The 57,671-nt window shown below is 40.2% G+C and carries 48 protein-coding genes and 2 tRNA genes (2 of these 50 cut by a window edge); 30 read left to right on the forward strand and 20 right to left on the reverse strand.

Annotated elements, in window-relative coordinates; translation table 11 throughout:
* Positions 1–1,843, reverse strand: partial view of a SusC/RagA family TonB-linked outer membrane protein gene (locus tag U735_RS0101210; protein WP_031442081.1) — the 5' portion only. Its footprint begins 1,403 nt before the window's first position; 1,843 of the gene's 3,246 nt are visible here — the first part of the coding sequence; it begins with the start codon at positions 1,841–1,843; its stop codon lies beyond the left edge, outside the window.
* Positions 1,844–2,010: 167 nt separating this feature from the next.
* On the opposite strand from U735_RS0101210, the gene U735_RS0101215 reads away from it, so the two are divergent.
* Complete coding sequence (locus tag U735_RS0101215; protein ID WP_031442082.1) at positions 2,011–2,613, forward strand: TetR family transcriptional regulator; 603 nt, start codon at positions 2,011–2,013, stop codon at positions 2,611–2,613.
* On the opposite strand, the gene U735_RS0101220 is transcribed toward U735_RS0101215, so the two are convergent.
* The 4 genes from U735_RS0101220 to U735_RS0101235 form a co-directional block, all read right to left on the reverse strand.
* The gene (locus U735_RS0101220) at positions 2,610–2,867 is read right to left on the reverse strand and encodes a CBU_0592 family membrane protein (RefSeq protein ID WP_051891814.1); all 258 of its coding nucleotides are present in this window, start codon (positions 2,865–2,867) and stop codon (positions 2,610–2,612) included. The genes U735_RS0101215 and U735_RS0101220 overlap by 4 nt on opposite strands.
* Before the next feature lie 416 nt (positions 2,868–3,283).
* On the reverse strand, positions 3,284–4,543 hold the full coding sequence (locus U735_RS0101225) for a site-specific integrase (RefSeq protein WP_031442084.1): 1,260 nt from the start codon (positions 4,541–4,543) through the stop codon (positions 3,284–3,286).
* Between the two features lie 238 nt (positions 4,544–4,781).
* Positions 4,782–4,861: transfer RNA gene (locus U735_RS0101230), tRNA-Leu, on the reverse strand.
* Positions 4,862–4,868: 7 nt separating this feature from the next.
* Complete coding sequence (locus U735_RS0101235; RefSeq protein ID WP_232233143.1) at positions 4,869–5,222, reverse strand: GIY-YIG nuclease family protein; 354 nt, start codon at positions 5,220–5,222, stop codon at positions 4,869–4,871.
* Between the two features lie 202 nt (positions 5,223–5,424).
* Here U735_RS0101235 and U735_RS0101240 point away from each other — a divergent pair, with 202 nt between their 5' ends.
* The 3 genes from U735_RS0101240 to pth all read left to right on the forward strand — a co-directional run bounded on the left by U735_RS0101240 (position 5,425) and on the right by pth (position 7,753).
* The gene (locus U735_RS0101240) at positions 5,425–6,366 is read left to right on the forward strand and encodes a ribose-phosphate pyrophosphokinase (RefSeq protein WP_031442086.1); all 942 of its coding nucleotides are present in this window, start codon (positions 5,425–5,427) and stop codon (positions 6,364–6,366) included.
* Positions 6,367–6,411: 45 nt separating this feature from the next.
* The gene (locus U735_RS0101245; RefSeq protein WP_031442087.1) at positions 6,412–7,044 is read left to right on the forward strand and encodes a 50S ribosomal protein L25/general stress protein Ctc; all 633 of its coding nucleotides are present in this window, start codon (positions 6,412–6,414) and stop codon (positions 7,042–7,044) included.
* Positions 7,045–7,123: 79 nt separating this feature from the next.
* The gene (gene pth, locus U735_RS0101250) at positions 7,124–7,753 is read left to right on the forward strand and encodes an aminoacyl-tRNA hydrolase (RefSeq protein WP_031442088.1); all 630 of its coding nucleotides are present in this window, start codon (positions 7,124–7,126) and stop codon (positions 7,751–7,753) included.
* Positions 7,754–7,758: 5 nt separating this feature from the next.
* Here the strand turns inward: pth and U735_RS0101255 are convergent, their stop codons facing one another.
* Positions 7,759–8,442, reverse strand: coding sequence for a fibronectin type III domain-containing protein (locus U735_RS0101255; RefSeq protein WP_031442089.1), 684 nt, complete (start codon positions 8,440–8,442; stop codon positions 7,759–7,761).
* A 4-nt stretch (positions 8,443–8,446) separates the two neighbouring features.
* Positions 8,447–12,220, reverse strand: coding sequence for a reprolysin-like metallopeptidase (locus U735_RS0101260; RefSeq protein ID WP_031442090.1), 3,774 nt, complete (start codon positions 12,218–12,220; stop codon positions 8,447–8,449).
* A 52-nt stretch (positions 12,221–12,272) separates the two neighbouring features.
* On the opposite strand from U735_RS0101260, the gene U735_RS0101265 reads away from it, so the two are divergent.
* On the forward strand, positions 12,273–13,199 hold the full coding sequence (locus tag U735_RS0101265; RefSeq protein ID WP_031442091.1) for a bifunctional riboflavin kinase/FAD synthetase: 927 nt from the start codon (positions 12,273–12,275) through the stop codon (positions 13,197–13,199).
* A complete protein-coding gene (locus tag U735_RS0101270) occupies positions 13,200–14,519 on the forward strand; it encodes an HTTM domain-containing protein (RefSeq protein ID WP_031442092.1) in 1,320 nt (439 codons plus the stop codon).
* A 25-nt stretch (positions 14,520–14,544) separates the two neighbouring features.
* Here U735_RS0101270 and U735_RS0101275 read toward each other — a convergent pair whose 3' ends face one another.
* A complete protein-coding gene (locus U735_RS0101275) occupies positions 14,545–14,925 on the reverse strand; it encodes a VOC family protein (protein WP_031442093.1) in 381 nt (126 codons plus the stop codon).
* A gap of 89 nt (positions 14,926–15,014) precedes the next feature.
* Here U735_RS0101275 and serS point away from each other — a divergent pair, with 89 nt between their 5' ends.
* The 10 genes from serS to U735_RS0101330 all read left to right on the forward strand — a co-directional run bounded on the left by serS (position 15,015) and on the right by U735_RS0101330 (position 24,621).
* Positions 15,015–16,286, forward strand: a complete 1,272-nt coding sequence (serS, locus tag U735_RS0101280; protein WP_031442094.1) for a serine--tRNA ligase — start codon at positions 15,015–15,017, stop codon at positions 16,284–16,286.
* A gap of 320 nt (positions 16,287–16,606) precedes the next feature.
* On the forward strand, positions 16,607–18,391 hold the full coding sequence (locus tag U735_RS0101290) for a tetratricopeptide repeat protein (RefSeq protein ID WP_031442095.1): 1,785 nt from the start codon (positions 16,607–16,609) through the stop codon (positions 18,389–18,391).
* Between the two features lie 66 nt (positions 18,392–18,457).
* Positions 18,458–18,769 carry a DUF4286 family protein gene (locus U735_RS0101295; protein ID WP_031442096.1) on the forward strand — a complete coding sequence of 104 codons (312 nt, stop codon included), beginning with the start codon at positions 18,458–18,460 and terminating at the stop codon, positions 18,767–18,769.
* A gap of 16 nt (positions 18,770–18,785) precedes the next feature.
* A complete protein-coding gene (rsmA, locus tag U735_RS0101300; protein WP_031442097.1) occupies positions 18,786–19,658 on the forward strand; it encodes a 16S rRNA (adenine(1518)-N(6)/adenine(1519)-N(6))-dimethyltransferase RsmA in 873 nt (290 codons plus the stop codon).
* Positions 19,645–20,997, forward strand: coding sequence for a magnesium transporter (mgtE, locus tag U735_RS0101305; protein WP_031442098.1), 1,353 nt, complete (start codon positions 19,645–19,647; stop codon positions 20,995–20,997). The genes rsmA and mgtE overlap by 14 nt, the downstream gene beginning before the upstream one ends.
* A 208-nt stretch (positions 20,998–21,205) precedes the next feature.
* Positions 21,206–21,811, forward strand: a complete 606-nt coding sequence (locus tag U735_RS24345; protein WP_034247948.1) for a helix-turn-helix domain-containing protein — start codon at positions 21,206–21,208, stop codon at positions 21,809–21,811.
* Positions 21,812–22,014: 203 nt separating this feature from the next.
* Positions 22,015–22,953: a 2-hydroxyacid dehydrogenase gene (locus tag U735_RS0101315; protein WP_031442100.1), complete on the forward strand. Its 939-nt coding sequence runs from the start codon at positions 22,015–22,017 to the stop codon at positions 22,951–22,953.
* A gap of 105 nt (positions 22,954–23,058) precedes the next feature.
* Positions 23,059–23,445: a VOC family protein gene (locus U735_RS0101320; RefSeq protein ID WP_031442101.1), complete on the forward strand. Its 387-nt coding sequence runs from the start codon at positions 23,059–23,061 to the stop codon at positions 23,443–23,445.
* A gap of 53 nt (positions 23,446–23,498) precedes the next feature.
* A complete protein-coding gene (locus U735_RS0101325; protein ID WP_031442102.1) occupies positions 23,499–23,999 on the forward strand; it encodes a TM2 domain-containing protein in 501 nt (166 codons plus the stop codon).
* Positions 24,000–24,129: 130 nt separating this feature from the next.
* Complete coding sequence (locus tag U735_RS0101330) at positions 24,130–24,621, forward strand: GNAT family N-acetyltransferase (RefSeq protein WP_031442103.1); 492 nt, start codon at positions 24,130–24,132, stop codon at positions 24,619–24,621.
* A gap of 41 nt (positions 24,622–24,662) precedes the next feature.
* On the opposite strand, the gene U735_RS0101335 is transcribed toward U735_RS0101330, so the two are convergent.
* From U735_RS0101335 to U735_RS0101345, 3 genes are all read right to left on the reverse strand, one after another.
* Entirely contained in the window at positions 24,663–26,486 is a 1,824-nt protein-coding gene (locus U735_RS0101335) for a GNAT family N-acyltransferase (protein ID WP_031442104.1), read from the reverse strand.
* Positions 26,487–26,572: 86 nt separating this feature from the next.
* The gene (locus U735_RS0101340) at positions 26,573–27,823 is read right to left on the reverse strand and encodes an aspartate kinase (protein WP_031442105.1); all 1,251 of its coding nucleotides are present in this window, start codon (positions 27,821–27,823) and stop codon (positions 26,573–26,575) included.
* The gene (locus U735_RS0101345; RefSeq protein ID WP_031442106.1) at positions 27,820–28,299 is read right to left on the reverse strand and encodes a GNAT family N-acetyltransferase; all 480 of its coding nucleotides are present in this window, start codon (positions 28,297–28,299) and stop codon (positions 27,820–27,822) included. Before U735_RS0101345 ends, U735_RS0101340 begins: the two co-directional genes overlap by 4 nt.
* 113 nt (positions 28,300–28,412) lie before the next feature.
* On the opposite strand from U735_RS0101345, the gene fbp reads away from it, so the two are divergent.
* Positions 28,413–29,420 (forward strand): class 1 fructose-bisphosphatase, encoded by a 1,008-nt coding sequence (gene fbp, locus U735_RS0101350; protein WP_031442107.1) that lies wholly within the window; start codon positions 28,413–28,415, stop codon positions 29,418–29,420.
* Positions 29,421–29,467: 47 nt separating this feature from the next.
* Here the strand turns inward: fbp and U735_RS0101355 are convergent, their stop codons facing one another.
* Positions 29,468–29,890, reverse strand: a complete 423-nt coding sequence (locus U735_RS0101355; RefSeq protein WP_031442108.1) for a tellurite resistance TerB family protein — start codon at positions 29,888–29,890, stop codon at positions 29,468–29,470.
* Positions 29,891–30,344: 454 nt separating this feature from the next.
* Here U735_RS0101355 and U735_RS24845 point away from each other — a divergent pair, with 454 nt between their 5' ends.
* The 8 genes from U735_RS24845 (at position 30,345) to U735_RS0101395 (ending at position 43,725) form a co-directional block, all read left to right on the forward strand.
* Complete coding sequence (locus U735_RS24845; protein ID WP_051891815.1) at positions 30,345–32,387, forward strand: response regulator; 2,043 nt, start codon at positions 30,345–30,347, stop codon at positions 32,385–32,387.
* Positions 32,388–32,744: 357 nt separating this feature from the next.
* The gene (locus U735_RS0101365) at positions 32,745–33,605 is read left to right on the forward strand and encodes a UDP-2,3-diacylglucosamine diphosphatase (RefSeq protein ID WP_031442110.1); all 861 of its coding nucleotides are present in this window, start codon (positions 32,745–32,747) and stop codon (positions 33,603–33,605) included.
* A gap of 37 nt (positions 33,606–33,642) precedes the next feature.
* Positions 33,643–34,638, forward strand: a complete 996-nt coding sequence (locus tag U735_RS0101370; protein WP_031442111.1) for a glycosyltransferase family protein — start codon at positions 33,643–33,645, stop codon at positions 34,636–34,638.
* A gap of 14 nt (positions 34,639–34,652) precedes the next feature.
* The gene (locus U735_RS0101375; RefSeq protein WP_031442112.1) at positions 34,653–36,014 is read left to right on the forward strand and encodes a GH1 family beta-glucosidase; all 1,362 of its coding nucleotides are present in this window, start codon (positions 34,653–34,655) and stop codon (positions 36,012–36,014) included.
* 292 nt (positions 36,015–36,306) lie between these two features.
* Positions 36,307–36,819 (forward strand): heme-binding domain-containing protein, encoded by a 513-nt coding sequence (locus U735_RS0101380; protein WP_031442113.1) that lies wholly within the window; start codon positions 36,307–36,309, stop codon positions 36,817–36,819.
* A 300-nt stretch (positions 36,820–37,119) separates the two neighbouring features.
* On the forward strand, positions 37,120–38,271 hold the full coding sequence (locus tag U735_RS0101385; protein ID WP_034247950.1) for a FecR family protein: 1,152 nt from the start codon (positions 37,120–37,122) through the stop codon (positions 38,269–38,271).
* 192 nt (positions 38,272–38,463) lie between these two features.
* A complete protein-coding gene (locus U735_RS0101390) occupies positions 38,464–41,976 on the forward strand; it encodes a SusC/RagA family TonB-linked outer membrane protein (RefSeq protein ID WP_051891816.1) in 3,513 nt (1,170 codons plus the stop codon).
* Between the two features lie 12 nt (positions 41,977–41,988).
* Positions 41,989–43,725, forward strand: coding sequence for a SusD/RagB family nutrient-binding outer membrane lipoprotein (locus U735_RS0101395; protein ID WP_031442116.1), 1,737 nt, complete (start codon positions 41,989–41,991; stop codon positions 43,723–43,725).
* A gap of 192 nt (positions 43,726–43,917) precedes the next feature.
* Here the strand turns inward: U735_RS0101395 and U735_RS0101400 are convergent, their stop codons facing one another.
* From U735_RS0101400 to U735_RS0101430, 7 genes are all read right to left on the reverse strand, one after another.
* Positions 43,918–44,508, reverse strand: a complete 591-nt coding sequence (locus U735_RS0101400) for an RNA polymerase sigma factor (protein WP_031442117.1) — start codon at positions 44,506–44,508, stop codon at positions 43,918–43,920.
* Between the two features lie 364 nt (positions 44,509–44,872).
* Entirely contained in the window at positions 44,873–46,051 is a 1,179-nt protein-coding gene (locus U735_RS0101405; protein WP_031442118.1) for an acyl-CoA dehydrogenase family protein, read from the reverse strand.
* A gap of 73 nt (positions 46,052–46,124) precedes the next feature.
* Positions 46,125–46,838 carry a tRNA1(Val) (adenine(37)-N6)-methyltransferase gene (locus U735_RS0101410; protein ID WP_031442119.1) on the reverse strand — a complete coding sequence of 238 codons (714 nt, stop codon included), beginning with the start codon at positions 46,836–46,838 and terminating at the stop codon, positions 46,125–46,127.
* A 31-nt stretch (positions 46,839–46,869) separates the two neighbouring features.
* Positions 46,870–48,297 (reverse strand): sulfatase family protein, encoded by a 1,428-nt coding sequence (locus tag U735_RS0101415; RefSeq protein WP_031442120.1) that lies wholly within the window; start codon positions 48,295–48,297, stop codon positions 46,870–46,872.
* A 114-nt stretch (positions 48,298–48,411) separates the two neighbouring features.
* The gene (locus tag U735_RS0101420; protein WP_031442121.1) at positions 48,412–48,999 is read right to left on the reverse strand and encodes an SET domain-containing protein; all 588 of its coding nucleotides are present in this window, start codon (positions 48,997–48,999) and stop codon (positions 48,412–48,414) included.
* A 217-nt stretch (positions 49,000–49,216) separates the two neighbouring features.
* Positions 49,217–49,744, reverse strand: a complete 528-nt coding sequence (rimM, locus tag U735_RS0101425; RefSeq protein ID WP_031442122.1) for a ribosome maturation factor RimM — start codon at positions 49,742–49,744, stop codon at positions 49,217–49,219.
* Positions 49,745–49,757: 13 nt separating this feature from the next.
* Positions 49,758–50,291, reverse strand: a complete 534-nt coding sequence (locus U735_RS0101430; RefSeq protein WP_031442123.1) for a 30S ribosomal protein S16 — start codon at positions 50,289–50,291, stop codon at positions 49,758–49,760.
* A 270-nt stretch (positions 50,292–50,561) separates the two neighbouring features.
* Between U735_RS0101430 and U735_RS0101435 the strand changes: the two genes are divergently transcribed.
* The 5 genes from U735_RS0101435 (at position 50,562) to U735_RS0101455 (ending at position 57,372) form a co-directional block, all read left to right on the forward strand.
* A complete protein-coding gene (locus U735_RS0101435) occupies positions 50,562–51,029 on the forward strand; it encodes a ferritin-like domain-containing protein (protein ID WP_232233144.1) in 468 nt (155 codons plus the stop codon).
* Positions 51,030–51,183: 154 nt separating this feature from the next.
* Positions 51,184–55,620, forward strand: coding sequence for a DNA polymerase III subunit alpha (gene dnaE, locus U735_RS0101440; RefSeq protein WP_031442125.1), 4,437 nt, complete (start codon positions 51,184–51,186; stop codon positions 55,618–55,620).
* A 160-nt stretch (positions 55,621–55,780) separates the two neighbouring features.
* The gene (gene trxA, locus U735_RS0101445; RefSeq protein ID WP_031442126.1) at positions 55,781–56,098 is read left to right on the forward strand and encodes a thioredoxin; all 318 of its coding nucleotides are present in this window, start codon (positions 55,781–55,783) and stop codon (positions 56,096–56,098) included.
* 196 nt (positions 56,099–56,294) lie between these two features.
* Positions 56,295–57,224 carry a DUF58 domain-containing protein gene (locus tag U735_RS0101450; RefSeq protein ID WP_031442127.1) on the forward strand — a complete coding sequence of 310 codons (930 nt, stop codon included), beginning with the start codon at positions 56,295–56,297 and terminating at the stop codon, positions 57,222–57,224.
* 74 nt (positions 57,225–57,298) lie between these two features.
* A tRNA-Asp gene (locus U735_RS0101455) sits at positions 57,299–57,372 on the forward strand.
* Between the two features lie 220 nt (positions 57,373–57,592).
* Here U735_RS0101455 and U735_RS0101460 read toward each other — a convergent pair.
* Positions 57,593–57,671 carry the 3' end of a S8 family peptidase gene (locus tag U735_RS0101460; protein ID WP_031442128.1) on the reverse strand. Its footprint extends 2,537 nt past the window's final position, so 79 of the gene's 2,616 nt are visible here — the last part of the coding sequence; its start codon lies beyond the right edge, outside the window; it ends in the stop codon at positions 57,593–57,595.

The raw sequence follows: 57,671 nt of genomic DNA on the forward strand, positions 1-57,671 counted from the left end.
AAATATACCTATCATTATAGATATAATTTAACCTACCAAAAACACCGTTCAATGCCCAGTCCGAATAGGCCCAACCAACTGTTTGTTCTCCAGTAGCCAAAGCCATGTTTGGAAGATCCGATGAAATTAGATCATCCCTGTTGGCCGAGAACCACTCATACTCATTTATCTCTTTATTGTAACCAACGATGGCCGTGAAATTATGTTTGTTAAATTCTTTGGCGTATGTAGCATAAAGGTTAAAGACATTGTATTTATTCTCGCCCAAAGCCTCGTAAGCATAATCCTCATTTACCTGTTCCCTGACATCATTGGGTCCAAATCCTATTTTATACTTGGTTCCATCCCAATGTCTGCGATCAAAATCTTTTTTAAAGGTGTGCTCGGCGGTCAAGGTTAGAGCCTTGTCCAATAAATATAAATTCAACCTATTTGTAGTCTGAATGCCAGTTTCCGTAATGGCCGTTTTACCGCCGTCTATCATACGTGCCGCTGCAATCCCGGCCGGCGTATTAGCCCATGTACCATCTGGGTTTCTTACAACATCGGTAGGTCTAAGGTTGTAAACATTGGTTATCCCATAAGTAGGCAGATTCCTATTGGTAAAAGACAAAAAGGTATTGTTCTCAAAATCCAGCCACTTATAAGGGTTTATGGAAACTTTTGACCTAAGTGCATTTCTCTCCCAAGAATCCTCAGCCAACCTATTTAAACCATTTTCAAGGGTATGGTTAGCGGAAACATAATAACTTATAACCTCCTTTTTCTCACTACCGGGGTCTACTATTTCCTTTTTTCCACTTATCGAAATGTTGTGGTTTTGAGAAAAGGCAGCACTATTGAAGAAGTACTCGTTCCAATTGGTATCTCCCATATATTGCCATCTATCAGGATTTTGGGGATCCAATCGTACATTGGGGACCGTTGGATCATTGGATCTATCTCGCGCCCATGCATAGGTTTCATCGGAATAATTTACATAGTCCCAGGGTGTATTATTGGTTGAAGTATCCAATAACCTGGAAAAGATATATGGATCAGTTATTGGATCGGGAGTTATTGTAGGCTTTCCCCAAATAAAAGAATTGGAATAGGTAATTTTACTTTGCCCACCCTCTTTGGTAGTAACCAGAACTACTCCAAATGCTGCCCGAGCACCATATATTGCAGCAGAGGATGCATCCTTCAATACAGAAATGGATGCAATATCGTTAGGGTTCATACGGGTAAGATCTGCCTCGGATGATGGAACTCCGTCTATCATAATCAGAGGGCTACCCCCATTAATCGAGGTAAAACCCCTAATATTAATACTGGCCGTGCTACCTGGTGCTCCATTAGCGAAGGAAATATTTAAATTAGCAACTGTGCCTTGAAGTCCCTGGGATACGTTGGCAATTGGCCTGTCTTCCAATTGTTTCATATCTACTACCGCCACGGAACCAGATAAGTTAATTTTCTTTTGGGTGCCATACCCTACTACCACGACCTCATTTAGCGCTTGGGAATCCGGGACCAATAGGACCTTAATGGTAGATTTCCCATCAACAATAACTTCTTGTGTCTGAAACCCAATGTAGGATATAACTAACGTGGTATCCAACGATGGAATAACAATACTAAAATTACCATCAAAATCAGTAACGACTCCAGTTGTTGTTCCCTTTACCATGACACTCGCCCCTGGCAATGGCTGACTGGTCTCAGAATCCAATACTGATCCGGAAAAAGTCTGTCCTTGAGCAAAGGACAACTGCCCCGCAAACACTACTAGAACAACACCGAGCAACATTGTGATAAGTGATCGGCTTTTGGCTAAGCACCGGTTTTTTTCTTTTTTCATAAAATCAAATTAAAAAATTCTACTATTTGGTTACGGTTAAATAAATTCTGTAATCTCTTGAAACAGAATATTGAAAAACGAAAGTAATAAAATAAATTGATTGAATGACCAATCAATTTAAAATTTTTGTATTATTATTGTTAAGATTATATTAACTTGTACAACCGATGGGAAGAAAAAGCTTAAAGACAGAACGCCAATCAGAAATAATTGAGGCCTTTTACAGGGTGGCACAAAAAGAGGGCCTAGAGAACGTTTCATTAGCCAAAGTGGCTACCGAAATGGATGTGAATACCAGTTTGGTGTTGCACTATTTTAAATCCAAAGATGAACTTCTTTTTGGGTTGATCAATTTTATTCTTGAACGCTATAAAAAACTTTATACAACAGAATATAATAAGGAAAGAAGTGGCTCCCGATTAGTGAGTATAATAAATAATTTATTCTCCAGAGAATGGAACGAACTTGTAGACGACGGTGTTTTTTACAGCTGTTTTGCCCTAATTTTTAGGGATGAAAAAATACAATTAGCCTATAAGGAATTACACGATTATTTAAGACTATTGCTCACAGAGGTTATTGAAGAGGCCAAAAGCAATGGTGAGGTAAATATTCAATGCTCCAAGGAAACGGCAGATTTAATCTTTGTTATGGTAGAAGGGGCGTATTATTATCTTTCCCTTTTTGAACCTAACGAGGAATATTATGAAAAGTTGAAAAAGTATAAGGAGGCCGCCATTGAAATACTTCAATTTACCAACCATACCTAATCCCCTTTTGAACCGCCTTTTCTTTTTTGGATTTTGATCAGAGCATACACCCCAATAAACATCCAGACAAGGTTTGTAAAAAGATTTGGCCTATCCTGCGTGTCATAAGCACAAACAACTAGGCACAAACCACCGGCAACATTCATCAATTGATAAAGTATACTTCTAGCGTGCAGTCGGTTAATGCTCAACAAAAAATAGGAAATTATGAATAAAGCGGAACCTGTCCACCCGATGATTTCGAATATGCTCACTGGTAATTGCTATTTTTAGAATTGACAAGATACTTCGAATTTTATAAATTGTATTTTTTAAAATTGCCTATTACGAAAAGACAAACAATTAACCTTACCAATCCTAAATTCACCTAATTGGTGAGCATAAAAAAGCAACTCTCTTAAAACTCCTATTCACAAGGCTTTCTAACGGTAGGTTCTGGACTCCCCGGGACAATATTAAAAAAGGCAAAGTTTTAAGGGAATTGAAACATGTTTTCATTCGTCAAAAATCCAACAAGGGCAGGTGATATTGGTAGGGAACTTAACACTCACCAGTCTATTTTGCCTTTTCTGGATTTAATTTACAAGCGCATTAAATATTACTAATGTTTTAAAGATAAAGATTTTGAGGCCGCCTTTCCTTCGAACTTAAATTTGTAATGGGATTATTCTCAAAAGTGTACTTTTTTTCTGGTCTTCTTTAGTTCAGAGGAATTATTTTTGTCTTCCAACAGTAATTGAAGTTTGTTCATATCCTCGGCAAGTTTAGTGTCCAGTATTTTGGCGTAATGCTGGGTTGTCTTTAAAGATTTGTGTCCCAGCATTTTGCTCACGGATTCAATGGGAACGCCATTGGATAAAGTTATAGTAGTGGCAAAGGTATGTCTTGCAACATGAAAGGTTAAGTTTTTGGTTATTCCGCATAGGTCTGCTATTTCTTTTAGATAGCCATTTGTTTTTTGATTGCTATAAACTGGTAATAATTGATCATTGTCACAATGTAAAGAGGAATACTTAGCGATGATTCTTTCTGAAATCGGTAAAAGGGGAATGCTACTTAATGATTTGGTCTTGGTCCGCTTTACTTTTATCCATCGTTTCCCGTCTATTCCAATTACGATATCGTTTGCACGGAGCTTGGCAACATCAATATAGGCCAAACCAGTGTAGCAGCTAAAAATGAAAACATCCCTGACCTGTTCCAATCTGGAAATGGAGAATTGTCTTTCCATAAGGGTATTAATTTCTTCTTTGTTTAAGAATTCCTTATCAATTGACTTGGGGCGAAGCTTAAAATTGTAAAAGGGGTCTTTGTCGATCCATCCATTGGCGTAGGCCTGACGTATTATTTTCTTTAAATAGGCTATATATTTTAAGGCAGAATTGTGTGAAAGTTCAAGATTGGCCTTTAGATAGTAAATGAAGCTATTGATGAACTTAACATCTATCTTATTTAGAGGGAGGTCCTCGGAATTATAGTTTGAAATTATAAATTTTTGGAGGTGTTTCTTGGTGGTCTTATAGCGTTGAAGCGTCCTAAAGGAGAATTCCCTTCCCACCAGTTTTTCCATTCTTAGGTTATGTTCTTCAAACATTTCCATGATTAGCTTTTTATTGGTATTTGCCCCTATAAATTCATCCCTTATTCCTTTTGCCGATATATAATTATTGCCATCGTTCAAAAACTTTTGATAAATCTCATATATGCGATTTTTAATGATATCCAGTTGACGGTTGGTCTGTTTGGCTTCCGGGGTATAGCCAATAACCTTGTTCGCCTTGGCATCCCATTTGGAAATAGCAACTTTTCTCATGGTACTAACTTCAGCTCTTTTACCATTATAAGTAATTCGAAGATAGATGATGGCCTGGGAAGGATCACTCACCCCCTTTTTTCGAATATAAAACAGAATTGACATTAAATCTTGCATAATTTTGAAATTTTTACTGCCTAAATATAGGGAAATAAAAATAAAAATATGCGTTGTAATACGCTGTTTATAAGGTGTTTATGATTGATTCGGTGGCACTAAATTCTGGAGTGTTAGTGCCACCGAATGGGACACTTTTTGGATGGTATAATATAGCATCAAATGTGATTAAATAAAATGAAAAACCCTGTAAATATTGATATTTACAGGGTTTTGATTGAATTTGACATTCAAATTGTACTCGAGGTGGGAATCGAACCCACACTCCGAAGAACTGGATTTTGAATCCAGCGCGTCTACCAGTTCCGCCACTCGAGCAAGGTAATTATTTCTTAGTTTTCAATTTTCTCAGCTGTTCTTTTCCAACACCTGATTTCCAATACTTTTCTCTTTTTCTGCCTTCCGTCCAATTTTCCCGGGATTCCGTGAAAATCAACTCGAAGGGTAAATAAGGTTTGGTTGTTTTTTCTCTGCCTTTATTATGCCTTTCTATCCTTGCCTCTAAATCCGTGGTCATTCCCACGTATATATAGTTAGAAGTCAAACTAGATATGGCATAAATCCAAACCATTTTCAATATTTCATTTCCAGCGCGCCTGCCTGTCGGTAGTCTGGCCTGCCTGTCGGCAGACAGGTCTACCAGTTCCGCCCTGCCTACCGCAGGCAGGCACTCGAGCAAGGTAATTATTTCTTAGTTTTCAATTTTCCCCCGGTTGTTCTTTTAACTCCCAGTTTCATTTGAGACTGCAAAACTAAAAAATATTTTCTTTATATCACCAAAAAAATAACAACATTTATACTTTAGCAACCCAAATTAATTTCTAAATTTGCACCTCCTTTTAAAAAGGAGTTCCAATAAACTAATAAACAATACATTAACAATGCCATATCAAGTACCGGAGCCTAAAATTTTCACCTGTACCCAAAGTACCAAGCTATCAGAAAAAATAGCCGAGCATTTTGGTTCCAATTTAGGCAATGTTATTTTTTCTAGATACAGCGATGGGGAGTTTCAGCCATCCTTTGAGGAATCTATACGTGGAATGCGTGTATTTATTATTGGTTCTACGAATCCTAGTTCTGAAAACTTGATGGAAATGTTGTTGATGTTGGATGCTGCAAAAAGAGCATCGGCACGGCACATAACTGCAGTAATGCCTTATTTTGGCTGGGCCAGACAGGATAGAAAAGACAAACCTAGGGTTCCAATAGCGGCCAAACTGGTAGCTAAAATGTTGGAGGCGGCAGGTGCTACCCGTATCATTACCATGGATCTCCATGCCGATCAAATACAGGGCTTTTTTGAAAAGCCCGTGGACCATTTATTTGCGTCCACTTTGTTCTTGCCTTATTTGAACAGCCTTAACCTTAATGACCTTACCATAGCCTCGCCGGATATGGGTGGATCTAAAAGGGCTTACGCCTATTCCAAGGCGCTTGGTTGTGATGTTGTTATTTGTTACAAGCAAAGGGCACAGGCCAATGTTATCTCGCACATGGAACTTATTGGTGATGTAGAGGGGAAAAATGTGGTTTTGGTAGATGATATGGTAGATACGGCCGGAACTTTGACCAAAGCGGCAGATTTAATGATGGCAAGGGGAGCTGTAAGCGTAAGGGCAATTACTACCCACGCACTTCTATCAGGGGATGCCTATGAGAAAATTGAAAAGTCGAAATTATCGGAACTTATTGTAACCGATTCCATACCCTTAAAAAAGGAAAGTAAAAAAATTAGGGTAATCAGCTGTGCCGAGTTGTTTGCCGATGTTATGCACAGGGTGCATCACAATACTTCCATTAGTTCCAAGTTTCTAATGTAGAAGTTTATTATAGGAAAGTAATTTAATTAATATTTAATAAATACAATGAAGTCAATTACAATTAAAGGATCAGAAAGAGAAAGCGTAGGCAAAAAAGCAACAAAGGCCTTACGTAATGCTGGAAAGGTTCCTTGCGTTATTTACGGAGGGGAAAAACCATTACACTTTGCAGCAGAAGAACTATCGTTCAAAGATTTAGTGTACACTCCAAACGCACACACCGTTGTGGTTGATTTGGAAGGTGGTAAAAAGTACGATGCGGTAATGCAGGATATTCAATTTCACCCTGTAACCGATAGCATTTTACATGTAGACTTTTATCAATTGTTCAAGGATAAGGAAGTTACTATGGACATTCCTGTAAGGTTGTTGGGTAATTCTCCAGGGGTTAGAAATGGTGGTAGATTATTGTTTAGAAAAAGAAAGCTTGCCATTAAGGCTTTGCCGGACAATTTGCCAGATTTCTTTGATGTGGATATCTCTAAATTGAAAATCGGAGGAAATATTTCCGTATCTACATTGTTGAAAGATGAGTTTACCATTCTTCACCCAGAAAACACTGTGGTTGTTCAGGTTAAAGCTGCACGTAATGCAGTCTTGACAGATGAAGAGGATGAAGAAGGAGAAGAAGGAGAAGAAGCTGCTGCAGAAGCGCCAGCTGAAGGTGGTGAAGAATAGATTTTATCTAAAATAAGTGTAAAAGCATCCCGTATCTGCGGGATGCTTTTGTATTTTTATGAATTTCAATTACGGTGCTATGTTCCGGTTTTTAGAATCTTTTTTTAAATTGAACAGTACATTGTTGGATGAAAAAGACGACATGAAGAAATTTTTAGTAGTAGGATTGGGCAATATTGGGGAGGAATACGCGGAAACCCGACATAATATTGGCTTTAAAATATTGGATTCCCTATCCACAGAGGAGGCTTTTACCTTTGAAACTGCAAAGTTGGGAGATGTGGGTACTTTTAAGGTCAAGGGAAGGAGTATAATCTGTCTTAAGCCATCTACTTATATGAACAGAAGTGGAAAGGCCGTAAAATATTGGATGGAGAAGGAAAATATTCCCCTTGAAAATGTACTTGTCATTACAGATGATATTAATCTTTCTTTCGGGACCATACGTTTAAAGACCAAGGGAAGTGACGGAGGCCATAATGGTTTAAAAGATGTTCAGCAGTACCTACTTACCACCAATTACAATAGATTGAGGTTTGGTGTTGGGTCCGATTTTGGAAAAGGAAAACAAATAGATTATGTCTTGGGAGAATGGAACCAAGAGGAAAAGGATGCTTTGGGTGAACGATATGAAAGAGTCAATGCGCTTATCCGTTCATTTGTACTTTCCGGGGTGAATAGGACAATGAACGAATACAACGGAACTTAACACCTTTAGCGTACTTTAAATTCGGAAATACTATTTGTAGCGGTATTTCCTTCCCTATCCATGGTAACTATTCTCCAGTAATAAACGGTGTTGGCTTCAACGCTTACCTTTAGATCGGATTTCCCTGATGTTAGTGTGCTTATCAGAGTAGTTGGAGGGGTTTCGGTGGAAAAATAAACTTCGTATCCTTCCAGATCATTATCCACATCTGCACCTTCCCATTCCAAGAGAACCTCATTATTAATGTCCCTGGCTATGTTCGATCCTGTTTTGGGAGCTACAACCTCAGCGGGAAAAGGGGCGTGGGTGGTTTCCACACCAGCATTAAAAAACCGCCATGTTTCGCTACGTGCCGATTCCGATACTTCCGTATTTTTGGAAACTACCAGCCAAGAAAATGGGGCCCCTCTTTCAATATTCAAATTTGCCGAAGTACCGCTTACCACAATGGTTTGAGTGGTGTTGGTATTCAAATTTGTAGCCCTTAGTTCATAGGATTCCGTATGATCCGATGCTTGCCATCTAAATTGTACTGTAGAATTATTGGTTCCTGTTACATTTATGCCGGTGGTGCATTCCGAGTTTTTCTGGGGAAAGACCAACAGGGCGGACAAGGGAGGTTTGGGAGAGTCCTTTCCTCCACATCCCACTAGGGCCAAGAAGCATAAAATTATGGCTATTGGTTTCATCCGTTTATTTTTTTACTACCTTAAAATTACTATTTATACCTTCCCCTTTAACCTTAAGGATGTAAATACCTGAGGGCAGACCTGTAAAATTAATTTTAATTTCATTGCTGTCAAGGGTGTAATCCTTATGGCTTATCAATTGGCCTACATAATTAAAAATCTGGGTATTTACAGTTTCCGGTCCATTATTGATTAAAATGTTGACTTCCTCCTCAAAAGGATTGGGGAACACTATAGGTTCATCCAGGAGGAACAATTGATCTTCATAGACGCCTTGGCATGGCAGATTGGTAGACACTTTAATTTGGTTTACACCTTGTTTAAGGTCTAAAGTAATACTGGAAGATTTGGTCTGCGTAACAATGCCATTTAATTCAATATTGTAGAAATCGCTTCCTTCCAGGTTCAATATGGTCTGATTTCCCGAGGCCGTTAGTTTGGAAGTAACGGTTAAGGGCGGAGGTTCTGTAATGATGGCTTGAAAACAATAGGGTTCGTATACCTTGTCATCTTCGGTTCCGGTAATACATATTTCATAGGTGCCAGCGGCAAGGCCTTCTTTAAAAAAGAAATTGGTAAAATTATTGCTTTCATTTATTCCATTACCGATAAGCGTAAGGTCGTAGTCCATATTGATGCCGGCCACGATACGTATAGAGCCATTATTTTGATTGCTACAGGATTCACTATTGATTTCCACTTCAAAATTATCTGCAGGTAAAATATAAACGGCACAGCCGTTTAAATCCACCGTGGCCCCCATGGGGGTGTTTAAACATAAGTCGTCCCCATCATCAAAAACCCCATCTTTATCTTCATCCGCCCTAAAGGTCCCTTCAACACAGATGTCCATGGAAAACGCATTTAAGGATCCTCCATCCGAGGCAGCAATGTCCTTGACCTCCAATATCCAGTCCCCATAGGTAGATTCCCCATTAAAAGCTGCCAAAGAGCCTAAGGGCCTTACGATGCCCTGAATGGCCGGACTTGTTCCGCATATAAATCCTTCCGCGCTATCATCAAATGTAGCCAGTATATCCTGATTTGCTCCACAGGAATTGGATACGAGAATTACCCGAGTGCCAGCAGGGGATATAAGGGTTACTTCCAAATCGGCAAGAAAGGTATGGGTCAGATCCAAATTAACATTAATATCTGCTACAGGCAGGTCGTTTAAAAGGGTAATGGTGGAAGTTATTGTGGGTGCCCCGGTTGTTGATATGGTAATGGGCAAATCCTTGGCGGCTTCCAAAGCACAGTTCAACTCCAAGGTTGTAAAGCTAAAGGCCGGACCAAAGGTTCCCTCCCCGCAGCTATTTTTTGGTTTAACGTGCCAATAATAAGTGGTTTCCTCTGTTAGACCGGTGGCCAAATAGGAGTTGAAAATAACCGTGGCCGTATCAATGATATTGGTGAAGGCCGCGTCATCGGCAATCTCAACATCATAGGAGGTATAGGAACTATTGGATTCCCATTCCAATTCTGATGCTATAAGTGCGCTTGTGGAACCATTGGTGGGCAATTGCAGAACAACATCCGTAAATGTAGTTTCCAATATTTTTACATCAATGACAACTTCCTTGGTGACATTTTCTGTAGTGGCCACTATGTTTATGGGGTAATTGCCTGGGGTTACCAAATCCGTATTGGAAAAGGTAATATTTACCAGGGTGTCGTTCACCATGGTGGAGGCAGGAGAAAAATCAATGGCCAATCCCGGGGGCATGCCGGTAGCGGAAAAGGTGGCCTCCTCGGAAAAATCATTATAGGTTTGGTAGTTGAAGGGCACTATTAAATCGTTGCCTTGGCAAACTTCGTGCTGCAATTGGGGGAAGTTCAACACTATATCGGACGGTGATATCGTAAAATTGGAAGCGTTTACTGCTAAAAAGATGTTGTCGTGTGCACTGACCATAATTCGGCCTGTAGGAGTGGAAAATCCAGGGATCAATATGTCCTGTTGTCCATCATTGGGGACGCTATCCGCTAATTTTATGGGAAAGGAAGCGCCTCCATTGGCAGAAAAAAAGATGTCTACTTTTTGAGTGTTTACCGGGCCCTGATTTGTTTTAGCCACATCCCATGTAACCTCTTGTCGGGTCCCTGCGGTATAAATCTCATTGGCGGCTTGGGAAGTTATTACAAAGGGCCCTGCATTGTCTATGACCATAACTTTTACCAAGTCCGATGTAACTTGTCCTCCGCCTAAGGAATTGTCCCTGACGGTAAGTGCAAAATCCAGTTCGCGTTCTACGTCGGAAACGGTTTCCCAAGTGGTATTAACATTGGGATTGGTTTGGGTAAGATTGCCCGATACGATGCTGCTGAGCCTTGGAAAATATCTGGTTGGTGTTACCGTTGGTTTTAGGGATCTAAAATTGGCTCCACTAAGATTTGTTGGTCCAAAGGTATTATGGGTAACTATGCCATCATTTATTTGTTCCCAATTGTACGTAAGTATATCATCTTCATCCACATCCGTTGCATTGCCTTTTAACCTAAAGGCCGTAGATTTTGGAATGGTAAAGTTGCCTGTAGGGACTATTTCCGGTGGATTGTTCAGCAAGGAGATTTCCTGGGCACAACTCGTTGTTTTTATGTATTCCAGTATCTGAAATATGCTGTAGTAATGAAAATAGTCATCCCCGTTCAAGGCCACATTGTTGTTGCCGGAAATACCTGCATACCCCATAATGGTTGTTCCACTTCCTGGCTCGGCCTGTACCAGAGTACCTTCCGATTCAAAGGACCAGGTGTGGTTGGCACCAAACTGATGTCCCATTTCATGAGCCACAAAATCCAGGTCAAAAATGTCCCCTTGCGGAATTAAGGCAGAGGAATAGGCACTCCCTTTTCTGGAATCTATACAAACCGAGGCGATAAATCCGGCATTACCTCCATTTTCGTCATTTTGGAACAAATGGCCCACATCATAGTTTTCAGCACCAATTACCGTATTTAAGGTATTTTGTACTTCAGAATTAAGATTTGTTCCATAGGGATCATTGTTTTTGTCCGTGTAGATTACCTCGTCTGTATTGGCAACAATCTCTAAACTAATGCCCAAATCGGTTTCAAAAATTTCATTTACCCTTGTAATGGTAGCATTTATAGCTGCTAGGGCATTTGGTACGGTTCCGCCGTGGAACTCTGTATACTCCCCTGTTGCCGAGATGGCCACCCTAAACTTTCTTAATACTTGACCATCCACCAATTTTAAAGCGGAAGGTCCTTTGTCTTTTTCGATAAGGGAAGTGGTCTCGCAAATGAAATTGGTGTTCATCATATAGGCGTCTTTCCTATTGTATACCAAATATTCATTGTCGGAACCAGACACTTTTTGCATGTAGGTGGCATTTTTGCTTTCCCCGTATACGATCATGCTTTGAATTCCGTTTTGGGAAACACTAAATCTTACCCTGTCCTTTTCATTCTTTAAGCCCCTGCCTACATAAGATTTTATTTGGGGGTATTTTTTGGAAAGTTCTGGAGAAAGTACTGAAGCTTCCTGAACAACGAAAGGGATCAAGTCTCCGTCTTCGTCTGGAAAACTTACTATTTTTGAAGACTTTTGGATTTGGTTCCCCTTTAGTTCATTGATAAAAACATCTTTTTCCAAAGAAAAAGTAAGGCCATGATTTATCCTTAACTCCGCTGTTTGCCTTTGGGACTTCTTGCTTCTAGAATCGGTTTTTTGCCAATACTTGGCTTGTCCAAATCCGCAATAGCAAAGAAAAAATATGGATATTGAAAAAACAAGACGTAATTTTACAACCATCAAGCGGGTTTTTGTACAAACTCAAAGATAAGTTTTTTTATTATTCGAATTTGTGATAACAGTTCAAAGCATCTCCAATTACGATAAAGCGTACCCTACTGCCATTACCATTGGCACTTTTGATGGGGTGCATATCGGTCATCGTAAAATATTGGAACGTCTCATAAATAATGCCAAAGTGCTGGAGTTGAAATCAACGGTACTCACTTTTTTCCCCCACCCTAGAATGGTGCTTCAAAAAGATGTCTCTATCAAGCTTTTGAATACCATTGATGAAAAAATCAAAATTTTGGAGGAATTGGGGATCGATTATTTAATTGTACACCCGTTTACCAAAGAATTTTCACGCTTGTCCGCAACACAGTTCGTTAGGGATATTTTGGTGAACGATTTAAAGACCAAAAAAATCATTATTGGTTACGATCATAGGTTTGGCAGGAATAGAAATGCCAATATAAACGATTTAGTAGCTTTCGGGAACGCCTTGGATTTTGAGGTGGAGGAAATATCGGCCCAAGAAGTGGATGATGTTTCCGTAAGTTCCACAAAAATCAGGAAAGCCTTGGAAGAGGGGGACATGAAAACGGCCAATATGTATTTGGGATATAATTATATGCTAACAGGGAGTATTGTAAAAGGAAAGGGAATAGGTAGAAAATTAAACTTTCCTACTGCCAATTTATCCATTCCCGAAGAATACAAGCTAATACCCAAGAACGGGGTCTATGTGGTGAGCAGTGTATTGGATGGCAAGACTGTATTTGGAATGATGAATATAGGTTTCAATCCTACCGTGGAGGGCAAGACAAAAAGTATCGAAATTAATTTCTTCGATTTTGATCAGGATCTTTACGGAAAAAAAATTCAGATCGATATTATTGATCGTATAAGGGATGAAAAAAAGTTCAATTCCCTAGAAGGTCTCCAGGCGCAATTGACAAAAGATAGGGAGACTTCCCTTTCCATAATCTCCAAGTAAATGTTGGATCGGTTTCTTTTTAAGCAAATCGATAATAGTCCGCTCCTAATTTTCAGGATATTTTTTGGCATTCTTGTAAGCCTTGAATGTTATGGGGCCATCGCCACAGGTTGGGTCAAAAAAAATCTGATAGACCCTGAGTTTACCTTTAATTTTATTGGTTTGGACTGGTTGCAGCCATTGCCCGGAATAGGTATGTATCTGTATTTTATTGTAATGGGCACCTTAGGGATTTTTATTGCCTTGGGATATAGATACCGATTTAGCGCCGGGGCCTTTACCCTGCTTTGGACCGCTGTTTACCTTATGCAAAAAACAGCGTACAACAATCATTATTACCTACTGATATTGATTGCCCTGATAATGGCTTTTATGCCTGCTAACCGGGATTATTCGCTGGATGCCAGGAGAAACCCTTCCATAAGGACCAATCATATGTCCGCCTATTTAAAATGGGCAATTGTTTTGCAGTTGTTCATTGTCTATACCTATGCCTCTGTGGCCAAGTTGTACGGGGATTGGTTGGATTTCAGTATTATAGAGATTCTTTTTAAAAATAAAAAGTCCTATCCTATCATTGGTGGACTGCTTCAAGAACCTTTGGTCCATAGGGTAGTTGGTATTTCTGGTATCCTGTTCGATTTGCTTATTGTACCTGCCCTCTTGTGGAAGCCTACTAGAAAATGGGCCTTTGTGGCTTCCCTGTTCTTTCATTTGTTTAATTCAATTGTTTTTCAAATAGGCATCTTTCCCTATTTGGCCCTAGCTTTTACGGTATTTTTTTTTGAACCTGAAACCATCCGGAAATTGTTTTTTAAAAAGAAGGAACCTTATTTGGAGAACGTTCTTACTGTACCTCCCCAAAGAGAATTGGTTTTGGGAATTTTGTCCCTTTATTTTTTGATCCAATTGGTCTTGCCTATCCGTCATTATTTTATAAAAGACGATGTGTTATGGACAGAGGAGGGCCATAGGATGAGTTGGAGAATGATGTTGCGTAGTAGGACCGGAATTACAACATTTAAAATAGTGAACCATACCAACGGGAATTCGTATCTGGTAAATTTGGACGATTATTTATCAAGGGGACAGAAAAGTAAAATTAAGTCCTATCCGGATTTTATGTGGCAGTTTGCACAACGCTTAAGGCGGGAATACACTGAAAAGGGAGAGGATATCTCGGTTTTTGTAAATTCAAGGGTTAGCATAAATGGAAAGCCATACCAAGAATTTATTGACCCAAAAATAGACCTTGGCAATGTGTCCTGGAACTATTTTGGGCATAATGATTGGATCTTGCCTTCCCCGTCCAAAAATTAGAGTAATAAGAATGCCCTAGGGTTTTCTAAAAGGGTGTGGCCCTATGGCAGAGTTGTAGCGGCATGCCCCATGGGTCTCGGAGCATTACCAAATGGCTGCCGTCTTCCTTTGTTATTTCCTCAACAAAACTGGCTCCTTTATCCAATAACCTAATCTTATCTTTTTCAGCATTTTTGGAAACAAATGCCATGTGAAAAGTAAGTGGATGTTTTGTTTTAAAATCTGTAATTTCTTCGTCCGGTCTATGATATAGTTCCAAAATTACACGTCCGGATGAATCTGAAAAAAAAGTCATGAAGGGAGCTTCCTTTTGCTCGCTTACTACCTTCAGCCCCAAATTGGCAACATACCAATCCTTAATATCCTTGATGTTTTTTACGTTCAACGCAATGTGTTCAAAAACCATGAAATTTAATTTTGCTAATTATATCTAGGCTAAATTTATGCCGAAAATCCGAAGATTAGGTTAAATTTGCACGATAAAAATCAAAAAAAATGTTGCAGTTACAGGCTATCCGTGAGGATAAGGAACAAATTGTTGAGGCTTTAAAAAAGCGTAATATTGACGCCTTTCCACTAATTGAGAACGTACTTCAATTGGATGAAAAACGACGAGCCCTACAGACACGCCTAGACAATACACTTGCCGAATCCAATAGTATTTCAAAGGAAATCGGCATTCTTTATAAAAGCGGTAAGGCGGCGGAAGCCAACGTTTTAAAGGAAAGAACCGGTAGTTTGAAGGAGGAGTCCAAGGAATTGAACGAGGCCTTGACAGTAACCGCAACCGATCTTCAAAATTTACTGTACCAAATTCCAAATGTTCCGCATGAATCGGTTCCAGCGGGTAGCACTGAGGAGGATAATGAAGAGGTATATAGGGAAGGGGACATCCCTACCTTAAAAGAGGGTGCACTTCCCCATTGGGAATTGGCCAAGAAATATGATATAATAGATTTTGAACTGGGAGTTAAGATAGCTGGCGCAGGATTTCCGGTGTACAAGGGTAAAGGTGCTCGATTGCAAAGAGCCCTTATTTCCTACTTTTTAGATAAAAATTCAGCCGCTGGTTATAATGAAATTCAAGTGCCACATTTGGTAAATGAGGCTTCAGGTTATGGCACGGGCCAGTTGCCCGATAAGGAGGGACAGATGTATCACGTAGGTGAGGACGATCTTTATCTAATCCCTACGGCCGAGGTGCCGGTAACCAATATTTTTAGGGATGTTATTCTAAACGAATCTGATTTCCCTATTACCCATACGGCATATACGCCTTGTTTTAGGAGGGAAGCCGGGAGTTACGGCGCCCATGTACGTGGACTTAACCGCTTGCACCAATTTGACAAGGTAGAAATAGTACGTGTGGAACATCCCGCTAAATCATATGAAGCCTTGGATGCTATGGTAGAGCATGTTAAAAACATACTTAGGGAACTAAAATTGCCTTATAGAATCTTACGACTTTGTGGAGGTGATCTGGGCTTTACTGCTGCCCTTACCTATGATTTTGAGGTCTTTTCAACGGCTCAGGATCGCTGGTTGGAAATTAGTTCGGTCTCCAATTTTGAAACCTTTCAGGCAAACCGATTAAAACTGCGCTATAAGGACGAAAATGGAAAAAGTCAATTGGCACACACTTTAAATGGCAGCTCCTTGGCCTTGCCCAGGGTATTGGCCGGAATATTGGAAAATTATCAGACAGAGGATGGAATCCAAATTCCTGAAGTTCTTATCCCGTATACCGGTTTTGATAAGATAGACTAAGGCTGGCCGACGGACCGGAAACATTAAAAACTGCTATGACTACCTGTGAAGGGGGTCATGTTTTATCCCAAGAAATATTGTTAAAAGGTTGGGTACATGGCAAAAATTGTCCTAGTAAGGTTTTTCGGAAAATCCGTTTTACCCTCCCGATATCTATCGGGACTAAAGGTAGCCTGATTTTCCTCGATTTCCCCCTTTATGGTCGGGGTCAAAAATTGAGGAAAATCTTTTGGAATTTAAAGTTGTGCCCACATATAATTCTTTATATTGGCCTTAACACCCACTTTGTACATTCTGCGTATCTTTGAAAAAAAGAATCTTTGCGACTACTTATTTCCATACTTATATTTTCTTGTTCCCAACTACTGGTTTCCCAGGAAGAATTTTTGGCGAAACAGTATTTTGAGGATGGTGCTTTTGATAAGGCCGTGGTATTCTATGAAAAGTTGGTTGCCAAAAACCCTTTGCGGACAGATTATGGCGAAGGCTTGGTAGCCTGCTACCAGCAATTGGAACAGTATGATAAGGCCGAAGAATTTTTACTGAAAGCGGTGAACGGGCAAAATATTTACCCTACCATGCTCATAGAGCTGGGGTACAATTACACCTTGCAGGACCAACCGGAAAAGGCGACCGAGTATTACAATGCAGCGCTTCAAAAAATAAACGAGAACCCTAATTTTGGTTATGGTCTGGGATATAGGTTTCAGAAATATGCTTTATTGGATTATGCCATAAAGGCGTACTCCATGGCAATGGAGCTTAATCCGAAATTGGATTATAATTTTCAGAAAGCAAGGATCTACGGGGAGCAGGGGAACATAGAGCAGATGTACGAATCCTATTTAAAATTAATAAGTGAAGGCAAGGCCTCACAGGCAAATGTGCTTCGTAATATTAACGATTTTATTAGTTCGGAGGCCGAGAATCCAAATAACATTAAATTCAAAAAGGTATTGCTTCAGAATGCACAAAGAAGCCCGGATATACTATGGAACGAATTGTTGAGTTGGCTTTTTGTTCAACAAAAACAATTCAAGAGTGCCTTTAACCAGGAAAAGGCCATTTACAAAAGGGGTGGAGAGACCTCTTTGCAACGTTTGCAGGGATTGGGAAAAATGGCGATGGAGGAACAGGATGTAGATACGGCAAAAGAGGTGTTTGTTTATATATCCGAAAATAGTACCGATGCCGTAGTGGCGCTAGACGCCCAGCTAAATCTTATAGAATTGGATCTATTGGAAGCCGATGATAAGGTTTGGGACAAGGTCCAAAAGAAATTTGATGATTTATTGGGCGTGTATGGTTATGAAATGGAGACCTTGCAGCTACAGATAGCCTACGCCAAATTTTTAACGTTCAATAAGAATAACCCCGAGCCTGCCATTGGGATATTACGTCAATGTTTGGAGCTGCCCCTAAATAATTATAGTAAATCCTATATTAAAAGTACTTTGGGGGATATTTTGGTCTATGACCGGCAGTTTAATCAGGCCTTGATCTATTTTTCGCAGATCCAGAAGGATTTAAAAAATGATGTCCTTGGTCAGGATGCCCGTTTTAAGGTGGCGCAAACTAGTTTTTACAAAGGGGATTTCGATTGGGCATTAACGCAATTGAAGATACTTAGGGGGTCTACCTCGCAATTGATTGCCAATGACGCTATGCAATTAAGCCTATTGATATCCGATAACTCATTGGAAGATTCTACCCAAACAGCTTTAAAGAAGTACGCCCGTGCCGATTTTTTGGCCTATCAAAATAAAAAGAAAGATGCTGTAGAACTATTGGAGGATATCCTCCAAAATCATAAAGGGGAAAAAATTGAGGATGAGGCACTTTTAAAACAGGCACAAATTTTAATCGAATTAAAGGATTATGAAAAGGCGGAATTTAACTACCTTAAAATAGTGGAATTCTATGCCAACGATATTTTGGCCGATGATGCCAATTTTGCCCTGGCGGAATTGTATCGCAACATCCTGGAGCAGCCTGAAAAGGCCAAGGCGCATTACGAGAAAATTATCTATAACTATCAGGATAGTTACTTTTTTCCACTGGCAAGAAGGAATTTCAGGATGTTGCGGGGAGACAGTATTAATTAATGTCAATGCCTTGGTCCATCCAAAAACGAATATAAATATTCCCGTTTGGGAATGCAATGACGAAGCATGTATATTTACAATGTTACCATGAATATTGAAGAATCGATTCAGGGACAGTGGCTGTCCTGGATGAAGGAGGTACATATCCCCGAGATGTTGGAAACAGGAAAGTTTACCAAGGCTCTAATGTCCCAAGTTTTGGTGGAGGAGGAGATGGGAGGAATTACCTATTCCATTCAATATACCACCGATTCCAAAGAAACCCTTCAAAAATATTACGCCGAAGATGCAGAAAGACTGCGTAAAAAAGTGATGGAACTCTTTGCGGGCAAGTTTGTTGCCTTTAGGACAGAGTTGGCGATCATTAGCGAACATTAATTAAATACGCAGCGCCATGAGCAAAAAAGGAAAAAAATCCTTTCATTCCAAAAAGGAAAAGTTCAATAGACCCTGGCAGGAGGAAAGTCCGGTGAAAGCAAAAAAACATTTAGGGCAACATTTTTTGAAAGATGAGGCCGTCGCCAAAAAAATTGGGGAAACGCTAAAATTGAACGGATATCGCAATGTTATAGAAATTGGGCCCGGTACCGGGGTGCTCACCAAATATTTATTGGAAAAGGATATCGATTTGGTGGCAATGGATCTGGATGAGGAATCTATAATTTACCTTAACCACAGCTTTCCTTTGGAGCACAATAGTCTAATGCAGCGCAAGGGCGAGTTTAAGGTTTTGGAGGCCGATTTTTTAAAGTATGACCTATGGACCCTTTTTGGGGAAGAGCAGTTCGCTATTACTGGCAATTTTCCCTATAATATTTCCACCCAGATCGTCTTTAAGATGCTGGAATTTAAGGATCAGATTCCTGAATTCACCGGGATGTTCCAAAAAGAGGTGGCCGAAAGGATTTGTGAAAAGGAAGGGAGCAAGGCCTATGGGATACTTTCCGTTTTGGTACAGGCATTTTACGAGGCCGAATATTTATTTACGGTTTCGCCCCAAGTTTTCGATCCACCTCCCAAAGTGCAGTCCGGAGTGTTGCGACTTACCAGAAAGGAAATTTTTCAGTTGGACGTGGATGAAAGACTCTTCAAGCAGGTGGTCAAGGCAGCATTTAACCAGCGCAGAAAGACCATTCGTAACAGTTTAAAAACATTCAATCTTTCCGATGTTCTCAAAGAAGATGCTATATTTGGCCTGCGTCCGGAGCAACTGAGCGTTGAGGACTTTATTTCGTTGACACAGAAGATAGCAAATGATACCATTTAAACTCACCGAGGAATATTTAGCTGAAATAGAACAGCTAATAGACAACCAGCAGGACGGGCAATTGTCCGCATTGTTGGCCGAGGTGCATTATGCGGATGTGGCAGAGATTATCAACGAATTGGACGAGGACCATGCCACCTATCTAATTAAACTTCTGGATAGTGAAAAAACATCGGAAACCCTTACGGAGTTGGATGTTGATGTCAGGGAGGCCATCCTTGCCAATCTTTCCGCCAAGGAAATTGCCGGGGAATTGGACGAGTTGGATACCGATGATGCCGCAGATATCATAGGGGAACTGCCCAAAAATATGGTCCAAGAGGTAATTTCCGAATTGGAGGACAGGGAGCATGCCAAACATATTGTGGACCTGTTGCGCTATGATGAAAATTCGGCGGGTGGACTTATGGCCAAGGAGTTGGTAAAGGTCAATGAGAATTGGAACGTCCTTACCTGCGTAAAGGAAATGAGGGCACAGGCGGAAAACGTAACTAGGGTGCACTCCATTTATGTGGTAGATGATGAAGGCAAACTTAAGGGGCGACTTTCCCTCAAGGATTTGCTTACTACCTCTACCAAGACCCATATCAGTGAAGTATATATCCCCAAGGTAGATGCCGTTAATGTAAATGAAAAACCAGAGGAAGTAGCCAAGATTATGTCCAAATACGATTTGGAAGCCATTCCCGTGGTCGACGAAATTGGCAGGCTGGTGGGCCGTATTACCATAGACGATATTGTGGACGTTATTAGGGAAGAGGCGGAGAAGGATTATCAATTGGCAGCAGGTATTTCCCAAGATGTGGAGGCAGATGATAGTATTTGGGACCTTACCCGTGCCAGATTGCCCTGGTTGTTTCTGGGCCTATTGGGAGGCGTAGGGGCTGCGGCCATCATGGGCGGCTTCGAGACCCTGATGAGCGATTATGGAGTGCTGTTTTTCTTTACCCCGTTAATAGCTGCGATGGCCGGGAACGTAGGGGTGCAATCCAGTGCCATAATGGTGCAGGGATTGGCCAATGACGATCTTAAAGGGAGTATCACTGGCCGACTTATCAAGGAAATGTTGTTGGCCCTGCTCAATGGAACCGTTTTGGCGTCCATACTGTTATTTTTTACCTGGCTTTGGAAAGGAAGTTTTCTTACCTCCCTGGCCATTTCCATTTCTTTGATTACCGTAACCGTGGTAGCAGGGATTATAGGAACTTTTATTCCGCTGTTTCTGCACAAAAGGGGCATAGACCCCGCCATAGCCACGGGACCGTTTATTACCACAAGCAACGATATTTTCGGGATTTTGATCTATTTTTCAATCGCCAAGGTTATTTTGGGTATTTAGGGCACTCCGCCTTCTTTGGCGGCGGCGGGCTTTCCGCGCTACATGGTAGCCAGCTGCAATCCCTAGTGCAAGATCTTTGTTTAATTTATGAAGCCTGTTTCCCGGTTACCAACCAATTGGCACAGATGACGTAAAGTTGGCGCAAAGATGACGTTAGCACAAAACCTGATCCGATTTAGTTTTGTTTTAAATTATTAAAACACCAAGAATGAAAAATGGAAATTTAGCAAAAAGGGTAAAGGAATTAAGAAAGAGAAATGGCTTGTCCCAAGAGGAACTGACTGAAAATTCAGGATTAAGTTTAAGAACAATTCAGCGCATTGAGACTGGAGAAACCCAACCGACCGGTGACACCCTTAAAAGAATTGCCAAGGTACTAAATGTTACGCCAAATGAGCTAGTGGATTGGACCATTATGGAAGACAAGGGATTTTTGAAAGCCCTTAATTTGTCCGCACTTACATTCCTGTTCTTTCCCATACTTGGAATATTGGTGCCACTAATAATGTGGATTTCCAAAAAGGACAAATTAAAGGACCTTAACAAGATAGGCAGGGATGTTATCAATTTTGAAATTACTTGGACAGTATTGCTTTTTCTTGGGTTTCTGTTAAATGCTGTTTACATGGCTTATTATTGGGAAACAAATGGAGTTGTTTCCGCAAGTAGCATACTTTCCAGTGTGAGGTTCAATATGTTCTTTCTAATTTTTATGTATTTGTTTAATCTCGTATTCGTAATTTTTAATACGGTTTTAATTGATAGGAATAAGCAGGTTAGGTATTTCCCAAAAATTAATTTCGTAAGAAAATGATGAAGTTGTTGAAGGCATGGCCTTTTACCTTGCTCCTTTACTCTCATGCTTCACTTTGTCTAAATGACTAATTTCTAATTAATGTTTTTGAGAACAAAAAGATGTGATTTATAGATTGTCCCTATATTTAAATCTTAAAATAGTCCAGTTTCTTGTTTCCAGTAGTCCAAGGGTCTTGTATCTTTGCTGTTCAATATTTAGTTATGAAAGTTCTCCATTTAGATGTTAACCATCCCTTGATCATTGAGCAATTCAATGCCCTGGGATTTCAAAATGATGAAGATTATACCTCCTCCAAGGAGGAAATTGAAAAGAAAATAGCCAATTATGATGGTGTTATCATCAGAAGTAGGTTCACTATTGATGAGGCCTTTTTGGATAAGGCGGTCAACCTTAAGTTTATTGGCCGCTTGGGTGCAGGTCTGGAAAACATAGATACCGATCATGCCAAGCGACTGGGAATCTTTTTAGCTGCTGCCCCAGAGGGGAATAGGAATGCCGTTGGGGAACATGCGCTGGGAATGCTATTGTCCCTTTTCAATAGATTGAACAAGGCGGACAGGGAGGTAAGAAATGGCAAATGGGACCGGGAAGGAAACCGTGGGATAGAGCTGGAAGGCAAAACGGTAGGCATCATTGGCTATGGAAATATGGGTAAGGCCTTTGCCAAAAAATTAAAGGGCTTTGATGTGGAAGTTATATGCTACGACATAGTTGGTGGTGTAGGGGATGAGAATGCCAGACAGGTTGGGATAATGGAATTTAAGCAAAGGTCCGAAGTCGTTAGCCTTCATGTACCCCAGACTCCTTCTACCATAAATATGATCAATACCGATTTTCTAAAGGATTTCAAGAATCCCCTTTGGTTGATAAATACCGCAAGAGGGAAATGTGTGGTTACGGAAGACCTTGTTGTGGCAATGAAAGAGGGCAAGGTGCTCGGAGCAGGTTTGGATGTACTGGAATATGAGAAAAAATCTTTTGAAGATATGTTTGGCGGGTCAGAATTGCCAGAGGCCTTTACGTATTTGATAAAGGCCAATAATGTACTGCTTACTCCGCATGTTGCGGGATGGACAGTGGAGAGCAAAATAAAATTGGCGCAAACGGTGGTGGACAAGATCAAGGAAAAATTCTGCTAAGCAAGGCCAGAAGCCTCTAATTTTGATCTTTTAAGCCATAGGGTCCATTGGTTATTGTACTGGACACTCTCCCTTCGGAGTTTGAGATTTTATAAATAGAAGATCATGAAAAATAGAGTTACAGGATTGGGCGGTTTTTTCTTTAAGACCAAAGACCCTAATGCAATTAAACAATGGTACAATAAACATTTAGGACTCAATACGGATCAATACGGCTGTACATTTTGGTGGAAGGACAAGGAGGGGCAGGACTGCTCTACCCAATGGAGCCCCATGAAGGACGATACCAATTATTTTAAACCTAGCAAATCCCCTTTTATGATGAACTTCCGAGTAGAGAATTTGGAGGAATTGCTGAAAGTTCTAAGGCTGGAAGGAGTTACTGTTGTAGGCGAAATAGAGGAATACAGTTACGGTAAATTCGGTTGGATATTGGATCCTGATGGTAACAAGCTGGAATTGTGGGAGCCCAATGACAAAGCGTTTCTTTGATTAGAAAATAATTATTACATTTAGTACTATTATTAATCAACTAAAACACTACCATGTCAGAAGAAAATAAAGATTTAGGGGATAAGGCCAAAGACGCTGCAAAAGGTGCCAAAAAATCGGCCAAAGAGTTTGCCAAGGATGCCAAGGAATCTGCAAAGGAGTTTGCGGAAGATACCAAAGAGGCTGCCAAGGAATTTAAGGAAGACACTAAGGAAGCTGCCAAGGATTTTGGTCAGGAGGCCAAAAAAACCGCTGATGAATTTAAGGAAGGTCTGGCAAGTGCAGGTGGGGATAATAAGAAAATTCTGGCCGGGGTCCTAGCCATTGTCTTTGGACAATTAGGTGTCCATAAGTTTATACTGGGATATCAAAAAGAGGGAATAATTATGTTGGTAGCAACCGTAATAGGCTATGCAACTATGTGTTTAATTATAGGGAGTTTTATTGTAATGGCTACTGCCATTGTGGGGCTAATAGAAGGTATTATATATTTGACCAAAAGCGATGAGGATTTCTATAACACCTATCAGGTAGGTAAGAAGCCTTGGTTCTAAGAATATATTGAAGTCAGATTATTTATGGTCTGACTTTCTTTTTATCAATATTAATCGTAATATTACGATAAATTGAAATGCTAAACCAAGGGTCTTTTTAAGACCTAGGTTTGTTCCAAAAAGTATATTCATGGAGATACGCACTATGAAAAACAGCGATTGGCCTGCAGTTGCTGAAATTTACCAGCAGGGCATGGATACGGGCTTTGCTACCTTCGAAAAAGTAGTCCCTTCCTTTGAGGTGTGGGATGCAAGTCATCTTGCGGTAGGAAGATTGGTGGCCGTTAATGGGGAAACCATATTGGGCTGGGCAGCACTTTCCCCTGTATCCAGCAGATGTGTTTATGGAGGGGTGGCCGAGGTTAGTGTTTATATAGGACAGGGCAATAGGGGCCAAGGTGTGGGTAAAATGCTAATGCAGCAGTTGATTGTTGAAAGTGAAAAAGCGGGTTTATGGACCCTGCAATCGGGAATATTTCCGGAAAATGAAGGAAGTGTGGAATTACATCTCAAAATGGGGTTCCGTTTTATAGGCAAAAGGGAGCGCGTAGGCAAACGGGATAATGTCTGGAAGGATAATCTTCTCTTTGAAAGAAGAAGTACAGTAGTGGGCGTGGATTAGCCTAATGCTAGCGCTTTTAGGATTGCCTTAGGGAGAAAACCCTAGGCAGGGTTTCCTTCATCCTGTTGCCCCTCGGCCAATTTTCGTTCCAATTCCGCCTGAAACTCTTCCATAACGGGCTTTACCGTGCTTTCAGGGAGGTCGGCAATTTTAATATACATTAAACCGTCTACCGAGTTGTTGAACAAGGGATCCACATTAAAGGCCACCACTTTAGCATTCTGTTTAATGTATTTTTTGATCAATACCGGGAGTCTTAGACTTCCTGGCTCCACTTCTTCAATAAGCCTGTCGAATTTGTTGAGATCAGCTTCGGTTTCATCAAAAATAAAATCTTTGTCCGCATCGTTAAGCTTCACCTTAAATTCCTTTTTGGGCCTAATGTATTGCGCCACGTACGGATCCCAATAATTACTTTTCATAAATTCTATCATCAAGGACTTTGAAAAGTTGGAAAACTGGTTACTGATACTTACCCCTCCAATTAAATATTTGTGGTCAGGGAAGCGTAAGGTAGTATGTACAATCCCCTTCCATAAAAGAAATAAGGGCATTGGTTTTTGCTGATATTCCTTGATGATGTAGGCCCTGCCCATTTCTATTGATTGGGACATCATGCCGTATAGTTCAGGTTCAAATCTAAATAGGTCCTGTAAGTAAAACCCGTCTATTCCGTATTCCTCAAATATTTCCGAGCCCATACCCATACGGTAGGCCCCAACGATTACTTTGTCCTCGTCGTCCCAAAGAAAGAGGTGGCGGTAATAATTATCAAACTTATCCAGATCAATGGCGTTATTGGTCCCTTCCCCTATGGCCCTAAATGTAACCTCCCTTTGTCTGCCAATTTCATTCAGAATAAAGGGCATATCCGTCGCCTTGGCCAAAAAGACCTCATAATTTTTGCTTTGTAACAGTCTGCAGTCTTTCTCCCTTAGGCGTTCAATCTCCTCCTGTATGACCTCAGTGCGCACGGCTGCGGCTATTTTTCTTGGGGCCTTCGGTATTTTTAAACTTGTTGGAATCTGGTCCAATAGCCTTTCCTTCTCATAGGCATTGGAAAGCATATAGGTCTTGCGCCTTAAAAGGTCTGCAAATTCTGCCAAATTTTCCTGTTCGTTCTGAGTTTGTACGGAAATAGGTTGCCCAATACGTACCTTGATAATCCTGTTCTTTTGGGTGGTTACTTCAGACGGTAGTTTGGCTGTACGGAATACGTCGCTTATCTTGGATAAACGATAAAACAACCTACTGTTTTTAGCGTGAAAATAGATGGGAACCACAGGTACCTCTGCCCGGCGTATTAGTTTTAGGGCAGCTTCCTCCCAAGGTTTGTCTACAATTAATTTTCCGTCCCTGTAGGTAGAAACTTCCCCCGCTGGAAAAATTCCCAAAGGGTGGCCGTCCTGCAAATGCTTCATGGCGCTCTTGAACCCTGAAATACTGCTTTTGGCATCCTTGTGTGTCTCAAAAGGATTTACAGGCAGTATATAGGGGGACATGGGTTCTATCCTGTTCAATAGGAAGTTGGCGATTATCTTAAAATCGGATCTATGGTTTAAAAGTAGTTTTAGAAGTAGCACCCCGTCTATCCCACCAAGCGGATGATTGGAAATGGTAATATAGCAACCTTGTTTGGGCAGGCGTTTAAAATCTTCCTCGGGAATCTCGAATTTTATTTCATAATGGTCCAAAATGGCATCCAAAAAGGCCAGTCCATCCAAATGCTTGTGTTGGTCGTAAAATTGGTTGATACTGGAAATCTTGGTTACTTTCATAAGCACCCATCCAATAAACGTTCCCAGAAAGCCGTATTTATCCAAGTTAATAGCCTTCGCTACCTCCTTTGCGGTTACTAAACCCATACCTTAGTGTAATTTGGTAACCGCTAAGATAGGAAAATCACTACAGCTATCCTTATTTATACTTTCCAACCAATTATTTCAATGCCCTATTGCACTACCAATTGTACTGTTTCCTTGCCACGTTGTTCAAGCAGGATTTCCTTGCCATTTTGGAGACTTGTTAAAGCTTCGGTGTCAAAATGCCTAATGGTATATAGGGAAACACCCTCATGATGCACCACCTTGAACCTACTTTTTAACAGGTTTAAAAGCTCCTCTAATTTGTCAAATTTATTATCGACACATACAGAAAAACTAATGGCGGAATTTTGTATCAGATCTACTTTCATCTGATGGTCGTGCAATAATTTAAATAGTTCGCTGATACTATCTTCCACAATGAACGAAAAATCCAAGGAGGATAGCTTCATTAGCACTTGGTTCTTTTTTACGATAAAACAGGGAACCTTAGGTTCTATCCCAATGCCTTTTCCGACTGTGGTTCCTTTGTCCTTAGGGTTAATAAAGGATTTAACGTGTAAGGGTATTTCTTTTCTCTGCAATGGTTGCAAAGTTTTTGGGTGAATTACGGAAGCCCCATAAAAGGCAAGTTCAATGGCTTCCCGATAAGAGATTTTGTTTAATAATTCTGTTTTTTCAAAATATCTTGGATCGGCATTTAAAACCCCTGGAACATCTTTCCAAATCGTTACTTCCTCGGCATTTAGGCAATAGGCCAAAATAGCAGCAGTGTAGTCAGAACCCTCACGGCCCAAAGTAGTGGTAAAGTTGTTATCATCACTTCCTAAAAAGCCCTGTGTAATATTTAGTTTATGCTTATCTACCTTCTCGTTGACGTTTATTTGCGTTTTATCCCAATTTACTTTGGCATCGCGATAATCGTCGTTGGTCTTGATCAAAGAGCGCACGTCCAACCATTGATTGGCTATTCCAATTTCATTTAAATAGGCGCTGAGAATGGTGGTAGAAACCAATTCGCCATAACCTACAACCTGATCATATACAAATCCATGTTTAGGAGATTTGTTCCAGACCAAAAAGCCCTGTACTTCATCAAAAAGTGTTTTTACCTTGGCAAAAACCGGATGCTTGTCATTGGGAAACAAGTCGTGCAGAATGTTGTCATGATATTGAATAACCTCATGCACTGCTGCCGGTAATAAAGACTTATCCTTAAAATAGGCATTTACAACATCTTCCATGGCATTGGTCGTCTTCCCCATGGCCGATACTACCAAAAGGGTGTTGTCATGACCAACTTCCTCTAAAACCCTAACAACGTTTTTTACACTGCTTGCATCTTTTACCGATGCTCCTCCAAATTTAAAAACCCTCATAACTTATTTAAAAATGTTTTAATTCCTTTTTCGTCCAAATGAACTACATTCCAATCCCTCAAAACTCTGGCGCCTTTACTTTCGTAAAACGAAATCGCCGGGTCATTCCAGTCCAAGACCTCCCAGCTAATACGTTTAACCCCAAGTTGATATCCGTGCTCCACTACTTTTGCCAACAAGGCCGCACCCAGCCCACTACCTCTCATTGCTTCGGTAACTATCAGATCTTCCAAGTGTATAATTGGACCTTTCCAAGTGGAGTACCTACTGTACAAAAGGGCCATCCCTACCACATCCCCATCAGTTTCCGCAACATAGCAATGGAACAATTTGTCCGTGCCAAATCCATCCGTTTTTAAATCCTCTACCGTAACCTCTACGGCATTGTCCTCCTTTTCAAAAACGGCCAATTCCTGGATCAGTTTATGTACCTGGGCCATATCCTTGGCTTCGGCATCTCGAATAATGTACTTCATAATTGTTACAAATAAAACACAAAGTTATAAATTTAAAAAATCATTATTTTACGAAAACGTTGTAGTTTCACAAATTAACCGATATTTGTGCTCAAATAAACAAAGCTTTTGTAATGCACAGAAAAAATACGACCCTGGGAGAATTCATTATTGAAAACCAATCTTCTTTCCAATATTCCTCCGGAGAACTTTCCAAACTTATAAACGCTATTAGATTGGCGGCAAAAGTAGTAAACCACGAGGTAAATAAGGCGGGATTGGTAGATATTATTGGGGCGGCAGGGGATACCAATATTCAGGGGGAGGACCAACAAAAATTGGATGTTCTGGCCAACGAAAAATTTATTCAGACCTTAATTAATCGTGAAATTGTCTGTGGGATAGCCTCCGAGGAAGAAGATGATTTTATCAGTATTAATAGTAGTGATAACCAACACCAAAACAAATACATTGTATTGATAGATCCCTTGGATGGTTCGGCCAATATAGATGTGAATGTTTCCGTAGGGACCATTTTCTCCATATACAGAAGGGTTACCCCTATTGGCACCCCTGTTTCCCTAGAAGATTTTTTGCAGCCTGGCAGGGCGCAAATAGCGGCAGGCTATATTGTTTATGGAACTTCGACCATGTTGGTGTATACTACTGGCGACGGGGTGAACGGATTTACCTTAAATCCGGCCCTGGGAACTTTTTATCTTTCCCATCCCAATATGGAGTTTCCCGAAACGGGCAAAATTTACTCGGTAAACGAGGGTAATTATGTACACTTCCCCCAAGGTGTAAAGGATTACATTAAATATTGCCAAAAGGAGGAAGGGGATAGGCCGTATACCTCAAGATACATTGGTTCCCTGGTTTCCGATTTCCATAGAAATATGATCAAGGGCGGAATTTATTTATATCCCAAGAGCAGTGTTGCAGCGGAGGGTAAATTGCGTTTGCTCTACGAATGCAATCCAATGGCATTTATTGCCGAACAGGCCAAAGGGAAGGCCAGTAATGGGTTTGGTCCCATTTTGGACATTAAACCTACCGAACTGCATATGAGGGTGCCCTTCTTCTGTGGAAGCAAAAAAATGGTAGAAAAGGCAGAGGAGTTTATGCAGGCCGCAAAATAGGAAAAGGAGCCAATAGCTCCTTTTCTTAATTATATGGATATCGGATATTAGTGTTTCAAAAGGTACAAATAGTCCTCAAAACTTATTTTTCCAGTAAAAATATCTATAGATCTTTTAATGATCAGATTGGCACTTTCGGACCTGTACCCCAAACCTATGGCGTATTTGGTGATTAGGGCTCTTTCCTCCTCATCAATTACATTGTCAACGAAGATAATTCTGAACAAATCGAATAACCTTTCCAAACGCTCTTCAGAACTGGCAGGTGGATTAATAGGATATTTGTTATCCGATTTCATAACTTCTTTATATTCATCCTCCGTAATATCAAGCTTATTGGCAAAACGGTCCAATAATTCCCTTTCCTTAGAGTTTATTTCGCCGTCAATGGCGGCCAAAGTAGCAATAGATGCAAAATGCGCTAAATTTCTTCTGTGCGTACCACTACTATATAAATCAACATAAGACATACTCATAATATTTATTTGCAACAAAGATAAATTTTTAGAAAAGTTTATTTATAAATTTCTTTAATTATTTCACAGTGGTTTCGTTACCGAAGGTTGCGACCATGGGGCTAAGAGTTGGAAAGTTTGGTTTAATAGTGCGGTTTGCCCCGTCCATTTAAGGGACGGGAATATTTAACTTGCCGATCAGTATTTTAATTCTTGAGCTTGGTAATAACAGATGGCCAAAAGACCAAGGTAAAATGATAGTTTCTTTCAACGGATAGTTGTAAATATCTAAGTAACAGGATTTAGTAGGTAATTGTATAATTTCCATTAATAATTTATAGCTTGTTCGGGCATTTTTAAATACCCCTTTATTATAAGCCGAATAAAAAGAGGTGTTTTTTATTTATTGTGATATCTTTGACTATATCAACTACTAATTGTTTTAATTAAGCTTTAGAGCACCCCTAATATGTCCTTTAAGATTCCAAAGAAAGAAATAATATATCCTTTTTCTGCTTTTGTCCTATTGATGATTGTTGTAGTTGCGCTTTGGAAGAACTCTTTGGAATCCAATAGGCAACTGCTCAAGAAAGATATAGAGGTTAATGGGCAAATCCAATCACAGGGATTTTTGTCCTCTGGCCAAAAAAGCATTATTGTCCTTGAAAATCTTATGGAGAGGCTAGAGATGACCAATGGTGATTATTTTGAGTATTGGGAAGAGGATGCCAGACTTATCCTAAAAGAAGATCAATCTTTTAAATTCGTTGAATGGATCGATAGTTCCTTGGTGGTACAGAGGATTGTGCCGCATAAGGGGAACGAGGCCATTGTAGGCAGAAGCTTATCCAACCATCCACGACGTGACGAGTGGTTGCGGCATGTGCGGGATTCCACGACCAACTTAACCTCTTGGATACCTTTAATACAGGGTGGTCATTCCATATTACTCGATGTACCTGTTTTTTTTGGGGGTAAATTCCAAGGGACCATAACCGCTGGTATGGATTTTACGACCACTTTTGATATGTTGTCAGCTGGAATGGATGATTATTCCATTGAAATTAAGGATGATAAGGGAACTACTTTTTACAAACTCAATGACCCCTCACCCAGCGACTTTAGCGATGATTTGGTCTATGTTAGGTCTTATGAGGTGGACGAGGATGATAAACAAGTATGGACCTTTTACTTAATGCCGCGCAATAAGGACGTTTTGGCCGAAAGAAATAAGTCTTCTTCCAGTATTTTAATGTTTGGGATCCTAATATCCCTACTTATGAGTTTGTTGACATATTTTTATCAATCTTCCAGAAATGAGAACACACGTTTTAGGGAGTTAAATATTAAACTTCGCGTAGCCAATAGAAGTTTGAGGGAAGAAAGAACCAAGGCGGAAAAAGCTTCCAAGGCAAAAACCGAGTTTGTCTCCAATATGAGCCATGAAATTAGAACTCCTTTAAACGCTATTATGGGCTTTATTGAGGTGCTAAAGGAGTCTAAAATTGATAGTTCCCTACATGAATATCTTTCTTTGATGGATGTTTCTTCCAAAAAATTGCTTCTTCTGGTGAACGATATCCTGGAAATTGATAAAATAGAATCTGGCCAAATAAGCTTTAAAAAAGATATCTTTTCCCCAGCGGACGAGCTACAGAATATTATCAGTATTTATAGGCCCAGTATCGAGGCTAAGGGACTTTACGCGAACTTGGATATCGTCTCGGATTCCAAAACCCATGTTATAGCGGATATAGGAAAGTTTGGCCAGATACTCACCAATCTCTTAAGAAATGCCCTAAAGTTTACGGACCAGGGAGGAATAGATATTACGTACGAAGAAACCATACAAAATAGTGACTTAAATATCACTATCGGCATTAGGGACACAGGAATCGGAATACCGAAAAGTAAACTTAAAACCATTTTTGATAGGTTTACACAAATAGATTCCGGTATAACCAAAAGACATGAGGGTAGTGGTCTTGGATTATATATTACCTATCTGCTAATAGAGCTGCTGGAGGGTCATATTGAGGTAGACAGCACAGAAAATGTTGGTACGGAATTTAAGATTTCACTTAGGTTTCCAATTACCGAGATGCAGCCAGAAGTAGATGCGCCTATTTCCGATAGCATAGATTTAACCGGCTTTAAGGTTTTGATCGTGGACGACAATAAGGTTAATGTAGTAGTCCTCAAAAAGACCTTGGATGCTTTTGGCATTAATACCTATTGGGTAGGCAATGGAAAAGAGGCGGTAAAAGCAGTGGCCGAAAACCAATACGATTTGGTCTTCATGGATATCCATATGCCCGAAATGGATGGTTTTGAAGCTACCGAGGAAATAAGGAAAACCCAAAAAGATCTTGTTATTATTGGTTTCTCGGCAGATGTAACCAAAGAAACCATCCAAGGTGCCAAAGAGGTCGGAATGAACGATTATTTTACCAAACCTATTACATTTGATAAACTTAGACAGAATTTATCCAAATATCTTGTTCGGGTATAGTATGCTTCTAAGCCCTAATTTCTTTTCGCTAAGGCCTATTTCTAAATTTTGAATCCTGGGTCTATACTCTTCTTAACGGCTGGCAATAAGCTGGTTTTGTTGATAATTACAAAGTTTAATTAGACTTTCTGCCAAGTTGAAAAACAGTCTGTTAACAATCATATAACTTAATTTTAAAGTCACATTTGGTTTATTATCGGCCCGAAATGGCAATCTTTGAATTTATATTGATTTTCTGCGCATGAAAATTATTTCTAATTCATTATTGACCACCATGGTCAAAATCTTAAACCGGGGATCCGGATCCTTTTGCTCTCCTTTCAAGTTTCAAATAATAAACCGACCAAATACTGCTTTATGAAAAAAAGACCTGTGGAACTAGTGGTTTTATCCGATGTGCATTTGGGAACCTACGGATGCCATGCCAAGGAATTGGTCAAATATCTAAAATCTATAAAACCCAGGGAAGTGGTTTTGAACGGGGATATAATTGATATATGGCAATTTAGCAAGCGGTACTGGCCAAAATCCCACATGAAGGTGGTAAAGATCATTATGCAATGGGTGGCCGAAGGAATCCCCGTGCACTATGTGGCAGGCAACCATGATGAAATGTTAAGGAAATTTCTAGGCTTTAAGTTGGGCTCTTTTAGTATTGTCAACAAGGTGGTTTTGGAGATAAATGGCAGCAAGGCTTGGATGTTTCATGGGGACGTCTTTGATGTTACCATGCAGCATTCCAAATGGATAGCAAGGTTGGGCGCTACAGGTTATGATATGCTAATTTTGTTGAACAGTGCCATAAATTATTGCAGTAAAAAAATGGGAAAAGGCCCTGTTTCCATGTCCAAGAAGATAAAAAACAGCGTTAAATCGGCCATTAAGTTTATTAATGATTTTGAACAGATTGCGGCCGATATAGCAATAGAAAATGAATATGACTATGTGGTTTGTGGGCATATCCACCAGCCGGAAATGAGGGAAATATCAACCTCCAAGGGGACAGTTATGTACCTTAATTCCGGGGATTGGATAGAGAATTTAACTAGTTTGGAATTTAATAATGGGGAGTGGAAATTATACCATTATATGGAGGATGTTATGGTTATCAATGATGATGAAAATGTGATGGAGCCAATGGATATTCTGGACAAAAATCAACTTTTTCAAAATTTGGTGAGGGAATTTCAATTTTTGACCTCAGCCGAGAACAAATGATTGTCCTGAACATTTGATCTCCTAAAATATTAATTATATGAAAGTACTATATGCCATCCAGGGAACTGGCAATGGTCATTTAAGTAGAGCGCGCGATGTTATTCCGGCACTACAAAAAAAAGGATTGGAATTGGATATACTGGTTAGTGGAATACAGGCAGATATTCGGATTCCCCATCCGGTCAAGTATCAGCTTCAGGGACTTAGTTTTATTTTTGGCAAACAAGGAAATGTTAATTTATGGAGGACCTATCTCAAGTCCAATGCCGCTAGATTGCAGAAGGAGATAAAAAGCATTCCGATAGAAAATTACGACTTGGTCATAAATGATTTTGAGCCCGTTTCTGCCTGGGCATGTAAATTAAAGAATAAACCCTCTGTAAGTTTTAGCCATCAGGCCGCAGTGCTTTCCCCCAATTCCCCAAAACCGGACAAAAACGACCTTATGGGGAAATTTATCCTAAAGAACTATGCACCCACAACCCAGCAGTTTGGTCTACATTTTAGGGCCTATGCGGATAGGATCTATACCCCTATCATAAGGCAGGATATTAGAATGGCGGAGGCTAAGGAGGGGAATCATTATACAGTGTATTTGCCTTCCTATAGTGATGGAAGGATACTGAAAACCCTCTCAGAGGTTGCCAATATAAAGTGGGAAGTTTTTTCCAAACACAATAAAGTGGAATTTTTTGGCAAGAATATTAGTATTAGGCCAATAACCAACGAAGCATTTGTGAACAGTATGGTCACGGCCAAGGGTGTATTGTGCGGTGCAGGTTTTGAAACTCCTGCCGAGGCTTTGTACCTGGGCAAGAAGTTGATGGTAATCCCCATGAAGGGACAGTATGAACAACAGTGCAATTCCGCTGCATTAAAAGAATTGGGGGTCCCCGTAATCAAATCCCTAAAGAATAAGCATTTGGATAAATTAAGACAGTGGGTAGATATTGATAACAAAATAGAGGTAAACTATCCGGATATCACAGAACAGATTATTGACCAGTTGCTGGAAGAGGTCGTTCTTAGATAATCAATCTTAGTTTTATGTCGAAAAATTTAGATTATTTTGATTTACAAGCAAATGACTTTGGTGAAGATTTTATTTGGGGAGTATCTACGGCGGCATATCAGATAGAGGGTGCCCACGACATACATGATAAAGGACCTTCCATCTGGGACCATTTTACCTCCAAAAAGGGGAATACCTACCAAAATCAGCACGGCAATGATGCCTGTGAATTTTATCACAAGTTTCAGGAGGATATCCTTCTGATGAGGAAAATGAATATTGACCACTTCAGATTTTCCTTGTCCTGGTCACGGATACTGCCAAATGGAACGGGAGCCATAAGCTCAAAAGGAATTCAGTTCTATAATGATGTTATCAACTTCTGCCTGGAATGTGGTATAACACCTTGGGTGACTTTATATCACTGGGATCTGCCCCTAGCTTTGGAGCAAAAAGGGGGTTGGACCAATCGTGAAATTCTGGGATGGTTCCAGGAATATGTTACGGTCTGTGCCAATAGTTTCGGAGATAGGGTAAAGAATTGGATGGTATTGAACGAACCTATGGTTTTTACGGGTGCGGGATATTTTCTTGGGGTACATGCCCCGGGTAGAAAAGGCTTAAAAAATTTTTTGCCCTCTGTGCACCACGCAGTATTGTGTCAGGCTGCAGGAGGTAGAATTTTGCGCAACTTGGTAGCCAATGCCAATATTGGCACTACCTTTTCCTGTTCCCAAATATCACCTTATAGGAACAATAGCAGGGATCATAAGGCAGCTGAAAGGGCAGATGCCATGCTTAACCGCCTCTTTATAGAGCCTTCTTTGGGAATGGGTTACCCATGGGGTACGATCCCGGTTTTAAAGCGACTACAGTCTTATATAATGCCGGGGGACGCCGAAAACTCGGAATTTGATTTCGATTTTGTGGGGATCCAAAATTATACCCGCGAAAAAGTAAAGCATTCCTATTTTGTTCCTTATATCAGGGCTAAAATTGTAAAGGCGAGTAAGCGCAAGGTCAGGGCTACACTAATGGACTGGGAAGTCTATCCGCCCAGTATTTTTAAAATGATAAAAAGATTTAACAGCTACGAGGGAGTAAAAAAAATAATGATTACTGAGAATGGAGCTGCCTTTGCAGATGAAATCTACCAAGGAGGGGTACATGATGAGGAAAGGCTTTCCTATTTACAGGCATATTTAAAACAGGTGCACAAGGCGCAAAGGGAAGGGCTAAAGGTAGACGGTTATTTTGTGTGGACGTTTACGGACAATTTTGAATGGGCAGAGGGGTATTACCCTAGATTCGGATTGGTTTATATCGATTTTGAAAACCAGCAAAGAATTGTAAAGTCTTCGGGACAATGGTTCAGCCGTTTTTTGGGCACTAGGTAGATTTTTTGACCAAAGACAAGGGCTGATTGCCGAAAACAAAAAAACCGATGAGACCATCGGTTTAGAGTAGCTAACTCAAATCAAATTATAAGAACGTATCCTTTATTAGGTTACTGTAAAACTAGGTTTTACTTTTGTTTTCCATGTTATCTTAAGATAGTCAATGAGTTAGTTTAGTATTAATTATTAAACCATTTTCCGAAATGAGGGTCAAAACTAAAAATATACTAACTTAGTACACGGCCTATAACTTGTAATTCGCTGTATAAATCATTAACCAATATTTTTTACTATGCTAAAAAAAATTTTGATAGGGTTGGGTGTTGTATTGATCCTGATCCAATTTATCCGACCCGAAAAAAATGAATCCAACGAAAATACTTATGATATTTCCACGAACTATCAGGTTCCGGAGGATGTAAACCATTTGTTGAAGGTTTCCTGTAATGATTGTCATTCCAATAAAACGGAATATCCTTGGTATTCCAATGTTCAGCCAGTAGCTTGGTTCTTAAACAGTCATGTTGTTGACGGTAAAAGACATTTAAATTTTTCCAATTTTACAAAATTGCCTTTGGCCATTCAATATCACAAATTCGAAGAGATAGTTGAAATGGTGGAAGAGAAGGAAATGCCCATTCCTTCCTACACTTATTTTGGTCTTCATCCTGAGGCCGACCTGACCCAAGACCAACGGGATCAAATTTTGGATTGGTCCAAGGCGCAAATGGCATATTTAAAGAATACTTATCCCGCGGATAGTTTGGTAAGAAAGCCTAGGCCTGGGAAATCCCCTTCGAAATAAAAATTTAGGATGCGGCCCAAATGGGTGGCCTTTGTCCATAGATAATCTCGGTGTGTCTTTAGTAAGTGGCTTTAGAGTTATCTATATTTATAATTAATGGTGACCCAACATTTCTTCAATTGAAATAAATTAGTTTTTTGGAATTTTATTCCTTTTTTAACAAGTGCAACGATATGGTCACTGCTTTTGGCAGTGACCATAATTTTATGTCCGAGCTGCAGTGTAAAAATAAATTTCTTTTTTTTATTAAAAACCTAGGGTATTCCAATTAGGTTACGTCGTACTAATATATCACGTAACATGATTCCATCCAATATAGAATTAGGTATACTTAAATACCTCGATAAAACGGCCACGGCTAAACAACTACAAGAGTTGGAAGAATGGCTGGAAGATCCTTTGAACATGGAGCTCTTCAATGATTATGTTCTGTTGCACTATGCAATCAATATGGGACTCAATAAAATGGATGATCAGCCGATGAAGGAAGAATTGATCCGTAAAATCCAGAAAGGGAAACTTGGCATTAAGAAGGTGCACCCGCAAATCCTACTTAAAATTGCTGCAGTATTGCTCTTACTCGTAGGATTTGGTTATTTTTTTAGTCAAAAATTCAATGAAGTCAATGTAGAGGAACAAATTGATCCCAACCAGATTACACTTCAGTTGGATAATGGAAACATAGAGGTCATTAGTGAAGATGGTAAGCGAAAGATAATCGATGCAGAAGGAAATGAGGTTGGAGTGCAAAAAGGAAATGCACTTAACTACAATGAAGGCGGTGATCCGGGAAAACTAATCCATAATCAGCTAAATATTCCCAATGGCAAACAATTTGAATTGGTCCTGTCCGATGGCAGTAGTGTATTTCTAAATTCAGGTTCTTCCATAAAGTACCCAGTGAAATTTTTGCCGGGCAAGACAAGGGAGGTATTCTTGAGCGGTGAAGCTTATTTCCAAATAACAAAAGACAGTATTAATCCATTTATTGTCAATGTTGACGATTTAAAGGTGCGTGTCCTAGGTACGGAATTCAATCTTTCTTCCTATCCCGAAGATAGTCAGGTTACTACAGTTTTGGTCAATGGGTCCGTTGGTCTTTATAGCGGCGATGTTTATGGGCCTGAAACTACCACTTTTATGAAGCCTGGTTTTAGGGGGGTGTATGACCATTCCAGTGGTAACATCTCTTTGGACGAAGTGGACACTAGTCTGTATACCAGTTGGAAATCGGGGAAACTGGTGTTCAGAAGTATGCAGTTTAAAAATATCATTAAAAAATTAGAGCGCTCTTACAATGTTAGTATTGTAAATAATAATAAGGAACTGGGCGAACAATATTTTAGTGCCAGTTTTGACAAGGATGAGCTAATGGAGCAAATCTTCGCTTCCTTTAGAACAAGCTATAGGTTTACCTATACGATTGAAAATGAAAAAATAACTATAAACTAAAACTAGATTACTATATGGATTAAAAAAACAAACCAAAAATCAAGTTTAAAAAAAACTGGAAGATGCGCGAACATCTCCCAGCTAAATAACAATGAGCAAATAAATACTCATCTAAATAATCAATACAAAAATATGAAAATCCTTCTTAAAATTAGGAGTAGGCTTCTATGTCCTCCGGAATTGAGCTTAAAAATGAAATTAACCACCCTTTTGCTGTTCATTGCCTTATTTAATATAAGGGCCAATAATTATGCACAAAACACGCGAATAAGCCTGGATCTCAAAGAGGTCTCGATTGAAAAGGTGCTAAATGAGATTGAATCCCATACAGAGTTTAAATTTCTGTACAATTTAAAAGATGTGGATATTAGTAAAATTGTTACCCTTAAGGTGAACAAAGAAAAGGTTAGGAGTATATTGAATACGCTTTTTCTCAATACCAATGTGTCTTATGAGGTATTGGACAAACATATTATCCTAAAAAGAAACGAGAACAAAGACATTAAAAATGTTCCCCTTAAAACCGATGATACTCCGATACAATCGGAAGTTCAAGGTATTGTTAAGGACAGCGATGGGATGATTTTAGCTGGGGCCAATGTTGTCATTAAGGGAACTACCAAAGGGGTGGTTACCGATTTTGATGGCTATTTTAGTATTGCTGTACCCAATTCGCAAACCGTTCTTGTCTTCTCCTATATTGGAATGGAGACGAAAGAGGTTGTTGTGGGGAACAATACTAATTTAGATGTTGTGATGAACCCTTCTGCCCAAAAAATGGACGAAGTAGTGGTTACGGCTTTGGGCATGAAACGGGAAAAAAGAGCCTTGGGATATTCTGTAGGCGAAGTTGACAGTGAAAAAATAAACTTGGTGCCCCAGGAAAATGCGTTGGGCGGTTTGTCCAGTAGGGTTTCCGGGTTGGATATTCGAAGGTCTGGTAACGACTTAAATGCCGAAACCTATGTGTATATCAGAGGTAGAACTTCTTTGTCCGGAAATGATGAGCCTTTAGTTGTTGTAGATGGTTCCCCTGTTGGGAGTACTGCAGTTTTGGGTAATATAAGCGCTATGAACATTCAGAGTGTTTCCATATTAAAAGGAGCAAGTGCAGCTGCACTTTACGGTTCCAGAGCAGGTAACGGGGTTATCCTTGTTACTACTAAATCTGGTGAAGGTCTAAAAAAGGGAATTGGGGTTTCATTCTCATCAACAGTCACTTTAAATACGCCCTATAAATATTTTGAAACTCAGGATCAATTTACCAATGGGCAAAGAGGTATTTTTGATGAAGCCACGTGGCAACACTGGTATGGTCCCGGGGAAGGCGGATCTGCGGTACAATGGAATAGTAATGGTGAAGCAGTGCCATTAAAGTTTTATAAAGATCCACAGAAAGATTACTTTAGGACAGGGGTAACCACAATAAATGATGCTAGTATAAGTGGGAATTATGACAAGGGTAGCTTTAGATTGGCAGTATCACATTTGAAAGGAGAAGGCTACTCCCCAGGCACTGAGCTTCAAAAACTTGGTTTCCGACTAAATACGACCTATAAAATAACGGATAATGTAAACGTTTCCACGAATTTTGATGTTTCTAACCCTAATTCTGACAATAATCCAGTTAAAGTTCTTGGTGGTGATGACCAGTATTTTGATTTATTCAATATCGCGCCACATATAAATATCAATGACCTAAAAGGAGACTATTGGGAAACACCGAACGTGGAGCAACGCAATGTTACGGACGGTTATAATAACCCTTGGTTTTCCGCAAATGAAAGGAAAAACAAATTCGACAAGCTAAGTGGTTTTGGAAATATTAAGCTGGACTGGGAAATTACCTCAAATTTTAATGCTATGGCTCGCGTAGCTTATAGTGGCAATTACAATAAAGTGGAAACTTTAAAACCATGGTCTTTTCAAGGATTTGGTGGGGGAACTACCAAACCAACTGGGGCATATAACCTGGATAATAGTAGTTCTAAGGAGACTAACGTAGATGTTTTGTTTTCCTATGATAAGAAATTTGGAGATTTCCGTATATCCCCTTCTGTAGGTGGAAATATATTGAATAGCGAAGTTAACACCTATAGTTCTGGAGGTGACAATTTGGTTCTTCCTGGGTTGTTTACCCTTTCCAATGTAAGCAGAGGAGGATTGGAATACAGTAGTGGAACTTTTAAAAAGGCAGTATACAGTGTTTATGGAATGGCTACGTTGAGCTATAAAAATATGCTATACTTGGATTTAACAGCACGTAACGATTGGTCCAGTACCCTTCCTACGGAGAACAGATCTTACTTTTACCCTTCCGCTTCTGGAAGTGTTTTGGTTTCTGAAATGTTCCAAATGCCATCTTGGATTTCGTTACTTAAAATACGCTCTGGATGGGCAGAGGTAGGAAAGGATACCGATCCTTATTTAATCCACCCAACTTTAACCCAAGGCTTTTGGGGGGATGATTTTACCTATTCACTTCCGAGCAGTATGCCAAATACCAAGCTAAAGCCAGAAATAGCTACTTCTTATGAGGTAGGTACTGATTTAGGTTTCTTTAAGGGCAGACTGGGTCTGGAGGCTACCTATTACAAGACTCAAAACAAAAACCAAATTTTAAATGTGAACGTTTCACCACTTACGGGGTATACCAGTACCACCATTAATGCAGGGAATGTGGAAAATTACGGGTTTGAATTTGGATTGAATGTGGTTCCTATTAGAACGGAAGATCTTGAATGGAACATGAACTTTAATTTCACTACTCAGGAAAGTAAATTGGTGGAATTGGTTGACGGTATTGACCGTGTTGATTTTGGTGGAGGAACAGATGGTGGTGCTTTTACAAGAGTAGGAGGAATCATTGGGGACATGTACTCTCCTTATATAAAGAAAGTAGAAGAAGGCGAGTATGCAGGATGGAATCTATTGGATTCTAATGGAAGATGGGTGGATGATAGAGCTCGGGAGAACCAAATTAAGGTTGGAAATTTCAACAACGATTTTGCTGTTGGAATGAACACTTCTATTAAGTATAAAAACTTTACCCTTTCTGCTAGTTTCGACTGGAGGCAAGGCGGGGATTTCTTCTCCGAATCCATGAAGAGAATGGCACGTTCTGGAAAAATAGAGGACTGGCAAAATGGAATCAGCTCCAGCACCTTTTCTGGTGTTTTAGATGCTAATTCTTTTCCGGATGGTGCTGCCTTGGCCAATGAAATCAAATCTAACCCTATTTATAGAGACAACGATGTCTGGATTGGTGGGCGAAATGAAGAATTAGGTGGGTTTGAATTTAACGGAAATTACAATGGAGCCTTCTTTCCAGGGGTAATAGACAATGGTGATGGTACCTACACCGAAAATTTTGGAGATGTTGGCACAAAATTATTTGACGCCTATAGAGTGGTTGAATCTAGCGGTAGTTATTGGAGAACCGGTTATGCTTTTATGTACGACGCATCTTTTGTTAAATTAAGAGACATCACCATGACCTATGCACTACCAGCCGAGGTTGCCAAGTTTATTTCGGCTGATAACGTAGCCATATCCGTATATGCCAAGAATGTTATGCTTTGGACCGCAGCCGGTATCGGAATCGACCCTGAGCTTGCCTATGATCAGGGAACCCAAGGGTTTGAAAAATGGAATGTGGCCCCTTGGACTATTCCTGTAGGCCTTCGACTAAACATAAGTTTCTAAAAATAATATAAGATGACTGGAATAAAGAAAAATATAATCGCAATTTTATTGCCAATGGTAGTACTTTTTGCTGCAGGGTGCTCCGAATCTTTGGAGGATATAAATGTGAGCCCCAATAGTTTACCAGATACCGAGATAGACATTAAATTTGTGCTGACCGGTATTTTGTCCCAATCTGCAACTATAACTGCTGATCTTAATATGGGTGCCGCAGAGATTACTGCTACGACCCAATATTTGCAACGTGACTTTACAAGTTATGACCGATTTAATTTTAATTGGCAGGCCTCGAGTTTTGCTGGCTATTATGAACCTTTAAAAGATAGTGACTATATCTTCGAAAGGGCAGAAAGCGAAAAAACAGGGAAGGTAAAAGATTACTATCAGGGGGTTGCACTAATCATGAAATCGTATTGGTATGGAATGTTGACGTCTGTTTTTGGGGATTTGCCATACACGAATGCACTCCAAGCAGAAAAGGGAGGAGATGAATTTTTTAAACCTGTTTATGATGATCAACTGACTATTTTTAAGGGAATAATAAATGATTTGGGTCAGGCCAATACCCTTCTAACGGGAGTTGGGGTCATACAAGAAGTTGCGGATGCAGACGTTGTGTATCAAGGAGACGCCTTAAAGTGGCGTAAACTTGCGAATTCCTTACGCCTTAGGTATTATATGCGATTATCAGAAAAGGGAGGTATTGATATTAATCCAGCTGCAGAAATTTCAGCTATAGTGGGGAACAGTGCAGAATATCCTATTTTAGTTAATAATGACGACAATGCGGCCATCGGATTTGTGGGAACCAATAGCGACAACAGTTGGTACGGAGGTCCCTTAAGAAGTAGTAATCGCTCTGAATTTTATCGTAGGAAACCATCAGCTACTATTGTTAATGATTTGACTGCCCTGGGCGATCCCAGACTAACTGCTTGGGTACGACCAGTGGATGTTCAAATTTTCGAGGGTGCCACCGATGAAATTGTAGAGGAAGATGGCGTGATAAAACGATATACCACTGTAGATGTTAACACAATAAATAATGATTTAAATAAGGAGAATAATATTGATACCTCCTTATTTGTAGGTTTGCCAGTCGCCTTAACGGATCCTAACCAATTTCAGAAATTTGCGGATGGTATCAATGCTAATGAGGTAATTGCGTCTCTAGATGGTAGCGTATATCTTGCTGCGGCATCTAACCCACATGCTTCTTATCTAACTGAAATGTATGCAGAGGATGCCCATCCAATGGTAAAGGCGGTACTAATGAATGCTGCTGAGGTACAATTTATTTTGGCTGAGGCAAGTGTCCGAGGGTGGATATCCAATAGCGCTTTGGATTATTACAATAGTGGTATTCGATTGTCAATGGGGCAGTATGGAATTTCAGACGGAGACCCATCTACGGTGTATGATAAAGATAACAACACCCTTGTTCCTTTTGATCAAGGAATGTATATGGCACAGGTGCAACAGATATTTAATGATGCTACTGACAAAATGGTGCCTATAATGCACCAAAAATGGATTTCTCAATGGCTTACTCCGGAATCATGGTTCGATTGGCGTAGAACTGGACTTCCAAATTTAAGTGTCAACATTATAGCTGGGACTAAGGGACAAGAGATACCTGTTAGGTTTTATTATGATGATCCTTTTAATGAAGAGAATATGTTGCAAGCCATAGGTAAATTGCAGCCTGCTGAAAACGATCAGTGGTCTAAAATGTGGTTGCTGCAATAATCTAAATCCAAGTCATTTGAGATTTTTTTCCAGACCTGTTTGCCATGCGCATACAGGTCTGGTTTTTTTGTAAACTATTCTCGTTGATGGTAAAGACTATTGGATTATTTTATAAACCTTCGTGCAGATTTATCCTTGGGATAGGTTATAATTCTCACTTTAGCAAATAATAGAAGAAGAACTGTTTTTTGGTTAGTTCAATTTTATAAAAGAAAAGAGAATCATGGCTAATTTCTTTATTTTCGTCTCAGTTTTTTTTCTAATTGTGCTATAGGCTTGGGCAATTTGGTATTCCACGGTTTTAATGGATATATTTAAATAGGTCGCAATTTCGGAGTTGGTCAGGCCATCTTGTTTGCTCAATAAAAAAATTTGTTTGCATCTAGTAGGTAAATGTTCCACTTCCCTTTTTATCAAAGCGATCTTATCTTCCACTAATTCGTGGTTGTTATCGTCCACGGCATAATTCAGGGCTTGCTTATAGGCTTCATTGATGATTGTAGAAGATTTCTTTCTTCTGTAATCATCAATATATTCATTGTAAACCGATTTGTACAAAAGCCCTTGAAAGGACTCTTTGATATTAATATTTTGTCTGCACTCCCATAATCGTAAAAAGACGTTTTGAACTATATCCTGGGCCTGAGGGTAATCATTGGTGTAGCTATAGGCGTAGATCAAAAGTTTTTTGTAGTAGGCTTCCATCACCTGTTCAAATGCTTTCTCTTCTCCTGCGATGAGTTGTCCAACTAAAACTAAGGTATGGCGATCAGCATTGGTCATTAGGGGGTGATTGTCCAGGTTTTATAATTTGTGCAAGGAACTAAAAAGGTAAGTATTCAAAGTTGCTTCATTGTTATTAAATCAATATATGTAGGTAAATATTATCTATACAGTATGTTAATGTACTTAATATTTTGAATTTTAAAAAATAAAATCTAAGTACTATAGATTTCACTAATTCTAGGCATTAAAGTTTTTGTGTGTATATGTAGTTCTAGGCATAGAACTCGTAACGGGATAATCCGGAATATTGACTTTTAGCGGATTTGCTCGGTAAGTTTTTAGTCGGACATATAATATAGAAAGGTACATTAAGCAATGAGCAAACCCTCAAGTTGCCCAATTGAATTATCTCGAAGATTGCTTATTGAAAAGCCGGTAGCCCCGTAATGTCCGCACCTGTAATCAATAGGTGGATGTCATGTGTGCCCTCATAGGTGATGACACTTTCAAGATTCATCATATGGCGCATAATGCTGTATTCTCCAGTTATGCCCATTCCGCCCAAGACCTGTCTGGCCTCCCGGGCTATCTTGATCGCCATATCCACGTTGTTGCGCTTGGCCATTGAAATTTGTGCCGTAGTGGCCCTCCCTTCGTTTTTCAATTGACCCAATCGGAATGCCAATAATTGTGCTTTGGTGATTTCGGTAATCATCTCGGCCAATTTTTTTTGCTGCAATTGGGTGGCTGCAATAGGTTTACCAAATTGTATGCGTTCCTTGGCATATCTCAGGGCAGTATCATAACAATCCATAGCAGCACCTATAGCGCCCCAGGCAATTCCGTAGCGGGCGGAATCCAAGCAGCCTAGAGGTGCACCAAGCCCATTTTTACCAGGTAGTAGATTTTCTTTAGGAACTTTTACATTATCAAAGATTAATTCGCCGGTCGCCGAAGCACGTAAAGACCATTTATTATGGGTCTCGGGTGTGGTAAAGCCTTCCATTCCACGTTCTACGATAAGTCCGTGGATACGTCCTTCTTCATTCTTAGCCCACACTACCGCTATATCTGCAAAAGGGGAGTTGGAAATCCAAAGTTTGGCACCGTTTAGTAGAAAATGATCGCCTTTATCCGCAAACTTGGTTTCCATACCACTAGGGTTGGAACCATGATTGGGTTCTGTTAATCCAAAGCAGCCCATAAATTCGCCGGAGGCCAATTTAGGCAGGTATTTTTTTCGCTGCTCCTCAGTGCCATAGGCAAAAATAGGATACATTACCAAAGACGATTGTACCGAGGCGGTAGAGCGAACCCCACTATCTCCACGTTCTATTTCCTGCATAATTAGCCCGTAGCTTATTTGGTCCAGTCCGGCACCTCCATATTCTTCTGGGATATAGGGTCCGAAGGCGCCAATTTCAGATAGGCCTTTAATGATTTGTTTTGGGAACTCCGCCTTTTGGGCATATTCTTCTATTATCGGGGAAATATCCCGCTTTACCCACTGTCTGGCAGCATCGCGAACCAATTTATGTTCTTCGGATAAAAGGTCGTCTAAATTGTAATAATCAGGAGCTTCAAACAAATCGGGTCGCATAAAATTAATTTTAGAATCAAAAATAAACAAATTAAGGATTTGTTTAAAAATATAACACAAGAAAGTGCGATTGTTACATTTTTAAATAGAAATCTTTTGTCAGATCTATATATTCCTTAGTGTATTCGTGACGTGCGGATTCTATGGTGAGATTTTCAATCTCAACGGAAGTCTTCCCAACTTGTAATTCCAACAAGCTTCGTTTAATCCCGGATGTAGGATTCCCTTTAATGCGCAAAAGCCGGCTGGGATATAGGTTCACTGTGGCTGCCAATTCCAAAAATATTTCCTCTTCCTTAAAAGGGATGATGGTAGAAAAGGTTCCGTTATTGGCCAAGAGTTTCACAACACTAGTTAAAAGGTCCTCAAAGGGCAAGGATTGGTTTTGTCTGGCCATATCCCTGGATTCATTGCCACTGGGCACTATTTCGGAGTAGAATGGCGGATTGGATACGATAAGGTCGTACTTATCGTCCATTTCATCCACAAATTCGTCCAGAGATGCGTGGTAACAGAATAATCTATCGGCCCAATTAGATGCTTCAAAATTCTCTACACATTGCTCATAGGCATCTTCATCTATCTCTATGGCGTCTATGGTCTCTGCATGGCTCCTTTGCGCGAGCATCAAAGCGACGACACCTGTTCCTGCCCCGATATCCAGAATGGATTGGGGTTGGCGCTCCAAGGAGGTCCAGGCCCCTAATAAAACCCCATCAGTGCCGATTTTCATGGCACAGCGATCCTGATGTATTTGGAATTGTTTAAATTGGAAGGGTTTGGTCATGAAAAATCTTGTTTATAATAGTTGGCTGTACTTATTCCGCTTTTCCTGCCTCCCTGTTTTTGGTGCCTTCCAGCTCTAGAAGGGAATCCCCTAGTTCGTGGCGCATTTCATTGGCCAAGACCTTTATTTTGTCCACCACTTCTGGATATTCTTCGGCCACGTTGTTGGTTTCACTTATATCCGTTGTAACATCATAAAGTTCTATTTCTTCCATTTCTATCATTCGGTACTCCCCTGGAAGCCCATCCTTACCTGGCTCTTGTCCGTCCATGGTCCGGTAAGTGTGCGGAAAGTACATTTTCCATGTTCCGTAACGGACCCCCATGAGTTCGTTTATTCTATAGTAAAAGAAATAGGCTTCTTGCGGACTCTCTTGGCTTTCCCCAGTGAGCAGAGACAAGGCGCTTTTTCCGTCGATGGTTAAATTGGGCAATCTGGCCCCTGTCATCTCTGCTATGGTAGGTAGGATGTCTATGGCCATGACCGGTATATCAATGGTTTTTCCGGGAGTTATTTTGTTGGGGTATCTCATAATGAAGGGTTCGCGCTGTGCACCTTCCCAGGCGGTTCCCTTTCCTTCCCTAAAGGGCAGTGCGCTGCCTGCATGGTTGCCATAGGAAAGCCAGGGCCCATTGTCCGAAGTAAAGATTACCACAGTATTGTCCTCAAGGCCATTCTTTTTCAGGGCAGCCAATATTTCGCCCACGGACCAGTCGATCTCCATAATGACATCGCCGTATAATCCTCTTTCTGATTTTCCTTTAAATTTATCCGATACAAATAGTGGTACATGGGGTTGCGGATGGGGTACATATAGAAAGAAAGGATTGTTTTTATTTCTGTTGATGAAATCCACACTCCTTTCTGTGATTTGGGTGGTCAGTTGGGATTGATCTGTTAACGTGTCCAAAACTGTTTCATTTTCATAAAGTGGCAGGGGGCCAAAATTGAATACTGTTCCCTGCTGAGGGTGGTAGGGCCACATATCGTTGGAGTAGGGGATGCCAAAGAATTCATCGAAGCCATGTCTCGTAGGTAAGAATTTTGGGCTATCTCCCAAATGCCATTTTCCAAAAATAGCGGTTTTGTACCCAATGTTTTTCAGCATTTCCGCTATTGTCATCTCCGATGCATTTATTCCTGTGGGGCTACCTGGTCCCAAGGCGTTGTGTATGCCAATACGGTTGGGGTAGCAGCCGGTCAATATTCCTGCTCTTGAAGCGGAACATATGGGTTGCGCGGAATAAAAGCTGGTGAGTTTTATCCCATCTTTTGCCATTTGGTCCAAATGGGGGGTTTCAATATTTGGGGAGCCAAAAGTACCTACATCCTGATATCCCTGATCATCGGTGAAAATCAAAATTACATTGGGTGGAACTTCGGGTTGCAATTCTTTTTTCTTTTCCGCGCAGGAAAATAAAACCAATGAAAGGATAAACAAGGAAAGATTTCTGAACATTATTTTAGTTTTTGATAAAGCTAAAATAATATTTTTGAAATGTTATGACCTAATAATTGTAAGTAGTATATCCGATAATTGGTATTGCACTTTTGGGAGTGGCTGTTGTCCCTGCTAATCCCCGTTATAATAGTTGTTTTTAATGGAATCCATCATTATTTTTCCTTCGGAAATTGAGCTTACCAAATTCCAAAGATTTTCTGAAATCAAGGGCTTTAAGGGTTGGTTCAATTGTGGGATTTTCGGAAACACCTGTTGTAGTTTTTTGTCCCATACTTTGTAATATTTCAGGAGGTCATCCGGATATACCACCTTTCGTTTCGTGCCTTCATCAATTCCCCTGAAGGGTTGTGGTATGTTCAAATATCCATAGTCGTCCGTTAGTTGTTCCCCTACATGGATATCCCTTATGGCTACCTCAAAATCATAGGCTGTGGTAAGGCAGTTGGAATTAAAACTGTGGTTTACATATCTGGCGTTGTCCCAGCAAAGTATAAATCTTCCCTTGTTGTCCCTAAAGGTATAAGTATCCAATATGGACTGATAAATAGGTTCCAAGGATTCCAATTCGGCCGGGGTAAATTCGCGGTCCAACTTATCCAAAACCCAGGTTATGGTTCCGGCAGGAATAAATTCTGTGGCTACTACGCCATAGCCGATCTCCTTATTGATGAATTGTAATTCTGTTTTGGGATGAATCATTTTAACGCATAAAATAATCTCGTGAATACTGAATAGTTGTTTTCATTTGCATATCAAAATATATTTAAGAGATCCCTCTTTTAAACAATTTGACTAGCTAAATCCAAAGGGCAAAATATTTTTGGATTTGGCCCGATCAATAAGAAATGCAATAAAGAAAGATAGATAAAATTATCATTCGTTTTATAGCGGGAGAAAAATTAAAAAGGGGGGCATTTTAGGATAAATAAAGGTCGACCAATCCTTCCGGGGTGTCAACAAAAATAGTCTTGTTTTCACGGTCTACCTTAACTATAATCTCGTCCCTGACCGGAATAAGTAATTGTTTGTCGCCTTTTTCTATCTCAAATAGGGCTTGGGAAGTGGTGTCGTTAATGCTTTGGATAATTCCAATATTCCCATGGACCTTGTCTTCCATGGCAAAGCCAATTACCTCGTGGTAATAGAACTTATTGCCTTTTAGTTTGGGCAAAAATTTAAGTGGGAGGTATATTTCGGAGCCCATTACCTTGTCGGCGTCCGATTCATCGGCAACCTCCTCAAACCGTACGCGCAATAGGCTGGATTTGTGAAGTTGACTTTTTTCTATAAAAAAAGGAACCAGATTGTTTCCGAGGGAAACGAATACTGATTCCAATTTTTCGTACAATTCGGGTTCGTCGGTATCCAATTTAATGAGTACCTCTCCCTTAAAGCTATGTTTAGAAACGATTTTACCGAGGTAGAAACACTCTTCCTTTGTCATCGTTTTCTATTAGCTATTCTGTTTCTTTGGTCTCTTCAGGAGCTTCGGCAGGAGCAGCAGTATCTTCGGCTACTTCTTCTTCTGCAGCTGGTGCTTCTGCTTCTGCAGCAGCGGCCATACGCTTTTCGTTAACCTCTTTCTCGGCTTTCAAAGCTTTTGCTTTAGCATCGGCTTCAGCCTTGGCTAAACTATCTACTTTAGAACCAACAATATTTGCTTTTTCTTCCAACCAAGCATTGAATTTTTCTTCAACTTGCTCTTCGGTCAAGGCGCCTTTACGAACACCGCCCAATAAATGGTGCTTTAAAAGGACTCCTTTATAAGATAAAATTCTTTTTGCAGTTTCAGACGGCTGTGCACCGTTATCCAACCATTTTACAGAACTGTCAACATCCAATTCTATGGTTGCAGGGTTGGTATTTGGATTGTAAATACCTAATTTCTCCAAGTATTTACCGTCTCTTTTAGCGCGGGAATCCGCAGCTACTACCCAATAAAAAGGTTTTCCTTTTTTTCCGTGTCTTTGTAATCTAATTCTAACTGGCATATCACATTAATTTGTAGGGTGCCCGACCCTTGGTTATTAATTCTTTTTTCGCTAGGTTCTTCCTAAGCGGGTGCAAATATAATATTTCTTTTAATGTGGTTATCAAATATTTGGGCTAAAATTCAATTATTGTGCGCAAATGGCTTAACATTTCTTAAGAAAAGCTGTTAAACTCGGGCTAAAGTCGCCCTTGGATTTGGAGTTATATACAATTTTTATAGTTTGTTATAAGGGTTGGCGAAAGTCGCTGGCCAAAATGACTAATTAAAAATGAAGAGAGATAACATGAAGTATTCAGAAAAAATTTCAGACGGGTTAAACAACCTATTGGTAAAAAATTATGATGCCGAAAAAGGATTTAAATTGGCAATGGATAAAATAGATAATCCAACTATCAATACATTTTTAAAGGACAGGGCGGCCCAACGTGGAAAATTTGCCCAAGAGCTTAAAAGTGAAATTTTGCAATATGGGGAATTGCCAGAACAGGACGGAAGCATAAAAGGTGATATTCACAGGGCGTGGATGAATCTTAAGGCGGCCATGGCCTCCAATGAACAAGAACAACTGCTGGAAGAAGTAGAGCGTGGGGAAAAGGCAAGTCTTGAGGAATATAATGAGATTTTATATGATAAGGGAGTTGTACTTCCGCCATCCACGGAGAGTATGTTGAAAAGACATAGGGATGCCATTAAATCTTCATTGACTGTGGCCAATATCCATGAGCGAATAGCGTAGGACCTAATATTTTATAAATAGTATATTGGAACCAGATGGAAACATCTGGTTCTTTGCTTTTGGCAACGTTGATAACTCCTAATAAATGCCCTTTCCCTTTAAGTGCTATTTCCTTATTTTTACCACTTCCAATCCCATCACATAAACCCGCTCTATGTACCTTATTTTTGATACGGAAACCACTGGATTACCCAAACGTTGGGATGCCCCTTATACGGACACCGACAATTGGCCGCGCTGTATACAAATTGCCTGGCAGTTGCACGATGCTATGGGCAATTTGGTGGAAAGCCAGGACTATTTGGTGCAGCCGGATGGTTTTAATATTCCCTACGATGCGGAACAGATTCATGGGATTTCTACGGAGTTGGCACAGCAACAAGGGGTTCCGATCGGGGAGGTATTGGAAAAATTCAACGCGGCACTTTCCAAAACCAAGTTTGTTGTAGGCCAGAATGTGGGATTCGATCTAAACATTATGGGTGCCGAGTTCCACAGGTACCAGGTTGAAAATTCCTTACAGGAATTGCCGGTGTTGGATACCTGTACCGAGCATACAGCTCAATTATGTCAGATTCCTGGTGGACGTGGCGGTAAGTTTAAATTACCGACCTTAACGGAACTGCATCAATACTTGTTCGGTGAACCTTTTGGAGAAGCGCACAATGCTACAGCCGATGTGGAGGCTACTACCCGTTGCTTTCTTGAACTGGTGCGTAGAAATGAATATACGGCCGAGCAATTGGATGTGAAGCCCGATTATTTTAAAAATTTCTCCGAGGCCAATCCGCAAGAAATACAATTAATAGGTTTAAAGCACATCAACCTAAAAAAGGCATCAAAAAAAATAGCCGATGCCTTATGGGAGAAAGATTCTGGTGGAATTTCCAAGGAGGAAATAAAGGAAAATTTGGCCACTTTGGAAACGGCAAACTTTGCCCATCTCCATAATCATACACAGTTTTCCATTCTACAATCTACCATTAGTATTCCCGCGCTGATCTCTGCCACAGCAAAAGCTAAAATGCCGGCGGTGGCCATGACGGACCACGCGAATATGATGGGGGCCTTTCATTTTGTTAATGGGGTCATTAACCATAATAAGGGGGTTGTTGCCAGAAACGAAGAAAATTTAAAGCGCTATGAAGCCACTGTAAACGGAACCTTGGAAGAGGGGCAGGAGCCACTACAGGAACTTCCGGAACCAGAGGTGGAGATTACACCGATTATAGGGTGCGAATTTCAAGTTTGCGAGGATCACACCAATAAATCCCAGAAGGATAATGGGTATCAAATAGTAATGCTTGCCAAAAACAAAAATGGATATTTAAATTTGGCAAAAATGTCGTCCATTGCCTTTGTGGATGGGAAGTATTATGTTCCGCGTATAGATAAAAAGGTGATAGAACAGTACAAAGAGGATATCATTGTACTTACCGGAAACCTTTACGGGGAAGTGCCCAGTAAAGTTTTAAATGTTGGGGAGAACCAGGCGGAGGAAGCCTTACTTTGGTGGAAGGACACTTTTGGGGATGACCTGTATATGGAAATTATGCGTCACGGTCAGGAGGATGAAGATCGTGTAAATCAGGTCTTGATCCAGTTTGCCCAAAAGCACAATGTAAAATTGGTTGCCACCAACAACACCTATTATCTGGAAAAGGAGAATGCGCATGCACATGATATTTTGCTTTGTGTAAAAGATGGTGAAAAACAGGCCACTCCTATAGGTCGTGGCCGGGGTTACCGATATGGCCTGCCCAATAAGGAATATTACTTTAAGTCCTCTGATGAAATGAAGGACCTGTTCAAGGATATTCCTGAAGCCATTACCAACATTCAGGAAGTAATAGATAAGGTAGAAACATTTACCCTTGCCCGCGATGTCTTATTGCCTGCTTTTGATATTCCGGAAGAATTTAGGTTCGAAGAGGATAAATTGGATGGTGGAAAACGTGGGGAGAATAAATATCTCCGACATATCACCTATGAAGGGGCTAAAAAGAGATATGGTGAAATTACCCCTGAAATTGATGAGCGACTCGATTTTGAGCTTAAGGTAATTGAGAAGACCGGATATCCTGGTTATTTCCTGATCGTAGAGGATTTTATTAGGGCCGCACGTAATATGGATGTGTCCGTTGGTCCCGGTCGGGGATCCGCAGCAGGTTCCGCAGTTGCCTATTGTTTATGGATAACCAATTTGGACCCTATTAAGTACGATCTGCTTTTTGAGAGATTCCTAAATCCAGATCGTGTGTCCATGCCCGATATCGATATTGACTTTGATGATGAAGGCCGTGGAAGGGTAATGGACTATGTAATAGATAAATACGGTTCCAATCAGGTGGCCCAGATCATTACCTATGGTACCATGGCGGCAAAGTCATCTATCAGGGATACGGCACGTGCCTTGGATCTGCCGTTGGGGGATGCGGACCGTATGGCCAAGCTGATTCCCAATATGTCCAAGTTGAAAAAGATTATTGGGGTCGATGAAAAAACCTTAAAAGAAAAATTCAATAGCGAGGAACTGATCAAGATCAACGAGTTGCTGGCTATTTCCGAAGGTGAAGGCCTGGAGTCGGAAACCCTTAACCAGGCTTATATATTGGAAGGATCGGTGCGTAACACCGGTATACATGCCTGCGGGGTAATTATTACCCCTGATGACATTACCAAGTTCGTTCCTGTTGCCTTGGCGAAGGACTCCGATATGTATTGTACCCAGTTCGATAACTCTGTGGTAGAAAGTGCAGGCTTGCTAAAAATGGATTTCTTGGGGTTAAAAACTTTGACCTTGATCAAGGATACCGTTAAAATAGTAAAGGCCAAACACGGTATAGAATTGGATCCGGAGAATTTTCCCTTGGATGATGAAAAGACATACGAGCTTTTCCAGCGTGGGGAAACCGTTGGGGTGTTCCAGTATGAATCCCCCGGGATGCAAAAACACATGAGGGCTTTAAAACCTACCGTTTTTGCGGATCTTATTGCCATGAACGCCTTGTACCGTCCCGGTCCAATGGAATACATTCCCAGTTTCATAGCCCGTAAGCATGGTACCGAGGAAATTATATATGACCTGGATGCCTGCGAGGAGTATTTGGCAGAAACATACGGCATTACAGTCTACCAGGAGCAGGTAATGCTCCTCTCGCAGAAGTTGGCCGATTTCACCAAGGGTGAGGCCGATGTTTTGCGTAAGGCGATGGGGAAAAAGCAGAAGTATGTCCTGGATAAGATGAAGCCGCAATTTATAAAGCAGGCTTCGGAGAAAGGACATGCCGTAGACAAGCTGGAGAAAATCTGGAAAGATTGGGAAGCATTTGCGGCCTACGCCTTTAACAAGTCGCACTCTACCTGTTACGCATGGATTGCCTACCAGACCGCCTATTGCAAAGCGCATTACCCTGCGGAATATATGGCCGCGGTACTTTCCAATAACATGAACGACATAAAGCAGGTTACCTTCTTTATGGAAGAGTGTAAGCGTATGGGATTACAGGTATTGGGGCCAGATGTAAACGAATCCTACTATAAGTTTGCCGTAAACGATGCCGGTGCGGTCCGTTTTGGCATGGGGGCCGTAAAAGGTGTTGGCCGGGGTGCGGTGGAAACCATAGTTGAGAACAGAAAGAAAGACGGACCTTATAAATCTGTTTTTGATCTGGCCAAACGAATAGATCTAAGGGCGGCCAATAAAAAGGCCTTTGAGAACCTGGCGGTTGCCGGAGGCTTCGATTCATTTGGGGATACTCATAGGGCGCAGTATTTTTATGATGAGGGGGACGGAATTACCTTTTTGGAAAAAGCCATGAAGTATGGGGCCAAATTTCAAGAGAATGAAAATTCATCACAAGTTAGTCTGTTTGGTGAAGCCAGTGATGTTCAGATTCCGGAACCTGTGGTCCCGCCCTGTGAGGAATGGGGCACCATGGGAAAATTGAGAAGGGAAAAAGAAGTAGTGGGAATCTATATTTCCGGTCACCCCTTGGACGATTTTAATGCAGAGATTAAGGCCTTCTGCAATGCGAGCCTTTCCAATTTAAATGATTTGGAGGCTATAGTAAATAGAGAGGTCTCCTTTGCCGGGGTAATTACCGATGTGCAGCACCGGGTTTCCAAAAATGGCAAGGGATGGGCCATGTTTACCATGGAAGATTATACGGATACCTTTGAATTTAGAATGTTCGGGGAGGAGTATTTAAAATATCGTCATTTCCTGATGATCAATTCTTTTGCATATGTCAAGGTGTTTGTACGTGAAGGTTGGATGAACCGAGATACCGGAAAAAAAGGAGATCCCAGGATGCAGTTTAATATGATTATGATGCTGCAGGACGTTATGGAAACCTTTGCCAAAAAACTCACCATTAAGTTGGATATATCACAATTGAAGGAGGAAAGCATATTGGACCTTAAGGATACGTTGGTATCGCATAAGGGCGATCATCCACTTAGTTTTGTGGTGTATGAGATGGAGGAGCAGATAAAGGTAAACATGACCTGTAGAAAACAAAAAATCCAAATATCAAGTGAATTGCTTCTTCAGCTCAATGAAAAAGACGTACATTACAAGTTGAACTAAAGGTTTTAAACTAATATTATGGTCAAAATTCCACGCAAGTGCAATGTGATTAAAAAGAATAGGTTTTATCAATTTAGCCATAGTCAAAACGAATATAATCTTAGTAAGGAAAAGGCAAAATAATTGTCTAAATTTGTATAATATTTAAAAATAACGAAACATGGCATTAGAAATAACAGATGCTACTTTTGATGAGGTAGTTTTAAAAAGTGATAAACCAGTAGTAGTGGATTTTTGGGCAGCATGGTGTGGTCCTTGTAGAATGGTAGGTCCTATTATCGATGAGGTAAGTACCGAGTATGATGGTAAGGCCGTTGTTGGTAAGGTAGATGTGGACGCCAACCAAGAGTTTGCTGCTAAATACGGCGTAAGAAATATTCCAACGGTATTGGTGTTCAAAAATGGTGAAATCGTTAACAGACAGGTTGGTGTTTCCCCTAAAAAGGTATATACCGATGCTATTGATGCATTACTATAGCCTTCACTGATTCCCTAAGGGGAATATAAATGATAAAAAAATCCTGCTGTTAGCGGGATTTTTTTATGCCTAATTTCCAATAAAAAGGGTGGAAGCTCCAGAAAATAGGGGTTGATTACAGCGTATTTAATATGACCTCCCAATTTTTGGGAGTTTCTATTTTCCGATAAGTCAATATCTTCATTATCTTAGCTAAATGAACCTACAATCCGAACTACATAAGGCAAGTTTGTTCCAGAATCTGGAATTATTGGCAGGTCAGGTAGTGGAAGGGTTTATCAGTGGTATTCATAAAAGTCCCTTTCATGGATTTTCCGCAGAATTTGCCGAGCATAAAATCTACAATAATGGGGAAAGCACCAAGCATATAGATTGGAAGTTGTTTGCAAAGACGGATAAGTTATATACCAAGCGTTACGAGGAGGAGACCAATTTACGCTGTCATATGATCTTGGACAATTCGGCCTCCATGTATTATCCAGAGGTTGGTTCTTTGAGTCTTGACAACCTTAATAAAATTGGTTTTGGGGTCCTGGCCATTGCCTCGTTGATGAACATACTTAAAAGACAGCGGGATGCGGTGGGCTTAAGTGTATATAGCGATCAATACAATTTCTATTCTTCGGAAAAGAGTAGTGAAAGGCATCACCAAATGTTGTTGGCCAAATTAAGCGAGATTGGTCAGGAAACAAAACCGGCCAAGCAGACCGAGACCTATACCTATTTGCACCAGATTGCGGAAAAATTAAAAAGAAGAAGTTTAATTGTACTTTTTACGGACATGTTTCAATCTTCCGGGGATGACGGACAGTTGTTCGATGCACTGCGGCATATAAAGTACAATAAACATGAGGTTATCCTTTTCCATATCATGGATAAGGAAACGGAATACTCCTTTGATTTTGAAAATACTCCCAAGCGTTTTCTTGATGTGGAAACAGGGACCCATATTGATCTTTATGCCGATTCTGTAAAAGAAGCCTATGAAAGGGAGGTGGGATCCTACTTCACAGAATTGAGACTAAAATGTGCCCAATATAAAATTAAATATGTGGAGGTAGATGTAAAGGATAGTTTCTCCCTGATAATGAACACCTTTATGGTGGAGCGCCAAAAATTTATGTAGAAACTTGCATTATTTTTATAAAATTGTTTGTGCAATTAAATAAGGGGTGTATATTTGCACTCGCTAAACGCCACGGTTCGGTAGTTCAGTTGGTTAGAATACCTGCCTGTCACGCAGGGGGTCGCGGGTTCGAGTCCCGTCCGGACCGCTAATAAAACAAGGCCTTCACAGATGTGAGGGCTTTTTTAGTTTCTCGTTTATAAACTATTTATAAACATCCAAGGGTTTAGTATTCAATATTTTAAAGAATATTAAAAAGTCATATCTTAAGTCAATATAACGGATCAGTCGAGCAAAGCAACAAAAAGAGAAGGGGAAAAGGTTTAGGTCTATAATCGGAGATTTATAAATAAATATAGCTTTCGGCTTTAAGTTGATACTCCTGAACGAATACGGGTCCTTAGCCTTTGCTGAATTTCTTCATAGATTTGTACATCTACATTTTCT

The sequence above is a fragment of the Arenibacter algicola genome (assembly GCF_000733925.1).
Taxonomy (GTDB): Bacteria; Bacteroidota; Bacteroidia; order Flavobacteriales; family Flavobacteriaceae; genus Arenibacter; species Arenibacter algicola.

Coding starts and splice junctions, on each gene's coding strand:
- U735_RS0101215 (WP_031442082.1), top strand. CDS start 2,011: ATGGGAAGAAAAAGCTTAAAGACAGAACGCCAATCAGAAATAATTGAG.
- U735_RS0101225 (WP_031442084.1), bottom strand. CDS start 4,543: ATGCAAGATTTAATGTCAATTCTGTTTTATATTCGAAAAAAGGGGGTG.
- U735_RS0101240 (WP_031442086.1), top strand. CDS start 5,425: ATGCCATATCAAGTACCGGAGCCTAAAATTTTCACCTGTACCCAAAGT.
- U735_RS0101245 (WP_031442087.1), top strand. CDS start 6,412: ATGAAGTCAATTACAATTAAAGGATCAGAAAGAGAAAGCGTAGGCAAA.
- pth (WP_031442088.1), top strand. CDS start 7,124: ATGTTCCGGTTTTTAGAATCTTTTTTTAAATTGAACAGTACATTGTTG.
- U735_RS0101255 (WP_031442089.1), bottom strand. CDS start 8,442: ATGAAACCAATAGCCATAATTTTATGCTTCTTGGCCCTAGTGGGATGT.
- U735_RS0101260 (WP_031442090.1), bottom strand. CDS start 12,220: ATGGTTGTAAAATTACGTCTTGTTTTTTCAATATCCATATTTTTTCTT.
- U735_RS0101270 (WP_031442092.1), top strand. CDS start 13,200: ATGTTGGATCGGTTTCTTTTTAAGCAAATCGATAATAGTCCGCTCCTA.
- U735_RS0101275 (WP_031442093.1), bottom strand. CDS start 14,925: ATGGTTTTTGAACACATTGCGTTGAACGTAAAAAACATCAAGGATATT.
- serS (WP_031442094.1), top strand. CDS start 15,015: ATGTTGCAGTTACAGGCTATCCGTGAGGATAAGGAACAAATTGTTGAG.
- U735_RS0101295 (WP_031442096.1), top strand. CDS start 18,458: ATGTATATTTACAATGTTACCATGAATATTGAAGAATCGATTCAGGGA.
- rsmA (WP_031442097.1), top strand. CDS start 18,786: ATGAGCAAAAAAGGAAAAAAATCCTTTCATTCCAAAAAGGAAAAGTTC.
- mgtE (WP_031442098.1), top strand. CDS start 19,645: ATGATACCATTTAAACTCACCGAGGAATATTTAGCTGAAATAGAACAG.
- U735_RS24345 (WP_034247948.1), top strand. CDS start 21,206: ATGAAAAATGGAAATTTAGCAAAAAGGGTAAAGGAATTAAGAAAGAGA.
- U735_RS0101315 (WP_031442100.1), top strand. CDS start 22,015: ATGAAAGTTCTCCATTTAGATGTTAACCATCCCTTGATCATTGAGCAA.
- U735_RS0101320 (WP_031442101.1), top strand. CDS start 23,059: ATGAAAAATAGAGTTACAGGATTGGGCGGTTTTTTCTTTAAGACCAAA.
- U735_RS0101325 (WP_031442102.1), top strand. CDS start 23,499: ATGTCAGAAGAAAATAAAGATTTAGGGGATAAGGCCAAAGACGCTGCA.
- U735_RS0101330 (WP_031442103.1), top strand. CDS start 24,130: ATGGAGATACGCACTATGAAAAACAGCGATTGGCCTGCAGTTGCTGAA.
- U735_RS0101335 (WP_031442104.1), bottom strand. CDS start 26,486: ATGGGTTTAGTAACCGCAAAGGAGGTAGCGAAGGCTATTAACTTGGAT.
- U735_RS0101340 (WP_031442105.1), bottom strand. CDS start 27,823: ATGAGGGTTTTTAAATTTGGAGGAGCATCGGTAAAAGATGCAAGCAGT.
- U735_RS0101345 (WP_031442106.1), bottom strand. CDS start 28,299: ATGAAGTACATTATTCGAGATGCCGAAGCCAAGGATATGGCCCAGGTA.
- fbp (WP_031442107.1), top strand. CDS start 28,413: ATGCACAGAAAAAATACGACCCTGGGAGAATTCATTATTGAAAACCAA.
- U735_RS0101355 (WP_031442108.1), bottom strand. CDS start 29,890: ATGTCTTATGTTGATTTATATAGTAGTGGTACGCACAGAAGAAATTTA.
- U735_RS24845 (WP_051891815.1), top strand. CDS start 30,345: ATGTCCTTTAAGATTCCAAAGAAAGAAATAATATATCCTTTTTCTGCT.
- U735_RS0101365 (WP_031442110.1), top strand. CDS start 32,745: ATGAAAAAAAGACCTGTGGAACTAGTGGTTTTATCCGATGTGCATTTG.
- U735_RS0101370 (WP_031442111.1), top strand. CDS start 33,643: ATGAAAGTACTATATGCCATCCAGGGAACTGGCAATGGTCATTTAAGT.
- U735_RS0101375 (WP_031442112.1), top strand. CDS start 34,653: ATGTCGAAAAATTTAGATTATTTTGATTTACAAGCAAATGACTTTGGT.
- U735_RS0101380 (WP_031442113.1), top strand. CDS start 36,307: ATGCTAAAAAAAATTTTGATAGGGTTGGGTGTTGTATTGATCCTGATC.
- U735_RS0101385 (WP_034247950.1), top strand. CDS start 37,120: ATGATTCCATCCAATATAGAATTAGGTATACTTAAATACCTCGATAAA.
- U735_RS0101390 (WP_051891816.1), top strand. CDS start 38,464: ATGAAATTAACCACCCTTTTGCTGTTCATTGCCTTATTTAATATAAGG.
- U735_RS0101395 (WP_031442116.1), top strand. CDS start 41,989: ATGACTGGAATAAAGAAAAATATAATCGCAATTTTATTGCCAATGGTA.
- U735_RS0101400 (WP_031442117.1), bottom strand. CDS start 44,508: ATGACCAATGCTGATCGCCATACCTTAGTTTTAGTTGGACAACTCATC.
- U735_RS0101405 (WP_031442118.1), bottom strand. CDS start 46,051: ATGCGACCCGATTTGTTTGAAGCTCCTGATTATTACAATTTAGACGAC.
- U735_RS0101410 (WP_031442119.1), bottom strand. CDS start 46,838: ATGACCAAACCCTTCCAATTTAAACAATTCCAAATACATCAGGATCGC.
- U735_RS0101415 (WP_031442120.1), bottom strand. CDS start 48,297: ATGTTCAGAAATCTTTCCTTGTTTATCCTTTCATTGGTTTTATTTTCC.
- U735_RS0101420 (WP_031442121.1), bottom strand. CDS start 48,999: ATGATTCATCCCAAAACAGAATTACAATTCATCAATAAGGAGATCGGC.
- rimM (WP_031442122.1), bottom strand. CDS start 49,744: ATGACAAAGGAAGAGTGTTTCTACCTCGGTAAAATCGTTTCTAAACAT.
- U735_RS0101430 (WP_031442123.1), bottom strand. CDS start 50,291: ATGCCAGTTAGAATTAGATTACAAAGACACGGAAAAAAAGGAAAACCT.
- U735_RS0101435 (WP_232233144.1), top strand. CDS start 50,562: ATGAAGAGAGATAACATGAAGTATTCAGAAAAAATTTCAGACGGGTTA.
- dnaE (WP_031442125.1), top strand. CDS start 51,184: ATGTACCTTATTTTTGATACGGAAACCACTGGATTACCCAAACGTTGG.
- trxA (WP_031442126.1), top strand. CDS start 55,781: ATGGCATTAGAAATAACAGATGCTACTTTTGATGAGGTAGTTTTAAAA.
- U735_RS0101450 (WP_031442127.1), top strand. CDS start 56,295: ATGAACCTACAATCCGAACTACATAAGGCAAGTTTGTTCCAGAATCTG.